Origin of the sequence: Oceanobacillus sp. FSL K6-0127 (assembly GCF_037983385.1) — a bacterium.
Lineage (GTDB): Bacteria > Bacillota > Bacilli > Bacillales > Amphibacillaceae > Oceanobacillus > Oceanobacillus profundus.
Map to the genome: position 1 here is coordinate 4,383,029 of NZ_CP150287.1, position 57,671 is coordinate 4,440,699.

Below are 57,671 nucleotides of genomic sequence, written 5' to 3' on the forward strand. Positions count from 1 at the left end.
ATGTTGGTTTATTTGAGATACCATAAGAGATTACCTCACCATTATATAAATCTAGTATTGGACTTAAATAAAGTTTCTCATTTCCAGTACACTTGAATTCCGTGATGTCGGTGACTAACTTTTGTAGACGAATAGGCGTATTAAACCGTCGGTTTAAACGATTTTCCGCTACCTTCCCAACCGTTCCTTTATAAGACTTGTATCGAGATTTTCGTGTAAACTTAATACATTTCAAGCCCAATTCTCTCATAATCCGTTGTACTTTTTTATGATTGATTTTATAGCCCTTGCCTCTTAATTCTAAATGGATCCGACGGTATCCATATTTACCTTCATGCTTCTTAAACAATTCATGAATGAGTTCTTTCCACTCTTTATTCGTATCTTCTTTCTTCAATTGTTTAACTTGATAATGATAAGTTGCCTCTGGTATACCTACAACTCGGAGTACATCTTTTAATCTGAATCCTTCTTTCTTGAGTTCGAGTGCCAACGCTGCTTGTGCTTTTCGAGGTAGGCCTCTGGATTTTCCTGAAAAGCTTTTAACTTTTTTAAATAGGTATTTTCCAACCGAAGAAGTTCAATCTCACGCTCTAATTGTTCCTCGCGATTCATTGCTTTCTCTTGTTTTACTGACTTTGCTTTTCTTTTCCCAGACATAGGGGGCCGTCCTTTCGGTTTTTCTTTGAGGCCTTCTATCCCTTCAGTAAGGAAAATCTTGTTCCAGTTCGCAATAAGAGTAGAATTATTCATCTGAAATTCTATTGCGGTATCTTGGTAAGAAGCGCCCGTTTGTTTCATAAAGTTTAGTACATTTAACTTAAATTGAACAGAATAAACCTTTTTACAACGCTTTTTACGTAATCCCTCTTCACCCAATGCTTTATATGACTTTACCCATCTTTCAATAGGAGCCTTACTTGGAATATCATATTTCCTAGCTAATAAAGTGTAACCAAGAGGACCTTCCATATATTCCTTAACAATCATTAATTTAAATTGCTTACTATATTTTGCCATGCAAAAACACCCCAAAACTTAGATTTCTTACTCTAACTTTTGGGGTGCAGCACCTTTGGGCGCTCTCGTTTTACTTTATTGCATTTTCTAGGTTCCGATTAAAATTTCTTTTGGGCTTCTTTGGAACCTCATGGTGATGGCGGCATCTTGGCTCATACGATTCAGATGCACCAACAAGAATAATTGGATCATCGTAGGATGCAGGACTGCCGTCAATCAAACGTTGAGTACGGCTTGCTGGTGAGCCACACACAGGACAAATGGCGTTTAGCTTTGTTACAGATTCACTTAATGCCATGAGCTTGGGAACTGGACCGAATGGTTCACCACGGAAATCTGTATCCAGACCCGCAGTAATCACCCGAATTCCACGGTTTGCAAGCTCTTCGACTATTTCTATAACATTTGAATCGAAAAATTGTACTTCATCAATCCCAACAATGTCAACATGGTCATCAATATGTTCTAGAATCTCTACAGAATTATGGATCGGACGAGCAATGGTTGAAGAGCCGTTATGGGAAACGACAGCTGTATCATCGTAGCGATTGTCTATTGCTGGTTTGAATACACGGACGGTTAGATTGGCATATGTCGCTCTGCGAACACGACGGATTAATTCCTCTGATTTACCAGAGAACATACTGCCACATATGACTTCAACCCAACCACTTTGCTTCATTACATACATGCAGGAGAACTCCTCTCATAACGTTGGCTAATCTTTATGTACAGTGTATAGTTTACCACTATATTCGATAAGACTAACCCTTTTTTCGGATAATATTAGAAAGTTTGGCATTTGTTAAAGGGATGCTTACGAAAGCGCTCTTTGCTTTTTTTGAAGACCTTATACTTTGAAGCGCAAGCCATTGGACAGATGCCTTCGTTGCACTTATACATAAAGGACCGTTCGATGCGTTCCCTTCTGCAAAGTAAAAAAACAGGCAAAATAGAGACATTTTGCCTGTCCTTTTAAAAGCTAAAACAAATTACTTCAGCCCTTTTACGTCTAACTTAAAGTCGCATTAAGCATGCTACGACTTTTATTTCAATCCAGCTTCAAGCGCTAGCGACTCGAGACATAACCCATAAACACTCCGAGCACCAAAATTCAGGAGCTCTAAAGTTTCTGACCTATGCTTTTCGTCGCTGAACAAGCTCTTTCAGCTTTTTACTTCATATTATATTTCTTCTTGAATCGATCTACACGTCCGCCTACTTTATCAGCTTTTTGCTTACCTGTGTAGAATGGATGTGAATCTGAGCTGATCTCAACTTTGATTAATGGGTATGTGTTACCATCTTCCCACTCGATTGTCTCGTTAGATTCTTTTGTTGAACCACTCAAGAATTTGTAATCTGAACTTGTATCAAGAAAGACTACTTTTTTGTATTCTGGATGAATATCCTTTTTCATGTCTTCCACTCCTTTTTGCCCTGAGACCTGAGGAAACAGAGTTATTGTAAGAGCCGTCATAGGCATAATGCCTTTTCTAAACTCACATAGAAAGATTATAACAGTATGAAGGAATGATTGCAATAGAGGTTATTCAAAAAATCCGGTAAAATGACACATCGAATTTCTCCCTTAGCCCTTCAAACTTTCTTCCTGAATACATACTAAACGGATAACGTATTTATTTCGTCATGCCTTTTCTTTTCATTTCCTCATCCATTAATTGCAGAAATTCTTCGTTGCTCTTTGATGCTTTTAAGCGTTTTAGGAAGCGTTCAAGGAAGTCATGTGAATCTTGCATTGTTTTGCGGATTGCCCACATTTTATCAAGATGCCCTTTGTTAACAAGCAACTCTTCTTTACGCGTACCAGAACGTAAAATATCAATTGCAGGGAAAATTCTGCGTTCTGCTAATTGTCGATCAAGATGCAGTTCCATATTACCTGTCCCTTTAAACTCTTCATAAATAACATCATCCATACGAGAACCTGTATCAACTAAAGCTGTTGCTAAAATGGTGAAGCTACCGCCCTCTTCAATGTTACGTGCGGCACCAAAGAACCGTTTCGGACGATGGAAAGCAGCCGGATCTATACCACCTGAAAGTGTACGTCCACTAGGTGGGATAACAAGGTTATATGCTCGCGCCAGTCTCGTAATACTATCCATCAAAACGATAACATCACGCTTATGCTCAACAAGTCGCATTGCACGTTCTAATACTAGTTCAGATACTTTAATATGACTTTCTGGAACTTCATCAAATGTGGAGCTAACAACATCTACATCTGGATCTACAGAGCGTTCGATATCGGTAACCTCTTCTGGTCGCTCATCCACCAATAAAATAATAAGTTTTGCTTCTGGATGATTCTTCGAAATACTATTTGCGATTTCTTTGATCAGCATCGTTTTCCCAGCTTTTGGCGGTGCAACAATTAATCCACGCTGTCCAAAACCTACTGGAGTCATGAGATCCATAATTCTCGTTGATAGTTTGTTCGTTATCGTTTCCAGCTTGATTACACGATTCGGATAAAGTGCTGTCAATGCTGGAAAATGCACTCGCTCCTTCGACGAATCTGGATCTTCACCATTAACTGCATCTACATGCAATAAGCCATAATAACGTTCATTTTCCTTCGGAGGACGTACCTTACCAGAAACTTTATCACCATTTCTCAGATCAAAACGGCGAATTTGTGATGCGGATATATAAATATCTTCTGCACTCGGGGAATAATTGATCGGTCGTAAAAACCCAAATCCTTCTGAAGGAATAATCTCCAAAACACCATCCATAAACAGAAATCCATCTTTTTCTGCCTGTGCTTTCAAAATAGCAAAAATAAGTTCTTTTTTGGTTAATTTCGCATAATAAGATACTTTAAATTCTTTTGCTAAAGCATAAATTTCTTTTAATGTCATCGTTTCTAAATTAGAAATTGTTAATGCTTCCATTCAATCACCACGCCTATTCCTATACATCTTCTCTTAGAGAGATTTATTTTACTACGTTTACACTAATGTTGCGAAAAAGCTCTTCTACAACAGTAATGAACTAATATAAATTCGTAATTTCAATGATTCCACTTTTATTGGTAGGATCGTCCTTGAAGAAATGCAGAGTTTAACAGAAGCTTTAGTAGAAGTCTATCGATTAAGTTTCTCCGTTGGTAATCTTATCTGGTATAAGTTAACGTATAAATAGATTAGCCAAGTTATGCCTGTATTAAACATATATTATATTACTCTTTTAATCACTAATATTCAATATCATTTTTAAGAAAATAGACATAATCAAGTACATCTTTTGTTTCCCTTGTAAAACTTTCCTTTTTCATAGCTTTATATAGTGGTAGAAAAGGAAGCCAAATCTGGCTTCCTTTTTTCATTTTGCTTTAGCTGGAGGTGGGCTTTCATTCAAAATCGAGTTAAAAAATCAAAACTACTTGCTGAAAATTAATTCAAGAATTAATTACCATGTTCGGTTTCTTTTGCAGACTATGCTCACCATCAATAAAACGCACAGTGCCACTTTTGGCTCGCATAACCAGAGATTGTGTGGTAGCTTTAGATCCTTTAAATTGGACACCTTTTAGTAGTTCTCCATCTGTAACCCCTGTAGCTGCAAAAATAGCATCATCGCCACTACAGAAATCATTCATGCAAAATACTCTATTTAAGTCGCTTATCCCCATTTCTACACAACGCTCAATCTCATCATCATTTGAAGGTACAAGTTTTCCTTGCAACTCCCCTCCTAAACATTTAAGTGCTACTGCTGCTAATACGCCCTCTGGGGCTCCACCCGATCCGAGCAGAATATCAACACCGGTATTCTCAAATGCCGTATTAATCGCAGCAGCAACATCTCCAGCAGGTATGAGTTTAATTCTTGCACCGGATTCACGAATTTCTTGAATTAATTTTGCATGACGCGGGCGGTCAAGCACGGCTGCAACAACGTCTTCTATATCTTTATTTTTTGCTCTTGCAACTGCTTGTAGATTATCCATCGTTGGTGCATTGATATCAATCATGCCTATTGCTTCGGGACCAACCGCAATTTTATTCATGTACATATCTGGTGCATGCAACAATGTTCCTTTATCAGCTATTGCAATAACAGAGAGTGCGTTCCAGGAGCCTTGTGCAACAATATCCGTTCCTTCAAGGGGATCAACAGCAACATCGACTCCAGGCCCATCACCGGTTCCCAGCTTTTCACCAATATACAGCATCGGAGCCTCGTCCATTTCTCCTTCGCCAATTACTACTGTTCCTTGCATTGGAATTGTATCAAACACAGTACGCATTGCCATTGTTGCTGCATCATCAGCTTCAGCTTTAACGCCTCTCCCCATCCAACGTGCTGACTTTAATGCCGCAGCTTCTGTGACGCGAACTAACTCCATCGATAAACTTCTTTCCATGATTTCCATCTCCTTTTAGAGGTGCATTTTTTACATATACTCATCCCAAAAGCATATCTATAAAATGTGGAAATCGTTTCGTTCCTGTGTGAGTTTACGTATCACATTAATTAACCAGTTTTAGCACAGTCCATTAGGAATTCTGAAAGGAAGCAATTTCTTTTTGCGTCATGTCTTTTCTCCAGATGTTAGCTCCAAGGCTTGTTAATTTATCTGTTATTTTTTCATAACCTCTATCAATGTGGTCGACACCTGTAATTTCTGTAATTCCATTAGCTGCCAAACCAGCAATGATCAGGGCAGCACCAGCCCGCAAATCGGATGCCTTTACTTTTGCTCCCTGTAGCTGTGTAGGTCCAGAGACGATTACAGATCCACCTTCTACTTTAATAAGAGCATTCATCCGTCTTAATTCGTCAATATGCTTTAAACGCGCAGAATAAATCGTATCAGTAATAACACCCGTACCTGTTACTTGAGTTAATAGCGATGTAAATGGCTGTTGAAGATCTGTCGGGAAGCCAGGATACACGAGTGTTTTGATATCAACGCTTTTCAGTGGCTTTCGATTAGCGATATACAGCTGTTCATCGCTCTCCTCAACCGTTACACCCATTTCGCGTAATTTTGCGATAAGCGATTCTATATGCTGGGAAATGACATTATCGATAACCACTTCTTTCCCTTGTGCTGCAGCTGCAATCGCATACGTCCCAGCTTCAATTCTGTCTGGAATGATTGTATGTTTACAGCCGTGAAGTGATGGTACACCTTCAATCCGAATAACATCAGTTCCTACACCTTTGATTTTCGCTCCCATATTCGTTAACAAGGTTGCAACATCAATGATTTCCGGCTCTTTTGCTGCATTCTCAATAATTGTTTTTCCTTTTGCTTTAACAGCAGCTAACATAATATTAATCGTTGCGCCGACACTTACCACATCCAAATAAATTCTGGCACCTCTCAACTCTTTGGCGCGCAGGTAAATTGCGCCTTGTTCATTGGTAACTTCGGCTCCAAGCGCTTCAAAGCCTTTAATATGTTGATCGATAGGACGTGGACCTAGATAGCAGCCACCAGGAAGCCCAATAACAGCTTTATTGAATTTCCCTAGCATCGCTCCCATAAAATAATAAGAAGCACGTAACTTCTTTACTTTGCCATTCGGTAAGGGCATTGCAATCATCTTTTCAGGTTGAATCGTTACATCCTGACCATTCCAAGAAACACTTCCTCCGATTTCCTCCAAAAGGTCTCCAAGTGTATAGACATCAGAGATTTCCGGAAGGCCTTCAAGTGTCACAGTGGAATCTGCTAGAATGGATGCAGGCAGTAGTGCAACTGCACTGTTCTTTGCCCCACTAATTCGAACTTTGCCATTTAGTTCATGGCCACCTTCAATTAACAATTTTTGCATTTGAATACCTCGTTCCTGAGAGGTTGTCCAAAAAGTATTTGAACACACTTCATTTCGATTAATTATTGTTACACAAAATCAGGAATTTCCTGTTCTATGTATTTCCGCTTGCACGAAATATCTATAGATTATATCGTAAATTCCGAGCGAAACGAATTTATCGTTCTATTGAATGCATATCAATATTATCATTTTCATTTTTTCCAATTTCATGCAATTATTTTTATTTATTTTGGAATTATAATGTTTAAACACTGTGGATAACTTAGTTGCCGAAACAGCCGCGTCCACGAAGCGCTAAAGCTGTAGCGCAGACTTCGCCCCAGAGGCGCAGTCCGCACATCGCTAACAAGATGCTTCTGTTTTAGTTCTTATTCCAATCAGCTAAGAATTTCTCAATTCCTTGGTCTGTTAGTGGATGCTTTACAAGACTAGACAATACATTATAGGGAATTGTTGCAATATGCGCTCCATGTATTGCGGCATCTGTTACATGTAATGGATGGCGAATAGATGCAGCGATAATTTCGGTACTGATATTGTGGCGTTCGAAGATTTCAGCAATGCTTGCAATTAAGGTCATTCCATCATGACCGATGTCATCCAAACGACCAAGGAATGGGGAAACGTATGTTGCACCAGCACGTGCGGCAAGCAATGCTTGATTTGCATTGAAAATTAACGTAACATTGGTCTTAATGTTTAAATCGCTAAACGTTTTAACCGCTTTCAGCCCCTCTAAAGTCATTGGAACTTTTACCGTTATATTTGGTGCAATTGCAGCAAGCTCTTTCCCTTCCTCAATCATACCTTCAGCATCTTCAGAAATGACTTCTGCACTTACAGATCCCGACACCTCAGCTGTAATCTCACGCAAGCGTTCATGAAAGGAGACTCCTTCTTTTGCAACAAGGCTTGGGTTCGTTGTAACACCAGCTAAAATTCCAAGTTCATTCGCATTACGAATTTCTTCAATGTTTGCTGTATCGATAAAAAACTTCATCTATTCCACACTCCCCATTATCTTCTATAGACTGGTAGGCTGAACCCGAAGGAACAGCCTGTCCAATTTAATGTATAGCTTAGATTGCTTTATTACGCTTGTTGTGATGAACCAAATTCACGCATTTTACCTTTAACCGTTTCTTTAATTGCTTCTGTACCTGGTCCAAGATATTTACGTGGGTCATATAATTCAGGCTTAGCGTTTAACACATTGCGAACAGCTTCTGCTTGAGCCATTTGGTTCTCTGTATTTACATTAATTTTTGCTGTTCCAAGTGAGATAGCCTTTTGAATGTCTTTTGTAGGGATACCAGTTCCACCATGTAATACCAATGGTACTTGAACAAGGTTTAGGATTTCTTCCATTTCAGTAAAGCCAAGATTTGGCTCTCCTTGATATGGACCATGAACAGAACCTAATGCTGGTGCTAAGCAATCTACTCCAGCTTCAGAAACGAGTTGTTTACACTCATCTTTGTCCGCATATTGAATTCCGCCGATAACACCATCTTCTTCTCCACCAACTGTACCAACCTCAGCTTCAACAGATACACCGTGAATATGAGCAAGCTCTACAACTTGTTTTGTAATGGCAACATTTTCTTCAATTGGTGAATGAGAAGCATCAATCATGACAGAAGTAAATCCAGCATGAATCGCTTCAGCACATTTTTGGAAGCTTGAACCATGGTCTAAATGGATTGCAACAGGCACAGTAGTACCATAGGATTCCATTAATGATTTAACCATTGCAACAACAACATTAAATCCTCCCATATATTTTCCAGCACCTTCAGAAACACCAAGTATCACTGGTGACTTTTCTTCTTCTGCTGCTTGTAGGATTGCTTGGATGTACTCCAAGTTGTTGATATTAAACTGACCTACTGCATAACCATTTTTTTTACCCTTTTCAAGCATTTCCTTCATAGATACTAATGGCATTAAAATATCCTCCTTAAATTATATTACCTAAACAACATTATTTACTTTCGTACATTATAAGAATACCAACTACCGTCTTCTCACGCAACAAGTAATACTTGTAGGCAAGTGTATAACTCTAATTAATCCGCTTACATAATTATTTCCCTTACATTGGCACATAAATCCATTACATTAAAAGGTTTTGCAATCGTATACCTTACTATTCTCCTTGTTTCCATTTCCCCAATAATACTCTCTGCCATTCCACTCATAACAATTACGGGAGTTTTTATTTCTTCATTTTCTAATTGGTTCAATACTTCACTCCCGTCGATGATTGGTAACTTGTAATCCAAAATAATTAAATCAAATGACGCTTGGTGGATTTTATCCAATGCTTCTTTCCCTGTAGAAGCTAAAGTCACCCGATGACCTTCACTCGTTAAAATATCAGTTAAGAGCAAACGGATACCTGGCTGATCATCAACTACTAATATCTCCTTTGGCATCTCCTCTAATCCCCCTAATAACAAATATCTCTACTATAATATGAATTCTATACAATCGCTCTTTCCCCTTTTGTCCTCTCTACATATTCAGTTTGTTTATAACAATTAACTACATGCAATATTTAATAATTTACCTATAAGAAAAAATTAGCTATACATTGTTTTCATTTACAATTTCAAGAATTATTTATTGTGATAAATGAGGTTTAAGAATAATAGAAGTACAAGCACGAATGCAATTGGATTTTTAGCTATCACCGAATTTTCTACGACTAGTCAAAAGATGAATCAAAACAGCACGTATGGCTAATCGGGGTGGAGGATAAGGAAATTCAAAAAATGGGTTACGAAATTGGAAATGCGCATGAATGCGCATTTTTCAGATACTCTCCTATAAATGATAAGAAGATAGCAATATTGACACGTCCCCGCTATCAAAATAGCAGTCTTCACATTGTCTATTTAGTTGTCTGGTTTAAACATACAAGTTAACTTTATCCGTGCTGTTTTTCATATTTTTTATCGTTAAAATATCCAATGATAGTTTATCATTTCCAATTTACTCTATAAAAAGTACTCATAATCTCAATTCAACAAAAGATGGTTAAATCCTCTTTTTTTAGAAAAAAACAATCAAATCTGTTAACAAAGATTTCTAAACGTAAGAAAAACCCCAAAAGTTAACTTTTGGGGTGAAACAGCATTAAGTTGAAAAGGGGTTTAATTTTTTCTATTGCTCTGTTCCACAGAAGCTCCAATAAAGCCTTTAAATAAGCCTTGTGCTCTCGTTGGACGAGAAGTAAACTCTGGATGGAATTGGCATGCAACAAACCATGGATGATTGTCAATCTCAATTGTTTCCACTAATCTTCCATCAGGACTTGTACCAGAGAAGATAAAGCCATGCTCTTCCATTTGCTCGCGATAATCATTATTAAACTCATAACGATGACGATGACGTTCTTCAATCATATCGGCACCATCATACGCTGCTTTTGTTTTCGTACCATCTTTAAGCTTACAAGGGTAAGATCCAAGACGTAATGTTCCACCTAAATCAGAAACGTTCTTCTGCTCAGGAAGCAAGTCAATGATTGGATAGGCTGTATTTGGATCAATTTCTGCTGAGTGTGCCCCTTCTAGACCAACAACATTTCGAGCGAATTCTACAGAAGCTAATTGCATTCCTAAACAAATACCAAAGAAAGGAATATTATTTTCACGCGCATAACGAATTGCTTCAATTTTTCCATCGATACCACGATCGCCAAATCCACCTGGCACAATAATACCATCTACATGGGAAAGTTCTGAGTGAATCGCAGCTCTATCCAGCTCTTCGGAATTAATCCAATGTACTTTAATATCTGCATCAAAGTCATAACCTGCATGTTTCAATGACTCAACTACAGAAATATATGCATCTGGAAGTTCTACATATTTACCTACAAGTCCAATATCAATTTTTTTCGAAAGGTTTCTAACTTTGGATACCAACTTTTTCCACTCTTTCATGTCAGCTACTCCACAATCAAGACCAAAATGATCACACGTTAACTGATCCAGATTCTGTTCTTGAAGTGCAATTGGTACTTGATAAAGTGTATCTGCATCACGCATTTCAATTACAGCTTTTTCGTTGATATCACAGAATAACGCAATTTTCTTTTTCATTTCAACGCTGATTGGTAATTCTGTACGCAAGACAATCGCGTCTGGCTGTATACCTAAAGAACGTAATTCTTTGACACTATGCTGGGTAGGTTTTGTCTTCATTTCTCCAGCAGCTTTAATGTATGGCACAAGGGTACAGTGGATATACATTACGCTGTTTCGTCCTACATCGCTTTTAATTTGGCGAATCGCCTCAAGAAATGGCAGTGACTCGATATCACCAACAGTTCCGCCAATTTCTGTAATAACAACATCAGCTTCTGTCGCTTCACCTGCTCGATATACCTGTTCTTTAATTTCGTTTGTAATGTGAGGTATAACTTGAACCGTACCACCAAGATAATCACCGCGACGTTCTTTGCGAATAACACTAGAATATACCTTACCAGTAGTAATGTTGCTGAATTTATTTAGGTTAATGTCTGTAAAACGCTCATAGTGCCCAAGGTCAAGATCTGTTTCCGCTCCATCATTCGTTACAAAAACCTCACCATGCTGATATGGACTCATTGTACCTGGGTCCACGTTTATATATGGATCAAACTTTTGGATAGTCACCTTTAATCCACGATTTTTAAGCAAACGACCAAGTGAAGCAGCTGTAATTCCCTTCCCTAGCGAGGATACAACTCCACCAGTTACAAAAATATATTTAGTCACGATTCATCCTTCTTTCCTTTTCTTGTTCTGTAATTAGTATTCCTAAAAATAATGTAAAAAACTTGGCATTCAACAAACTTCCTGAGTAAATGCCTTTAATTTCTTATCTGCAAAAATAAGAAAGGCGTTTCCCCAATTGTATCTAGGGAAACGCCTTGATTATTAGATTCAAAGAGCCCAATTAAGATTGTACTCATAGTCCTAAAAAAAGTCAAGGAACCTTTTTAACTATTTTTCTTCGTCCAATTCGTCTTCATCAACAATAAGTTCCTCGTCGTCAATTTCCTCATCAAAATCTTCTTCAAAGTCATCATCGTCCCCAAAGTCATCAACTATTTCCTCAATATCTGCATCTGTGATATCAAGTTCTTCGTCAATCTCTTCTACTTCTTCATCAGTCTTCTTCTTCACACGTTTCTTTTTCGGTACTTCCGTTAGCTCTTCTTGCGCCTGTTCCACTGGGTACCATCTTTTTAATCCCCACATACTGGAACCAAGTGTTAAGAAACGGCCATCAACGTTCATGTCCGTATAGAATTGAGCAATATTATTCTCCTTCTCGCTAGCAGAGAAACCTTTCATTTCAGCAATTTTATCAAAAATATCTCTGAAATTGAGGGCTTTCTTTTCATCAAATAGAATTTTACTTGCTAATTCAATCATTGACATTTCTTGTAATTCTTCGTGGCTATACTTGTCTAAGCTCACGGCAATGCACTCCCTTTGCTAAAAATATTGAAGGCTATGAGCCTAATTTATAATCATCATTTTATTGTACTAATATACCATTTTTCTTTCACAATAAACATACATTACATTATAAACAATTTTATATAGAATATGCTAGAACGAAAGCATAAAAAGTTGAGAAAATATATTATTCCCTCAACTTTTTATGTTTTTCATGCCGTTTCTATAGGATTTGGTGTTATATGAGAATAGATATAGAGTGCGAACTAACTTCTCGGCTGTCTTTACAAGTATGTGCACTAATAGCCGTCCGGGAGGCTTCGGTCCGATACTTTCCGCAGTCACGGCACTCTGATCACCTGGAATGGTTAGAGCATCGCTTATAACAATTATGCTGGAAAATAGTATAAGAATGCTTATTAGATGTCCTAATCATTCAAGCGTTTTTATTATTACATGTTCCTGCGATATTGTCCGCCAACTTCATAAAGAGCGGTGGTAATTTGTCCGAGGCTTGCTGCTTTTACTGTCTCCAGAAGCTCTGCAAATATATTCCCGCCAGATGCAGCTACTTGCTTTAAGCTCGTTAGTGCTTCTTCTACTTCCGCTTTATGAACTTCCTGAAATTTCCTTAATTCCGTAATTTGATGCTCCTTTTCTTCTTTGGAAGCACGCGCTAATTCCATGGAATCGATTTGTTCATCGGTTGGTGGGTTCGGATTGATATATGTGTTTACACCAATAATCGGCAGTTCTCCAGAATGCTTTTTCCCTTCATAATAGAGTGACTCTTCTTGAATCTTACCACGCTGATATTGGCGCTCCATTGCACCAAGCACCCCACCGCGATCATTCATTTTTTCAAATTCCTGCAGTACAGCCTCCTCTACTAGATCCGTTAACTCATCCACAATAAACGAACCTTGTAAGGAATTTTCATTTTTTGTAAGACCGAATTCCTTATTGATAATCATTTGAATGGCCATCGCCCGCCTTACGGATTCCTCTGTTGGTGTCGTAATTGCCTCATCGTATGCATTCGTGTGAAGTGAATTCGTATTATCCTGAATCGCAAGTAATGCCTGTAATGTTGTACGAATATCATTAAAATCAATTTCTTGCGCGTGAAGGGAACGTCCAGATGTTTGCACATGGTATTTCAGCTTTTGGCTGCGTTCATTGGCACCGTATTTGTCGCGCATTGTAATTGCCCAAATTCGGCGGGCTACTCGGCCAATTACCGTGTATTCTGGATCAAGACCATTTGAGAAAAAGAACGACAGATTTTGTGCAAACTTATTAACATCCATTCCTCTGCTCAAATAATATTCTACATACGTAAACCCATTAGCAAGCGTAAAGGCTAGCTGTGTAATCGGATTCGCACCAGCCTCTGCAATATGATAGCCGGAAATAGAAACAGAGTAATAATTGCGTACATTGTTTTCAATAAAATATTCCTGAATATCTCCCATCATGCGTAATGCAAACTCCGTTGAAAATATACATGTGTTTTGTCCTTGATCTTCTTTTAAAATATCTGCTTGAACAGTTCCGCGAATGACAGAGATTGTATCTGATTTGAGCTTCTTGTATTCTTTCTCTGCAGGCTTTCGTCCATTATTCTCGGTAAATTTTTCGACCTGCTGATCGATCGCTGTATTAAAATACATTGCTAGAATAATTGGAGCCGGGCCATTTATTGTCATGGAAACGGACGTAAGCGGGTCTGTTAAGTCAAAGCCAGCGTATAGCTTTTTCATATCTTCTAACGTGCAAATATTAACACCGCTTTCTCCGACCTTCCCATAGATATCTGGTCTTTCCGCAGGGTCTTCTCCATATAATGTGACCGAGTCGAAGGCGGTGGAAAGCCTTTTTGCTTCATCATTTTTTGATAAATAATGAAAGCGTCGATTCGTTCTTTCTGGAGTTCCTTCGCCAGCAAATTGACGAGTCGGATCTTCCCCTGTTCGTTTAAATGGAAACACACCAGCAGTAAACGGGAATGAACCAGGTACGTTTTCCTTTCGCAGCCAGGTGAGCCGCTCTCCCCAATCCTCATATTTTGGAAACGCAACTTTAGGTATTTTAAGACCGGATAGTGATTCGGTGGTGATGTCCATTTTAATTTCTTTATCCCGAACTTTAAAGGTCATTGTATCGCCCTGGTAGCTTTCCTTTAGTGCTTCCCAACTCTCAAGCATTTTCTTCAGTTGAGGATCGAGTTGTTCTTTATATTGATCAATCGTTTGATCAATGGCTTCCTTAACAGGTGCATCTTCCATAACTTCCTTCGTTCCTTCAAGCTGATAAAGCTTCCTGGCAATGTCACTATGTTTTTTTGTATGCTGGTGGTAATTGCGTATATAGGTTGCAATTTCGAGCAGGTAATATCTGCGGTCATTGGAAATAATGCGATTTTGTTTCTCAGAAATAACGTTTCGGTCAAAATCAATTTTTTCATCCCAATGGTATTTATCACTTAGTGTATCAATTAGTGCAGCAAATAACGCATTTGTTCCTGCATCATTAAACTGACTTGCAATCGTTCCAAAAACTGGAAATGCTGTTTTATCCTGATGGAAGAGCATTCGGCTTCGTTCATATTGCTTTCTCACTTGATTGAGTGCGTCTTCGGAACCCTTTTGTTCAAATTTATTAATTACAATGAAATCTGCATAATCAATCATGTCTATTTTTTCAAGCTGTGTTGGTGCACCAAATTCTGCTGTCATCACATACATCGACAGGTCGGTAATATCAGTAATTGCTGCATCACCTTGGCCAATACCACTTGTTTCTACAATAATGAAATCAAATCCAGATCTTCGTACGACATCAATCACATCCTGAATTGCTTTTGACAGCTCCGTTCTTGAATCACGCGTTGCCAATGAACGCATATAGACGCGGTCATTAAAAATTGCATTCATGCGGATTCGGTCACCAAGTAGTGCTCCGCCCGTTTTTTTCTTCGTTGGATCGATAGAAATAATCGCTATTTTTTTATCTGGAATTTCATTCATAAAACGGCGTATCAATTCATCTGTTAAGGAACTTTTCCCTGCTCCACCTGTTCCAGTGATTCCGAGTACAGGTATGGTGCTGTCTCCCTTTTCTTTCAGCTCTTCGAGAACCTTTTGCTTTTCATCCGGGTTCGTGTCATTGCTTTCCACATACGTAATAAATTTTCCAATCGCATTTCGGTTGCCCTGCGCGAGCTTTTTTAAATCTTCTTGAATATCCACGGGTGGCAAGGTATCACATTGCTTAAGCATCCGATTAATCATTCCTTGCAGACCATACTTACGCCCATCTTCAGGTGAGAAGATCCAGGCAACACCATAATCATGCAGCTCTTTAATTTCACGCGGGATAATCGTCCCTCCCCCACCACCAAACACCTTTATATGGACAGCATCCAGCTCCTTTAAAAGATCAATCATATATTTGAAATACTCTACGTGCCCACCTTGATAGGATGACAAGGCTATTCCTTGCACATCCTCTTGAATCGCTGCGTGTACAACCTCCTCGACAGAACGATTATGTCCGAGATGAATTACCTCGGCCCCGCTTGCCTGAAGAATTCGGCGCATAATATTGATGGATGCATCATGTCCATCAAATAAACTTGAGGCTGTTACGAATCGAATTGGATGTTTCGGCTCGTAAACTTCAACCTGCTCCATCTTGCTCCCCCCTCGTATAATTTATGAAATCTGCTTGTTAATTGCATGTTCGATTAATTTTAATTGTGCATTCGTGTATTCTTCCAGTGTGAATTGCTTTTGCATAATCCATCTTCTGAATCCCCACATATGTCCCTGTACCACAATATTATTGCCAAGCAGACTAACCTCTTTTGTGGATAGCTTTCCTTCTGTGCAAGTGCTAATAACATTTTCTATAATTCCTACCATATCGCGTTCTCTTTCTAAAACATGTTTTCTTGATTCCTTGTTTAGCGATTTTACTTCTTGATAAAGAATGACGATTTCATCTTGCATTTCATCCATTAAGTAAAAAAAGGACCGTAACGCCTGCATCATACTTGGAATGGAAGGTGATTTTAAATCAATCGCCTGAGCAATTCGCTCGCGAACTTGTTCATGGATCGAATCACAGACAAGAAATAAAACATCTTCTTTTGTGCGAATATACTCATACAATGTTCCAATGCTAAAACCAGATTCACTTGCGATTTCTCTTGTCGTTGTTTTATGGAAGCCTTTTTCTTTAAAAAGCTTAATCGCACCCTTAATAATTTGTTCTCTCCGTACTTTTATGAGCTGCTGATCTTTTACAGAAGAAAGTATCTTCTCCCCCTTCATCATGAATCCCTCCAATCTGTTTCATAGATATGTTCGTGCAATCACTCGGGACATCACCTGTTTCATGCGTCATCACTCTATTTATTTTGTTAGCATTCTGCCAATAACAAGTCGTTGGATTTCGTTTGTGCCTTCATAGATTTGGGTGATTTTTGCATCGCGCATGTAGCGTTCGACTGGATAATCTTTTGTGTATCCATAACCGCCAAATATTTGGACAGCTTCCACTGTTGTGCGCATCGCCACATCACCTGCAAATAATTTGGACATAGCGGATGCTTTCCCATATGGAAGTCCTTTGGATTCCAGCCATGCTGCTTGATAGGTTAATAGACGAGCCGCTTCAATTTCGGTTGCCATGTCTGCAAGCTTAAATGATATTCCTTGGTTCACTGCGATTGGTTTTCCAAATTGTTCACGTTCTTTTGCATAGGCTACTGCTGCATCTAGAGCACCTTGGGCGATCCCAAGCGCTTGCGCTGCGATTCCATTTCTTCCACCATCAAGTGTTGTCATCGCAATGGTAAAGCCTTCCCCTTCAACCCCAAGCAAATTTTCTTTTGGAATCCGACAGTTTTCAAAGATTAACTCCGTTGTTGGAGAAGAACGAATGCCGAGTTTCTTTTCTTTTTTACCGAAAGCAAATCCATCTGTTCCCTTCTCCACGATGAATGCACTAATTCCCTTATGTTTAGCATCCGCATCTGTTTTTGCAAAAACAATGTAAATATCTGCAACACCGCCATTTGTAATCCAAACTTTACTCCCGTTTAATACGTAGTGATCTCCATCTTCCTTTGCAGTTGTTTTCATCGAAACGACATCGCTACCCGCCCCAGGCTCGGATAACGCATAGGCGCCGAGTGCTTCTCCTGTCGCCAAGCGTGTAAGAAAATTTTTCTTCTGCTCTTCATTCCCAAATTTATAAATTGGCCAGCTTGCTAATGACAGGTGAGCAGATAACGTTACACCAGTGGAAGCACAAACACGTGACAATTCCTCTACAGCTATACAATAACTTACATAGTCAGCTTCAATGCCACCATAGCTTTCCGGCCATGGGATTCCTGTTAAACCAAGCTCTGCCATTTTGTCAAAAATCCCACGATCAAAGCGCTCCTCTTCATCACGCTCGGCCGCTGTTGGTTCTACATCTCTTTCCGCAAAGTCACGAACCATTTTACGCAGCATTTCTTGTTCTTCCGTTAATTGAAAGTCCATCTTCTTCTCCTCCTTAGTCTTTCAATAAATGATTGGCAATCACAATATGTTGAATCTCATTTGTGCCTTCATAAATTTCCGTTACTTTTGCATCTCGGAATAGGCGCTCGACAGGATACTCCTCTGTGTAGCCGTAACCGCCAAATATTTGGATTGCTTCAATTGCGTTGTTCATCGCTGTTCTGGTTGCTGCAAGTTTTGCCATTGACGTTTCTTTCGCGCATGGGACTCCTTGCTCGATCAATGTTGCAGCGTGATAGGTTAATAATTTTGCAGACTCGGTCGCCGTTGCCATATCTGCTAGTTTGAATGATATCCCTTGATTTGAAGCAATCGATTTCCCAAATTGCTTTCGTTCTTTGGCATAGTTCACTGCGTATTCAAGAGCCGCTTCCGCTATACCAAGACCTTGAGCTGCAATGCCAATCCTTCCAATATTCAAATTGGCCATCGCGATATTGAAACCGCTTCCTTTTTCACCTAACAAATTTCCTTTTGGAATAACACATTGATCAAATGTTAGTTGAACTGTATTTGATCCATGAAGGCCCATCTTTTTTTCTTTCTTACCGATAATCAATCCAGGAGAATCCTTTTCTACAATAAATGCGCTAATATCCTTGGAATTGTCACCAGTCCGAGCAAATGTAATATACGTATCTGCCACACCGCCATTTGTAATAAAAACCTTGGACCCATTTAAAATATAAGAAACATCTGTTTCCTTAGCAGTCGTTTTTAAACTACCAGCATCAGAACCAGCTCCTGGCTCTGTAAGTGCAAATGCACCAAGGTACTCTCCGCTTGCAAGCCTTGGCAAGAAACGCCTTTTTTGCTCTTCATTTCCAAAGTATAAAATTGGATTCGTTCCAACAGATGTGTGTACGGATAAAATAACACCGACGGTCGCACTTACTTTTGATAGCTCATGAATCGTTTGAATGTAGGATGTGAAATCCATCCCACTTCCACCATATTTTTCCGGAATAGGAATGCCCATTAATCCAAGCTCTCCCATCTTCTTCACAATTTCAATCGGGAAACGATCTTCCTTTTCCATTCGCTCTATTACAGGGGCTACTTCCTTCCTGGCAAAATCTCGAACTACCTTAAGAAGCATTTCCTGTTCTTCTGTAACCTTTAACATCATACCGTTTGCACCTCTCTTGGGTGTTATTTAACTAGCTATATTCATAAAAGCCTTTACCGGATTTCTTTCCAAGCCATCCTGCTTTTACATATTGACGCAGTAATGGACATGGACGATATTTACTATCCCCAAATCCTTCATGAAGCACTTCCATAATATACAAACATGTATCCAGACCAATAAAATCTGCCAGCGTTAGCGGTCCCATCGGATGATTCATTCCAAGCTTCATCACCTGGTCAACATCCTTTGGCGTGGCGACACCTTCATAAACCGTATAAATCGCTTCATTAATCATTGGCATTAGAATCCGATTGGATACAAACCCAGGAAAATCTTTTACTTCTACTGGAGTTTTTGATAACTGGACAGTCATCATTTGAATTGTTTCATACGTTTCATCACTTGTTTGTAACCCGCGTATAATTTCAACAAGCTTCATAATTGGCACAGGATTCATAAAATGCATGCCAATTACCTGATCCGGTCGTTTTGTTTCAGCCGCGATTTCGGTAATCGGTAAGGAGGATGTATTCGAGGCAAGGATTGCATGCTTTGGTGCGTGTGTATCCACCTCTTTGAAAACTGCTGATTTTACATCCATATTTTCTACAACAGCTTCAATAATCAAATCACAGGTTGCTGCATCCTCTAATGTATGGGAAGGAGTTAGGCGACCTAGGGTTGTCGCCTTCTCTTCTTTTGTTAATCTCTTCTTTTCCACGTTACGTGCAAGCAATTTTTCGATGCCGTTTATTCCTGCTTGTAATGCATTCTTATCCCGGTCGTGTAGTAGTACGTTAAATCCTGATTGCGCACAGACCTGAGCAATGCCAGCTCCCATTTGCCCTGCACCAATGACCATCACATTATTTATTGCCATCTTTTTGTTTCCTCCTTTGCGTTAACCCTTAGGAACTTCGATCAGTACTGCATCTCCTTGACCACTGCCACTGCAAATAGCTGCAATGCCAAGCCCGCCACCGCGGCGCTTTAATTCATGAATTAAGGTTAAAATGATTCGGGCGCCACTTGCTCCAATTGGATGACCTAATGCAACAGCACCACCATTAACATTTATCTTTTCAGTGTCAATGTCAGCGATTTTTCCACTTGCAAGCGACACAGCAGCAAAGGCTTCATTTATTTCAAACAGATCAATGTCTTCCTTGGAATATCCTGTCTTTTCTAGCAATTTATTAATTACAAGTCCTGGTGTTTGCGGGAAATTCTTTGCTTCTACAGCAACTTCTGTGTGCCCAAGAATCGTTGCCATCGGTTTTTTCCCAAGCTCGTTTGCCTTGTCATCTCCCATCACAACAAAAGCACATGCACCATCATTGACACCAGGAGCATTACCGGCTGTAATTGTTCCATTTTTATCAAATGCTGGACGCAGACCCGCTAGTTTTTCAACTGTTGTATCCTTTCGGGGTGCTTCATCGGTATCTACGACAATCGGTTCACCTTTACGTACCGGCACTTCCACTGCAACGATTTCTTCAGCAAATTTGCCTGTTTCAATCGCCTCGATTGCTCGTTTATGACTACGATAGGACCACTCGTCCTGTGCTTCTCTTGTTAATTCGAATTCTTCTGCAGTTGAATTCCCATAATTCCCCATATGAACCCCTGTGAACGTACATGTCAGTCCATCGTGTACCATCATATCAACTACTTTTTTATCGCCCATCCGGCTTCCCCATCTCGTTTCCGGAAGAAAGTACGGTGCATTGCTCATGCTTTCCATTCCACCTGCAACAATCACATTCTCATCCCCAAGACGAATCAATTGATCAGCAAGTGTAATACTACGCAGTCCAGATGCACACACTTTATTAATTGTTTCGGATTTTACTTCCCATGGGATTCCAGCCTCGCGAGCCGCTTGCCGGGAAGGAATCTGACCTTGGCCACCTTGCAGGACGGTACCCATAATTACTTCATCGATTTCTGAGCCTTCAATTCCAGCTCGGTTTAACGCTTCTTTAATTGCCTTTCCTCCTAGCTGCCATGCTGCAAAAGGCTTCAAGCCTCCACCAAATTTTCCGAAAGGGGTTCTTGCACCTGAAACAATTACTGTTTTTCTCATTGATTTCCATCCTTTCTTTTTGTTTATCTAACTATCTTGATTGAACGCTCACTCATTTAATTCGTTTAACTGAAAAGGGGAATCTCCCCCCCTATCAGTCTATCATCAATTAAGAGGCTGTTCTTGATTGATCGTCAAAGTGAATAGATAATGCTAAAATTTCAGCAACATCCATTGTACTAATGTCCTCATCGACCTCTTTTGCCTTTGTCCCATCGCTTAGCATTGTTAAGCAATACGGACAAGCACTGGAAATCATCGATGGCTGGACAGCAAGTGCCTGTTCTGTACGTGCTACATTAATTCGGTTTCCAGTTGTTTCCTCTGTCCACATTAAGCCACCACCTGCACCACAGCACATTCCATTTTCCCGTGAACGATTCATTTCAACAAGCTCAAGTCCTGGGATAGATGTTAAAATTTCCCTCGGCGGGTCATACACACCATTGTATCTCCCTAAGTAGCATGAATCATGATAGGTTAGCTTTTCATTGATTGGACGTTCTGGCTTTATTTTCCCTGATTTCACCAAATCATAGAGCATTTGCGTATGGTGATACACTTCTGCTGTATAGCCGAAATCTGGGTACTCATTTTTGAAAATATTATAGGCATGCGGGTCAATCGTAACGATTTTGGTGACACCGTTTTTCTCAAATGTTTTAATGTTTTTCTCGGCAATCTCCTGGAATAAAAACTCATTCCCGATTCTGCGTGCTGTATCACCCGAGTTCGTTTCCGTATTTCCTAGAATCGCAAAGCTAACACCTGCCTGATTCATTAGTTTAGCAAAAGCAATCGCGATTTTTTGGCTGCGGCTATCAAAAGCTCCCATCGAACTCACCCAGAAAAGGTATTCAAATTCTTTTCCTTCCTTTTTCAGCTCTTTCACAGTAGGGATGTATGCAGTTTCATCTTCATCACGCCATTTGATGCGGTCTTTTTTTGAAAGTCCCCATGGATTTCCTTGGCGTTCAATGTTCATAACCGCTCGTTGAATATCCGAATCCATCTTTCCTTCTGTCATAACAAGATAGCGGCGCATATCAATAATCGTTCCAACATGCTCATTGTTTACAGGACAAGCATCCTCACAATTTCGGCATGTGGTACATCCAGAAAGCTCTTCTTCTGTAATAACATCACCAATTAGACTTGCGCTTTGAACAGTCGCTGCAGCTTCTTTTTGCGCGCTTGCCTGATTCCCTGCCGTATTGTTAAATGCGTAAGCTGGAACCCATGCGGACTTTCCTGTTATCGCTGCCCCCTTTTCGGTTAAATGGTCACGAACCTTAATCATAATGTCCATCGGCGACAGCATTTTACCAGTTCCCGCAGCAGGACACACGTCTGTACAGCGGCCACATTCCACACAAGCATAGAAATCAAGCATCTGATGCTGTTCAAAATCTTCTACTTTCCCTGCCCCGAATGAGATTTCTTCCTCACTATCTTCATCGATATCAAAATCTATTTTTTTCAATTTACCTGGGACTTGCTTGCTTAAAAACACATTAATTGGTGCTGCAATCAGATGTGCATGCTTGGATTGCGGTACATAAACAAGGAATGAAAGCAGTGTAATCGTATGTACCCACCAAGCAATATAGAACAATACTATTGCAGCGTCTTGTGAAATCCATCCCAGTACTAGTGCAATCATACTTGCAACTGGTTCTGTCCATGTTACTTCATGGCCATGCCAAAGAAGCGCCATCCCATTTCCAAATAACACAGAAAGCATTAATGTGCCAATAAAAATAAGAACAAGACCAGCTTTAAAGCCACGTTTTAGCCGCACGAGCTTCTCCATATAGCGACGATAAAATGCCCATACAACCGCCACAAGAATCATTAACGTTACGAGTTCCTGAAAGAAGACAAACCCTGGATACAGCACACCAAATGGTAAATGGTTACCTGGTGAAAGTCCTTTCACAAACATGTCAATTGCACCAAATTGAACGAGAATAAATCCATAAAACATCATGACATGAATGATACCGGATTTCTTATCCTTCAATAACTTTGATTGGCCAAATACAATCGTCCACACCCTTTGTAACCGCAACTTAATTTCACCATCAAACTCGGATTTTTTACCAAGCCTTATATAAGCAATCCGTGTTGAGACGACCCTGACGAATAAATACAATGCATAAAACGTGATGATTAAAAACGCAATCCAATTAACTAGCATAAATGTATCCACTGGCGGCTCCTCCTTTTTGTTACAGTTAAATGATAGCGATTACATTTGATTGAAAAATTCCGCTTACAGAAATCTATATCTATACTTTATACGTGAATGAGCATTCAGTCAACAGATTTTTGGTAAAAGATATTAAATTCATAATTTATTATATAATAAAAAAGATAGCCTGTCACATTTTGATTATTTATGAAATAGTAATCTTGAAATTGGTAATGACCGCAACGCAAACATCACAAAATATTCAAGTCATGGTAGGCTTTAAATATTTTGTGATGTACAATACAGTTTCCATATCTTGCTTACTTTTTTAACGGACATACATTAATACACACCGATACTCGCAAGTAAAATAGCTGGAATCAGTGATAAAATCGGAAAGACTATTGCTACTACCGCAATATCTCGGTAAGACTCTTTATGTGTTAAACCGGTCACAATCAGTATGGTTATAACCGCACCATTATGTGGTAGTGCGTCCAAGCCCCCTGAGGCAATAGATGCGATACGGTGAAATGCTTCGGGTGCTATTCCGGTTGATGCGGCAATTTCATTATATTTGTGACCTAGAGCTTCCATCGTGATGCCTAATCCTCCAGATGCTGAACCTGTTGCTCCGGATAATACATTTGAAGCAATCGACATGGAGATAAGTGGATTTGCATCGATACCCAGAATATAATCGCTTAATTTTTGGAATCCCGGAACAACGCGTACTACGGTTCCAAATCCAACCGCTGCAGAAGTATTTATCATCGCCATTACAGAATCGGAAGCTCCTTGATTTAGCGATGGTATCAAACTTTTAATGTTGTTTAATGAAAATATGATGATCAATAAAACAGCTATTAATAAACAAACGACAATATTCCAGTTAAAAATGTTAAGCGTAACAATTACAGATATTAAAGGCAGTATAGATATATATAGATTTGGCAGCTTTCCCTTTATCTTTTCTTTTTCTTCCAGATCTTTTTCCAACGCTTTAAATCCATGTCCGGTTTTTTTTAGCTTCTTCTCTCTCCACTTCAAATAAAGGATAGACCCCCCACCCATTACGAATGAGGCTGCAAGTCCCATAATAGGGGCTGCAGTCGCTGTGGTGTTAAAATAATCAGTAGGAATCAAGTTCTGAATCTGTGGAGTCCCGGGAAGAGCTGTCATTGCGAATGTCATCATTCCTGCTGTAATAGTAGCTGGCATCAATTTTCTTGGAATATCCGCTTGTCTAAACATATTTACCGCGATTGGATAGACAGCGAATACAACAACGAACACACTAATACCGCCATATGCTAAAACAGATGAAGCCATAATAACACCAATAATTGCTTGGTTTTCACCAAATAGTTTAATTATACCTTGAGCTACGGACTGTGCCATTCCGCTGTATTCCATTAATTTGCCAAAGATAGCCCCTAACATAAATACAGGGAACCAGCTTTTCGTAAAGTCGACAAATCCTTGCATATAAGTGTTTGTATATGCATCAAGTAAGTCAAGCCCACCAAATATTGCTACAACGCCAGCACAAATCGGTGCAATCCAGATAATTGACCATCCACGGTAGGCTAAGATGATTAGCAAAACTAACCCTAATGCAATCCCTAGCATTTGATCACCTCATATTCTCATAAATTCCTTATGTAATCGTCAGTATAAGGTTGAAGTCTTTGAAATCTACCAATCATCAAACCGATAGAGAAAGTTTAAAAAGTCCGCAAAGATGACACACCGAGAGCATTTGACCTTCGACGCTCAGGTCGTGCTAGTATCGGCGTCTGCAAAAAGGCCGTTGACTCTTAGCCGACCTCGGCCCTTTTTATCCCCTTTTTTTGAACACACTACATAGAAAAAAATGGGGGCCTTCTAATGGCCCCTTCCTCATTAACTGCTAGGAAAATCAAAGTTAATTTCATCTGTGCTTGATTGGTCAAACCACCTTTCCGAGACCGTCTTTGTTTTTGTAAAGAAACGAGCGGTATCCGGTCCGAACATTTGTCCTTCACCCAATCGTGAACCTTTCCAGCCTCCAAAGTTATGATAGCCCACAGGTATTGGAATAGGTACATTTACTCCAACCATACCGACTTCTATTTCTTGCGTGAATTTGCGAGCATCGCGGCCGCTATTGGTGAATATAGCAACCCCATTTCCATATTGATGATTATTGATTAGCTGTATTGCTTCATCAATTGAATCTACTGAAACGATTGTACGTGCTGGACCAAACACTTCTTCTTTGTATACATTCATATCAGGAGTAACATTATCTAATAGCGTAGCCCCCAGGTAAAAACCTTCCTTAAACTCAACATCAGGGTTTCTGCCATCGACCACAACATTAGCTCCATCCCTTACTGCTTCATCAATCGAATGTAAGATGCTTTGTTTTGCTTCTGCACTTATAACGGCCCCAAAGTCAGCTGATTCATCGTCATAGGAACCGGGTCTAAGATTTTCAACCTTTTCTTTTAATTTTGCCGTGAATACATCTGCTGTCTTTTGCCCGACTGGCATTGCTACGGAAACAGCCATACAACGCTGTGATGCTGAACCATATGCAGAGCCTAAGAAGGAGTCAACTGCTTTATCAATATCCGCATCTGGCATAATAACCAGGTGGTTTTTTCCTCCACCAAAGGCATTTACTCGTTTATGATGCTTCGTTCCTACCTCATAAATAATTTCCGCTACTTTCGTAGAGCCCACAAAGCTTACCGCTTGTATGTCGCTGTGTGTAATGATGGCATTAACCGTATCCTTATCACCGTTCAATACGTTCCAAACTCCAGCAGGCAAACCAGCCTTCTCCCAAAGTTCTGAGATTAATTGAGCAGAATATGGAACTTTTTCAGATGGTTTCAATATCATTGCATTCCCAACAGCCACTGCCATAACACTCATTGCAAGCGGTACCATAACAGGGAAATTAAATGGTGATATACATGTTACAACGCCAAGCGGCTGTTTCATTGAATAAGCGTTTATATCCCCACCAACATTTACAGAATGTTCTCCTTTGAGTATTTGCGGTGCCCCTATTGCTAAATCCACTGATTCTATTCCTCTGCTTATCTCCCCTTTTGCATCAGAGATCGTTTTCCCATTTTCCTTCCCAATTAGCTGTGCCAATTCATCTGTATTCTCTACTAATAATTGGCGGAATTTAAAAAGAACTTCAACTCTTTTTCCCACAGAGGTTTTTGCCCATTTTGCAGCAGCTTTTTTCGCTAACTGTACGGTCTCATCCACTTCTTCAGCAGAAGCATAAGGAACAGCAGCTATTCGCTTGCCCGTGGATGGGCTGTATACAAAACCATATTTATCGTTATTCCCTTTTACTTTTTCCCCATTAATATAGTGGGTTACTGTATCTAACTTTAATGTCGTCATCTAAACAAACCTCCCATTTTGGATATATCTATTTACCTAATTTCACCTTTTCTTCTGTTAGCATAAGATAGGCTGAAGAAATGTCCTTATCTGCATACTCCTCAATATTTGATTCAAGGTAATTTACTAGTTCTTCACCCAATGGCAATTTACCCTCAAATGAATTCGAAACATGGTTCGCAAGTTTTAAGTCTTTTAATAGTAGTGCTGTAGTAAAAGCCCCTTCATAATATTCATCCTGAGCAATAAAATTTTTGTAGTTTCTAGTAAAAATGCCGCTTTGACCTGTACTGACATTTACAATTCTATAAACAATTTCATGGTCCAAACCTGCTGCATCTGCGATAGATAGTGCTTCTGCGACAGCCTGTGTATGAATTCCAGCCATTAGATTATTAATTAATTTAACAATAGTTCCTAATCCGTGATCTTCTCCAACATGAAATATATTTTTTCCGATTGTTTCAAGGTACGGTAATGCGAAGCCATATGTTGTTTTATCTCCTCCAACCATCACACTCAGCGTTGCTGCCTCTGCTCCAGCTACACTTCCACTAACCGGAGCTCCCAAGTACTGAATCCCCTTTTCCAATGCTGCTTTTGCTACTTTTTTATTTAGTTCTGGTGAGATTGTGCTTAAGTCAATTAAAGTTAAGGGTGGTTTTCCGTTTTCCACAAGACCCTCGATTCCTAAATAAACATCCTCTACGACCTTTGGTGTTGGTAAACTAGTAAAAATGATATTTACTTCACTTGCTAATGTTGCTGAAGTGAACCCAACCATCCCGCCTATTTCAGCAAATCTTTTTTCATTTTCTTTGTTTACATCTACTCCGTATACGGTATAACCTGCTTTCATTAAATTGCTTGCCATTGGAAAACCCATATTCCCTAATCCAAGAAAACCTACTTTCTTTGTTTCCATCCAGACCCTCCTAAAATATTCATAAGCATTTAGAAAGCGCTATCATTTTTGAAATCTAGTAATTAAGTTTTTCCTTGAAAAATTACATATATAGCCTACCAATTAGAATTTACTCATAATAATTAGTCTCCTTTCTTTACCTTTTTCACATACCAAAGTCAAATACTGTGGTCACTTAAATTATTAATTAAAATAATAAACGTAAAATTTACAATAGTCAAGACTATTCTGTTGAATTCTATATTTCCAAAGCATTATGCTATTCTTAAGTAAAAGGGGGATTATTTATGCCGCGTATGACAACAAGAAAATTAAAAGCCTTAGAGACAAAGAAAATGCTTTTAGAAACTGGACTGGAACTGTTTCATAAAAAGGGGTTTGATAATGTAACAGTGGATGAAATAGCAAAAAAATGTAATGTATCTAAAGGGGCATTTTATGTACATTTCAATACCAAATATGACATTTTCAATGAAAAGTTTAAGGATATTGATAATTTTTATTCCACATTCCAACAAGGTATCCCCAAGAACATTAGTGCAAGCGAGAAGATTCTTATGTTTTACAAAGCTCAAATGATCTATTTACGTGATGAATTAGGGAAGGACTTAATTAGAAATGTATACATGAATGCTATGTCACTAACAATTAACAAAAATCATTATTTAGCCGATCCAGATAGAAATCTTTATAAAGTAATTAATTCTTTCGTTCAGGAAGGAATTGAGAATAATGAGTTTAAGGAGGAATTAACTACTGAAGAAGCGTCCGTATTAATTACTAGGTGTATGAGGGGAACTATCTACGATTGGATTATCTTTGGAGAAGAATTTGATGTTGTCCAAGAAATGACAAAGTTCACATCTACAATTTTGAATGGGTTAAAAAAGTAAGGGAATTTGTTAGTTAACATCTTCGGCCTGCGACCACATCATAAAGTTAATTCTAAAATAGTAAAACCACTGAAAAAATTTCAGTGGTTCACATTTAGTTATTACATTTTCTCTGGTGCAGATACGCCAATCAGTGTCATGGCATTCGCAAGTGTAATGCGAACAGCTTTCATTAAAGCAATTCGTGCTTGTGTTCTTTCTTTATGATCTGCATCCAACACTTTCTCTGCATTGTAAAAGCTATGCAATGCGGAGGCTAAGTCAAAAACATACTGTGTTACTTTATGTGGCGTATGCTTCTCGGCAGCGTCTGCAACGACTTGTGGAAGCTGACCTAATTTCTTCATTAGATCTACTTCCTTTTCTGCAGTTAATAATGCAGCATTAAAATCTCCCCCGACTGTAAATCCTTTACTTTTCGCCTGTTCGAGCATTGTACAGATACGGGCATGCGCATATTGAACGTAGAAAATTGGATTATCATTGGACTGGGAGCGGGCTAAATCCATATCAAAGTCAAGCTGTGAATCATTTGAACGAGTAACGAAATAATAACGAACCGCGTCAACGCCGACCTCTTCCATTAGCTCTCTTAATGAAACAGCTTTTCCTGTTCGCTTACTCATTTTCACTTTTTCGCCGCCTTCAAATAGGTTTACCATTTGAATAATTTTCACATCGAACCTTTCAACCGGGTAGCCAAGCGCTTGAATTGCTGCGCGCATTCTTGGAATATATCCATGATGGTCAGCTCCCCATACATTAATAATAGAATCAAATCCACGGTCGAGCTTGTCCTTATGATAAGCGATGTCTGGTGTTAAATAGGTATAACTTCCGTCTTGCTTAATGAGCACACGGTCTTTATCATCACCAAAATCAGTTGTGCGGAACCACATCGCGCCATCTTTTTCATACGTGTAATTCCCTTCCTCTAGCTTATCTAGTGCAACAGGAATTTTATTTTCCTGATAAAGGGAACGCTCTGAAAACCAATTATCAAATTCAACACGGAACGCTTTTAAGTCTTTTTCAATATTTTCAAGGGATGCTTTCAATCCATATTCTTTAAAGAACGCGAGTCGCTCTGCTTGATCTTTGGAAGCAAATTCATTGCCGTATTCTGCAACAAGCTTCTTCGCAATCTCAATAATAGCTTGTCCATGGTAGCCATCCTCTGGCATATCAAATTCTTCACCGAGTTCTTGGAAATAGCGAGCTTCTACAGATAAACCGAGGTTATCAATTTGATTTCCTGCATCATTAATATAGTATTCGCGCTCTACGTTATATCCCGAAGCGGAAAGCACATTACAAAGCACATCTCCAAAAGCGGCATTACGGGCATGTCCCAAATGCAAGTCTCCAGTTGGATTTACAGAAACGAATTCAACCTGTACACGTTCGCCATTTCCAGTATTTGTTTTTCCGTAATCTTCTCCAGCCTGTAAAATAGTTGGGATGATTTCTCCAAGAAAATCATTTTTCATAAAGAAATTAATGAATCCAGGTCCAGCAATTTCGACCTTCTCGATCGACGCCTTTGATTGATCTAAATTTGCTACAATAGCTTCAGCAATTTGACGCGGTGCCTTTTTAGCGATTCGTGCCAATTGCATCGCAATATTTGAGGCAAAGTCACCATGTGCCTTATCCTTTGGTTTTTCTAATATAATTGCAGGAAGCTCTTCTTCTGTCGCTAGCTTTGCTTGGATAACAGCAACAGCGATTTCCTGCTTCAATGTATTTTCCGTTTGTTCCAAAACGTTCATTGCGTTTCCTCCTCTTGATATGCCAATTTCAATGTATGTTTTCGTTTATCCTGCCCGTTTAACTTCACCGTATAATGAATCGCTAATGTGCCCTCTGTTCCATTGCTTGCTTTCTTATATTCAATGGTCTCTGTATATGTTTCCATATGTATTTTACCATGGGGATGGTGATATATATTCTCCGTTATCTGGTCAGCTTGAAACTTTTGATTCATTTTCACTGCACCAGAACGATTAATACTAACCTTATGCGGATAGATTGTGAGCAAGTTTTTAATGGTGGAACCATCTTCTAATGTTTCTTCAAAAATCAATACGTCCATATTGTTTTTTTGAAAAAGAACTCCGTGGTAGCTCTGTTCGTTGCTCTCCAGTTGTCCATCATCATCAATAGTTGTCTTGAGTATAATGTTTATCTTTTTTTGCGGTGCATCCATACTATCGCCTCTTGAATCTATAATATCCCTATTATAGCGATAAAACACGGTGAGTAGCAATAAAAAGATGCAATTCTCCCTCTGCCTACTAGCAAAAATCGGGATTTTTGCTGCCTTAAGTTTATTTCCATGCCGCTTTTCCCATAATGATAAAAACAAGACTTTACATTGGAGATTACGAGCATGCAACTTTTCCCGAAGAAGTTTTTCAAAAAGATTATACTTACACTTATTGCTATAGGTGTGTTTACAATAGCTGCAATTTATTTAGTGGCCTTCGTTTTAGGTCCTCCTAAATTGGCAAATGACCAAGTAACTATCATTTATGATCGTGAAGAAGAAATAATAAGCGAGCAGCGTGGTAGCCTTACAAAGCACTGGGTTAGCTTAGATGACATATCTCCTGCGGTTATTGAAGCTACATTACAAACGGAGGATCAGCATTTTTATGAACATCAAGGGTTTGATTTGAAGCGAATTGCTGGTGCAGTTATTAAAAATTTACGTAATAGTTCGTTAAAAGAAGGTGCGAGCACCATTTCCCAGCAATATGCGCGCAACCTTTATTTATCCCCTAAAAAAACATGGACACGAAAGCTAACAGAAGCATTCTATACTATACGACTGGAAATGTTTTATTCCAAGGAGGAGATTCTAGAAGGCTATTTAAATACAATTTATTATGGGCATGGAGCATATGGAATTGAGGCGGCAAGCCATTATTTCTTCGATAAACAAGCAAGTGGGTTATCCTTAGCCGAGGCTACGATGCTCGTCGGAATACCAAAGGGGCCAACCTATTACTCCCCATTAAACAATGAAGAGAATGCAAATCGGCGCCAACAGCAAATTTTAAAGCATCTATTGGATGACAAGTATATTTCTGAAGCAGCGTATGTTGGGGCTATCGAAGAGCAGCTGGATTATTCGATTACACCTGAGCCTGCGGATACTGCCCCCTATTTTCAGGATGTTGTTTTACAAGAGGCTGCTAAATTCTTAGATTTAAGTCCGGATGAAATTCGTGCTGGCGGGTTTCATATTTATACAACATTAAATCGTGCATACCAGCAAAAACTGGAAGAACAAGTACGTGCAACAATTGATTCTTCCAGTGGAGTAGAAACTGCTGCTATTGCAATGGATCCTGATGACGGTGCAATTCTCTCCATGATTGGCGGAAAGGATTATGCAGAAAGCACTTATAATCGAGCAATGAATTCCAAGCGAATGTCAGGGTCAACTTTTAAACCTTTTTTATATTACGCTGCACTGCAATATGGCTATACACCAAGCACGAAATTAATGAGCAAACCAACTACTTTTGCGTTAGGTGATGGCAATAGCTATCAACCGAGTAATTTTAACGGGTATTATGCAAATAAGCCGATAACACTGGCCCAAGCACTTGCCATGTCCGATAACGTGTATGCTGTCAAAACAAATATGTACCTAGGACCTGAAAAACTGATAGAAACCGCTGAAACCTTCGGACTGAGAGGGGATTTTCAAGCTGTACCAGCATTGGCTTTAGGTACTGCCTCTGTCTCTGTAAACGACATGACGAGTGCCTACGGAATACTGGCTAATGGGGGGAGGTCAATTTCCGGATATACGGTAGAAAAAATTACGGATCGGAATGGCAAAGTAGTTTACGAGCATGAGGATACATCAGAACAATTGCTTGATCCGAAAAAAGCATTTATTTTAACACACCTGATGACTGGGATGTTTGATGTCGAGATGAATGGCTATACCTCTGTAACTGGTGCAACAATTTCGAAGGAGCTTAGTCGCCTATATGCCGGGAAGTCTGGAACAACTGATTCGGACAGCTGGATGATTGGTTATAGCCCTTCCCTTGTTACAGGCATTTGGGTCGGTTACGATGATAACCGGAACATGGAACTTGTTGCTGAATCAGCCTACGCAAAAGAGATGTGGGCTGGCTTTATGGAAGGGGCTCACAAAGGGATGGCGCAGGATGTTTTTGCTATGCCATCTGGAGTAATTGGCATCCCGATAGATCCCGAGACCGGCGCACGTGCAACACCTAGCTGTGGTGCAAGCAGAATTATGTACTTTGAAAAAGGAACGGAGCCGAGAAACTATTGCTCCGAACATCCAGTTGAAGAAGAAGATGTGGTAGAGGAAGAAAAAGGTATCTTCGAACGTTGGTTTGATTTGTTTAATTAATGTTTTATAAGTGTTAGGAGCTGGGAACGGTGCGCTAATTTTGGATATGGTGTCTTAGTGGCGTGGGATGGTGCGCTATTTTTGGATATGGTGTCTTAGTGGCGTGGGATGGTGCGCTATTTTTGGATATGGTGTCTTAGTGGCGTGGGATGGTGCGCTAACAGAAGGCAATAAAACAGCCAGCTTTTCAGGTTGAGTCCTGAAGGCTGGCTGTTTTATTGTCCTAGTAAACATGAGTTAGTCCATGTACCAATAGTTTACAAATTATTGGTACAAAGTACAACGATTTAACAAATGATTCACGATTCGGACACAAAATTGTCATATTCTCTATTGCAGTGGAAGCGCCTCTTTTAATTCGTCCGTACTGTTATCCCACATATCTTTGTTAAAATCTATCAGGAAATCTCTTAACAGATTTTTCGATTGCTCATCCATGTGGTCAACGATAATTTTCCCTTTGAGCGATTTTTCCATATGCGTCACATGCTGGCCCATTGATTTATAGGCACGCCTTATTTCACGATCCACTCGGATTTCACAGCCTGTGACACCGGAATAGTAAGGACCATTGTCTCCGCGTTCCACATTCACCCAAACGATCCAATATAGCTTGCCGTTTGGTACTTCATTTCGATCCGGTAACCATTTCACGCGACGTTCGACTTCACTTCGTGCATGCATCGCTCCCATATCTACGTATGCTTTATTTTCATTCGGATCGACAATTACGGATGACATGTTTTCTAAACTGATTGCTCCAACACCATAGCCTCCATGGCCATCTGTTGAATCATCCTTAATGATCGTAAAGGAATTCTTCTTTTTATTTGAAGATTGATCTGAGCTCATAAATGCCCCTCCTCCATTGTTACTAGTTGCTATTGTAGCACAAGGCTATCCTGCATGAGACGTTATTTGCCTTCTTGTTTCAATTCTTCCATAAAACGAATTGCATCCTCAATTTCTTCATCGCTATACTTTTGCTTTGGTTTGACCATGTGGATTTTTTCAATATTCTCCTGAAGCGGTAAATCATCAAAATAAAACATGGTGGAGACAAGCTCCAGAAAACGCGAGCTCTTTTCCTTCAGCATCGCCACCTTTGTTGTCATGTCCGGCATTTCCATTGAAAATTGATTCAGAAACTCTGTTCCAGCAGGTGTTATATTATAATTGTATTGATAATAGTTGCTTTTATCCTCTTTTTCTTCCTGTAAAAATCCAAGATTACAAAGCTCTTCTACACGTAATGTTAACTCCTCTGAGTACGGTCCATAAAAATGGAATTGATATTTCTCTTCAAAAGGGATATCGCATTTCTGTAAAATATAGATCATTTTTTGCAATTTTTTCCGCCCTGTTATGCCATTTGCTTCTGAAAAGAAACGGATTAATTTGGCATGATTATTCAACATCAACTTTCGCTCCTTGCCCGTAAAGAATTTCCATAATGCGCGTTCTTAACCTCTGATCCTTCAATTCATTCAACCGATCTTTTGGAAAATATAATTTATGGTCTGTCCGTTTTTTACCTGAAATGGATTCAACGATATCCGAATGCCTGGAAAGCTCCTTCAAGCTTCCATCAGGCATTAATAAATGGATTGGCAGCCGCTCTTCCTCTTCACCAGGTCGATAAAAATCGTATGGTAAATCTGAAGAAGAATCAACAACAAGGTAATATTCTGGATCAATTTCCGCTTCTTGAAACAGCTTATACAGCTCCATCCACTCATTCATTTGAAGATTGGGATTAAATTCAACATATTTAAATAAGCGTCGATTCATAAATCGCTCACATAAATCTCTTAAGATTTCGTCATCCTCTTCCTGCCAAAGCTGAAAATAATAATGGACAACCATCTCATCCAGCTTTAAATAATCTGCTAGATCCACTTTACCTTTAAAAAAGGAAACAAAATGGGTCGGTTGTAATTTAAAGGTAAAGTCCTTTGTTTCATATAAATATTTCGCTCTATGAAGGATTTTTGTCAAGATTACTTCTGCACTTCTTGTAACTGGGTGAAAATATACTTGCCAATACATTTGGTAACGACTCATAATATAATCCTCGACCGCATGCATCCCAGTTGATTTAATGACTACTTGATCTTCAATCGGGCGCATTACTCGTAAAATACGCTCCATATCAAAATGACCATAACTTACTCCCGTAAAGTAAGCATCACGTTGCAAATAATCCATGCGATCAGCATCAATTTGACTGGAAATTAAGCTGACCACCAATTTATCCTCATAGGTTTTTGCAATAACATCGGCAACCTTCTGCGCAAAGCCTACACTAACACGCTCTAGAATTTCATTTACTTTTGTATCACCCAAAATGATTTGCTGGGTAAAATACTCATGATCCAATTTAAACACTTTTTCAAAGGAATGTGAAAAAGGCCCATGACCAAGATCATGCAATAGAGCTGCACAAAGGCATAAGAGTCGCTCGTCTTTATTCCAATGAGGTCTGTCCTGAAAGTTATTAATGATTCGACGGACAATTTCGTACACGCCAAGTGAATGGTTAAATCGACTATGTTCCGCCCCATGGAATGTCAAATTTGTTGTCCCGAGTTGTTTTATTCGACGCAACCGTTGGAATTCCGGAGCAGCAATCAGATCCCAGATAACACGATCCCGCACATGGACGTACCGGTGAACAGGATCTTTAAATACTTTTTCCTCCGACAATTGTTCGTCTTTATACGCCATTTATTCCCCATCCGTTCTTTTCTGCAATTTTAATACTTCCTTATTTAGTTTATTATATAATAAGTATGGAAAGCTTAAAAGGGTAAGGAGATAAAAATGAAAAACTGGAAAGAAATTGTCGGTCAATCGACATTACGATATTTTGATCATTCCCATGAAACAATTTTTCAACAAAAAAAATACACAGCACTTACATCTTTTGCTGTTGATGATGCACTAGCTGTATCTGTAAGCAATCGAACGTCACCATCTGCTATACGACTTTGGGTACACGACAAAACCATTGTGCTCGGCATTCCAGACGCGAGGCTTCCCTTTCTAGATGAAGGCGTTCAGTTCTTAGCCGAGCAAGGCTACCATGTTGTCGTTCGAAATTCTGGCGGGCTTGCAGTTGCACTCGATAGTGGTGTATTAAATATATCCCTTGTCATACCAGGTGTCGCAGAGCTTTCGATTCATGACTGCTATGAAGCAATGGTTCGTTTGGTCGAATATATGCTGCGCGATTTAACAACCGCTATTAAAGCATATGAAATTGTCGGGTCCTATTGTCCTGGTGACTTTGATTTAAGCATTAACGGGAAAAAATTTGCAGGCATTTCACAGCGGCGAGTAAAGGACGGTGCTGCAGTGCAAATTTATCTTGATGTAGAAGGAAACAGTAAGGAAAGAGCTTCTCTTATTCGAGATTTCTATGCGATTGCAAAAAAGGAAACGGAAACAAAATTTATTTACCCGAGTGTAGAACCAGATGTAATGGGGTCACTATCTGATTTGCTTGGAGTGCCTTTAACCGTCGAGGATATGAAAAAAAGACTCTACATTGCGTTACAGGATATATGCGAAGAAATTGTGACGACGCCTTTTTCAAATACAGAACTCAATACATTTGAAAAAAGGTATATCCAAATGATCAAACGTAATGAGACTGTTGCTAACGTGCAGCGATTAGAAAAAAATAACGCCGCGGAGAAATGAATCCGCGGTCGTTGTTTTTTTCTGTATACTACTTATTCCGTTGCTTGTGCTGCTGTAATAATCGCTAGCTTATAAACATCATCAGCACTGCAGCCGCGAGAAAGATCATTTACAGGTCGATTTAATCCTTGAAGCACTGGACCAACTGCTTCAAATCCACCAAGTCGCTGTGCAATTTTATATCCAATGTTTCCTGCTTCCAAGCTTGGGAAAACAAATACATTTGCATCCCCTTTTAGAACAGAATCTGGAGCTTTTTTCGCGGCAACACTCGGTACAAAGGCTGCATCAAATTGAAATTCTCCATCAATAACGAGTGATGAATCTTTTTCTTTTGCAATTTCGAGCGCTTCGACAACTCTTTCTGTTTCCGGTGACTTGGCAGAACCTTTTGTTGAGAAGCTAAGCATTGCTACACGCGGGTCGACATCAAATAGTCGAGCCGTCTGTGCACTTTCCACTGCAATTTCTGCTAAATCCTGGCTGTCCGGAGTAATATTGATGGCGCAATCTGCAAAAACATACTTTTCATCATCACGTACCATAATAAATACGCCCGATGTTTTTTTAATGCCTTCTTTTGTTTTAATAATCTGCAATGCTGGGCGTACCGTATCAGCAGTTGAATGTGCCGCTCCACTTACAAGCCCATCTGCATTATTCATATAAACGAGCATCGTGCCGAAATAGTTTTCATCAAGAAGAATTTTACGCGCATCCTCCTCTGTTGCCTTTCCTTTACGACGCTCTACGAAAGCTTCGACCATTCCATCGAATTCCGCATATTCCTGCGGATCGATGATCGTACAAGAAGCAATGTCAATGTTGTTTGCTGCCGCCTTTTTTTCGATGCTTTCCTGATTGCCAATCAAAATTGGCGTTACAACCCCTGCAGCACTTAATTGGCTTGCAGCAGTCAGAATTCGTTCATCAAGACCTTCTGGAAAAACAATCTTTTTGTTTGAGTTCGATACTTTTGCTGTGAGCTGATCAAATAATGATCCCATAAAAAAACCTCCATCACAATAATATGTGTGTCTTTTAACAATGATAGCTAATTTTCCTGTATTTTTAAAGGAAATAACCTATTTTTTCAACAATCTATGACAAAGAAATGACAATATGGAAAAACAATCGACTTCATTACCCTTTCATATGATTAGAATACCCTTAATGTGCTATAGTAAAAACATAGGAGAACATTTTTTCTTTTTAAGGAGTGAATGAGCATGGCAGAAGCAGTAGTAACCATGGATGGATGGTCCGTTGTTCATGATACCCGCACATTTGACTGGGCTTCATGGAAACTGACATCAGAAGAAGTAAGAAACACAGCAATCAAGGAGTTTAAAGAATTAATGAAAAAGTGGGAAGCTGTTGAAGAAGAAAAGCTAGGCAGCCAATCTCTTTATAAAGTTGTCGGAAACAAAGCCGACTTCATGTTTATCTTCCTTCGTCCTACAATGGATGAATTAGAAGAAATTAAACGTGAAATCAACAAGTCGAAGCTTGGAGATTATCTCATTCCAGATTATTCTTATGTTTCTATTGTTGAGATGACGATGCATAATCCAATGAATGAAGGAAAAGATCGTAAATTATCTCCACAGGTTGAAGCTCGCTTATACCCAATTCTTCCAAAATGGGAGCATGCATGCTTCTATCCAATGGCACGTCGTCGCTGGGAAGAGGCGAACTGGTTTGCCATTGAAAAGGAAGAGCGTACAAGATTGCTTTATGAACATGGCATGACTGGGCGTAAATATGCAGGTAAAGTAAAAGAAATCATTACTGGTTCCATTGGTTTGGATAACTGGGAATGGGGAGTTACATTATTCGCGCATGATGCCCTAGAATTCAAAAAAATTGTTTATGAAATGCGCTTTGATGAAGTGACGACAAAATACGCTGAGTTTGGCGATTTCATTGTCGGTAATTATTTACCAGCAGAAGATGTGGACGCCTATTTTGCATTGTAATTAAAACGAAATTAAATTTTAAAGCTAAAGCATGCAAATGTACATTGCGTGCTTTAGCTTTTTTATTTCATCATCATGGATAACAACCATACTACAACCTGGCATTCGTTTCAGAAACACGTCACGAAGGGAAACCCTCTCGTGACGTGTTTAAAGCGAGTGCCTATTTTTATTGTCATGTTCCTATATCGTTTTGCATAGATATATGTAGTGAGTTCAGCATCAAGATTAGACAAAAGTGAGGTATAAACCAATGGCTCTTGTTGCACATACAGAAAATGATATAGCACTGCTTGCCAGATTAATGCGTGCAGAAGCTGAGGGGGATGGCGAACTGGGAATGCTAATGGTTGGAAATACCGGAATTAATCGAGTCATTTCCAATTGTCTTGATTTTACCCAGTTACGAAATATTAATGACATGGTATATCAAAGCCCAGGTGGCTTTGAAGCAACACAGAAAGGATATTTCTACCAACGAGCGAGAGAATCCGATAAGCGACTAGCACGCCGCATTATCCAAGGTGAACGGCAGCATCCTGCAACGAATTCTTTATGGTTTTTTATGCCGGCAGGAGATTGTCCAGCACAATGGTACGATCAATGGAACGTCGGCAGATTCAAATCACATTGTTTTTATGCTCCAACACAGGAAGATTGTCCACGGGTCTACAGATAATAGTGGCTGGAACTAAATCAAGCACATCGATCATTTGTTAAAATTGTGATTGGTTTAGTAAAACAAAATCTGAGATCAATTGCATCAATCTCTTTTCCTGTAATACGAAAAGGCCAAAAGAAACAGAAAAGTATTTCATTAACAGGAGGTTTTTTTATGAGCGAAAAGGAGAACAGCGGCCAACCACAATACCAGGTGCAGGGCTATCCATACTATTATTACCCACCTACTTCCCCAGCATATTATCCAGTTTACAACACGAGGCAATTCCAGCAAACACAGCAGCCAAGCCCACAGCAAACCCAACAAACACAGCAAACTGGAACCGATATACCCGGCATGCTACCTTTACAACAATCTTATATCGAAAATATTTTGCGTTTGAACAGAGGAAAGCTAGCAAACTTCTACATGACATTTGAAAATAATTCAGAATGGAATGCAAAAATATTTACTGGCATTATCGAAGCCGCAGGAAGAGACCATATTATTATAAGTGATCCTAATACAGGAGAACGGTACCTTTTACTTATGATTTATTTAGATTATGTAACCTTTGAAGAGGAAATTAATTATAATTATCCATATGGTGGAGGGCAGCAGTTTGCCAACTATCCGCCACGCTAATCTTTTGTTATAAATCGTTGGGACAGAAACTGAAAAATCACTTACTGAAATAAAAAGACAGTTTGAACGTTTTCAGGATTGGGTGAGGATTAACCATAGCAAGCAGAAAAAGGATGACTCCACCTCCATCGGGTCATCCTTTATTCCATTTGCTTAACGAGATTGTTCACTCGCATTTTAATGAAGTGAGGCGATGATTCTAATGAGACATCCATATCGAAAATTCATTCAGATGGAATTAATTACATTGTTTCTTGCTTTAATATTTGGACTTGCAGCACTTGTTCTCGGTTATCTTATTATCTTGTTTCTAGCATTCTACTTTATCGTACTGAGTATTATCTGTGATGCGATGATTCTACTACAAACAAGGCACACAGCTGAAGCAGGAAAACAGGTACTTCGCGGAATCATACTATTTCTTTTTACTACCTATCTACTATTCCATTTATAAATTTCGCATCACTGCAATTCCTATTAATACCCACCCAATTAAAAATGCAACCCCACCAATCGGTGTTATCATTGCGAATGTCTTAACCGATGTTAAGGAATAAATGTACAAGCTTCCAGAAAATAAAATAATCCCAATTAAAAATAGCCATCCCGCTGCGGCAAGGGAGCTAACATTTGGGAATTTTGCTAAAAGCAGACCAGTAACAAACAATGCCATCGTATGGAACATCTGATAATCAACTGCTTTCTCCCATGTCGCAATCGCCTTTTCCGACAACTTCCCTTCTAATCCATGGGCACCAAAGGCACCTAACGCAACTGCTAAAAATCCATTAATTGCGCCTAGCAGTAAAAATAATTTCATTTTCAAGTTCCTCCTTCAATCATTAAAAATCAAAAATCGAGTTGCCATTCGCACCCTCGTCATCTAATTTTGTACTTTTGGGGTTATTTACCTGTAAGGAGTCATTGCCCACCTTTTGTTCACCAAGCATGACCTTAATTTCTGCATCGGTAAAACCAGTCTTCTCCTGTTTCACAACAGGCTGTTCCCCCTCTAAAAAGAGGTCACATAATAAACGCACATTTGCGATATGCGCCACCATCTGATCCTGTTCATGCTGGTTCTCTTTAGCAAGGTATAATTCATTTAACATCTTTTTTATAATGGTATTGTTCGCTACTGCCATTGCTATCACTCCTTATTACCGTTGTCCTACTCAGATGTTCTCATTATAGCATGATTATTTATATGATAATAGAAATCCACGATGACAAGAGCAACAGCCTAAGCACTCGGATAGCGACGTACGGACTGCGCTCCGATCTTTAGGGTGACTCGACCTGTCGAACATTCCGACGCAGGAGATTCACTCCAAATTATAAGATGATCTATGACTTTTGCTCCTACGGGCAAAAGTTCATCTAAAAGGAAACATAGCCCTGCCGATGTTGAGCGTAGCCTGGTTTTAATCAGCCATCCTTACTTGGAGGCCATTCCCGATTTCACCACAAGGAATAAGTGCGACTAAGCCTCCTGTCTTGGCAGCCGGCAAGTCTGCTTTTTTTGTGTCATGAGGTGAGGGAAGTCACGCTACAGCTTTAGCGCTTCGTGGACGTGCTGTTTCGATGGCTAAGTTATCTACAGCATGCAAACAACAAAAAAAGCCTCGGTAATCCCAAGACCTTTTGTTAGCTATGAATTTAATGTAATCAGAGCTTCTTCTGTTGTATGTTCTATTTCAGTTTCCAGTTGTTCCTCGGTATAGCGTTCATACATCCATTGCAAAAATTTCAATTCTTCGTCCTGCAACTTCCTGCCAAGCTTCTTAGTCATAACATTACTTATCGTAAAAAAGCTTTCCATACCGCAACACTCCTTTTATACATACTGTACTACTGAAGTTTACACGTTCATTATAACGGATTTGATTACAGGAATCAATACAAAAATTTAAGATTAGACAGAATTTACTGATTAATGGACTATCCATTGTGTCGATTAATCGTATATAGGAATAATCTGTCTATCTTTCGCTAAGATGAACCTCCCGCCACTTAAAACGTCCGTTTTTGAAGTGAGGGTTTCCTACTAAATAAATGGAAACGCAAAGAAAATGGGTGACACTCTCTTTTTACGACACATCGTAGGAGTCGTTTTCATCAACTACAGCAGGCAACAGCTTATCCCAGGATAAGCTGGGTCGGAACTGACCATCTACTACTTCTTGCCATTAGGCAATCCGTAGATACTTTGTAGGTTTTAGCTAAACTCAAGCGTTCTCGCCGTTAAATTGAAAGTGAACCGGCTAATAGCCGGTTCACCGTATGCATTAATTCAATTGATCCAATTTATCTTCTAACTCCGTGATGCGTGCTCTCAATTCGTTAATATCTTCTTTTGTTGCAATCCCATACTCGTCAGCCATGTTTTTCGTTTTCTCAAACTGTTTAGTATTCCATTCATCTTTTTTCATTTCACCTTTTTCGATGAAATTTTTCATCACAGTTTTGGCTTGTTCCTGAGTTAGCTCATTTTTGTCTACAAGCTCTTTTAATTTTTGATCTAATTTCTCTTTACCGCTAATAGCAGCACCAAGACCTAATAAAAACCCTTTTTTTAAGTAATCACTCATTTCCAACAACTCCCTTACTTTTTAGCTTTTTGTGTGGATAAATTAATCCGGGGGCTAGCCCAGTCTAGCAAGATATTATATACTGATTTATCTTGCGTTTTAAGCCAATCCTTTACGAATCAATTACTTGAGCCTTTGCCCTTCTAATCATCCTCAAATGGCTTACGAAAATTATGTTCAAGAAAATGATAAAGATACCTAACACGATAAGACCAATGACAGCCATCGGTTTCATGCTTCCAACAAATCCCCAAATGGATATGCCAATCGCTATTACTACCATCATAAAGGAAAGAACCTCTAATAGTAAATAAAATTGATGCTTTAATTGAACATGATGTTTTACTTTATCCCATTTCCTATCCTTTTCCCCACTTTCTAAAAAACTAAGCAATGCACGAGGATACGATAAAATTGGTTCGGTCAGATTTTTTGCATATTGCTTGGAAACAGATTCTAATAAACTTTTTCTACCGAACCATGTTTTAATCTTAGGCACAGCCCATTTTTTTATATCCATTTCAGGATAGATAGCAAATAATATTCCAATGACAATCGAAACAGCTCTTAACAAATAAGCATAATTTGCCGGCAATTGGATTGGTTGGTCTTGCATGATGACACTAATGTCTTCGCTCAGCTGGCTCATTACCTTTGAATCAATATTTTTCATCGATCCGTCTGAGTACATATCAACAGTTTCTTTAATGACCCGTTTCAGCTTTCTTTTGTCCGCATTAGGCAAAAGAAAGTTCATTTTGTCTAAAGATGAAAGAACGATGTCATAATTATCGATGATAAATCCTTGTACAAGCAGCTTAAATTGCTTCGTATCCTCTACTTTGATTTCACCAACCATCCCAAAGTCAAGAATCGCGATTGTACCGTCCTTCTGAATGCGGATGTTTCCCGCATGTGGGTCAGCATGAAATTTCCCAGGATTAAGAAACTGGTCAATATAATGATCGAATAACGTTTTTGTTGTTCTCTCTCGATCAATGCGATGTCTTCTCATAAATTCGACATCTGTTACTTTTGCCCCCTCTATCCATTCCATTACGAGTACTTTTTCAGTACACAGCTCATTTTCGTATTTGGGAATTCGTATGCTGCCATCATCTTTATACCGTTTATAAAAGTATTCCCCAAATTCCAGTTCTTGCTCATAATCAAGCTCACGATTCATAACAAGAACAAGTTCTTTGTATAATGCATTTAAATCTGCCTTTTTACCAAATGTCGTAAACACCTTTAAGATCCAAAAGACCATTCGCAGGGCTACAAAATCCTTGTGGAAAATTTCCTCAATGCGTTTACGCCGTATCTTAATTGCCACCGCTGATCCGTCTTTTAGCATGGCACGATACACGTCGCCAATCGATGCAGATGCAACTGCTTTTTTTTCAAACGCCATCAGATGCGTTGCCATTTCTGTTCCCCATTCCTCCTCTATGGTAGCTATTGCATCTTCATATGGCATTGGTGGTACACGATCCACTAAATCATCCAATTCTTTGATAAAGATATCTGGCATAAAGTCGGTTCTCGTACTAAGAAATTGACCGAGCTTGATCAGAATACCACCTAGCTTTTCAGCCTTGACACGGTACTCCCTTGCCATATCGGATAGCATTATATCCCATCGTGCTACAGTCTTCTTATCCCATATTTTATTTCGAAAATAAAAGAAATATATCTTAATTATAAATTTTACTGCCATCCATACGATTACAGTACACCGATAAATCGAATTGTATTTGAATGTCTTAGCCACATATAACACCTCATCATTCTTTTACCCCGAACAACATCATCTTATTACTTTTAACGATATCGAATTATGATTCGTTTGTACAGAATGAGCAGGTAGGTTAAGATTTTTGTTATATGTGGGAATATTATGAACAGACATTGTTGATAGGCAATCCATTTTGAAGGGGGTGATTAGATATATTAGTTAGTGAATCGTGCGAAATTGAGTTCTTTGGGTGAGGACTGCCGTTGAGGTCAAAGGCTGAGAAACTGAGCGATGAGCCCATTTAAATGGTTTATAATTCATAATGGTATGATTGTGCGCAGATTGTTACAATGAAGGTATAATGGGGGAAATAAAGCGTATCTTTCGATCACCTTAAAACTGGGATTGAATATTTTTCCGTTAAGTTGTATAATCATACAGTTGGATTTAGCCATATTAAATTAGGGTATGAGTTTTTTGGAGGTTATTATGAGAAATTATCGATTGATCGATCATTTTAAATTTATTATCCCTTCGCTGATTGGAGTATTTATCTTTATCATTCCAATTAAAACAGCGGATGGAGTTACAATACCAATAGCAATTTTAGCAAATTGGGTACAAACATTGCTTGAAAATCAGCTTTCTGCCATCATGATGGTTATTATTGTCATAACAGCTGTGATGACGTTGATCGCGAAAATAGCTGGGAAAGAAGCATTTGAAAAAACACCTTTTTTTCAGCAATTATTTTATACAAGTATCTTTTGGACAATAACAAGAGTACTTGCAGCAGTTTTTGCGATTATGGTCTTTTTTCAGCTCGGTCCTGAAGCAATTCACGGGGAAACTACGGGGCAAACTCTATTAGACAGCTTACTCCATGTATTATTTGCTGTTTTTCTATTTGCTGGGTTGTTCCTGCCTTTATTAACGAACTTCGGTTTATTGGAACTTTTTGGTACGTTAATGACCAAAATAATGCGCCCGTTGTTTAAGCTTCCTGGCCGTTCTTCTGTGGATGCACTTGCTTCCTGGGTTGGCGATGGGACAATCGGTGTTTTGCTTACTAGTAAACAATATGAAGCTGGACTTTATACAAAACGCGAGGCAGCAGTAGTTGGTACAACATTCTCCATCGTATCCATCACGTTTTCCTTAGTCGTTTTAACAGAAGTAAACCTTGAACATATGTTTATTCCATTTTATATTACAATTGTTATAGCTGGTGGAGTAGCCGCTTTAATTATGCCGCGAATCCCTCCGTTATCAAGAAAGCCGGATACGTATATGAATGAATCAGCTGAGCCAATAGAAGAAGCAATCCCTGCCGGCGAAAGCATTTTGACATATAGCTATAAAAATGCATTAAATCGCGCGAAAAAAGAAACGAGCTTCACAAACTTTATTAAAGAAGGCGTACAGAACATTTTTGATATGTGGATGGGTGTTGCCCCAGTTGTAATGGCATTTGGCCTGGTTGCTCTTATAATCGCTGAATATACACCATTCTTCCAATGGATTGGTGCACCATTTATTCCATTGCTAGAACTCATGCAAATTCCACATGCACAGGAAGCATCACAAACCATCCTCATTGGGTTTGCCGACATGTTCCTGCCAGCAATTATTGGTTCGTCAATTGAAGCCGAAATTACTCGCTTCATCATTGCTGCATTATCAGTAACGCAATTGATCTACATGTCTGAGGTCGGTGGATTAATACTTGGAACAAAGATTCCTGTTACCTTTATAGACCTTGTTATTATTTTCTTACTGCGTACGATTATTACACTCCCAGTTATAACGCTGATTGCACATTTTATCTTTTAGAAAACAAGATACAAACAAAAGAAGCAGACAATCATTCTCGATTGCCTGCTTCTTTTTATGTTATTAAAAAGGGGGGTAGTTACTCATACGATCCATGGTCGTTTTAGTTTCAATTATTTTCATTTAACTTTCTGTTTGTGTCGTGCTTCTATTTCTTTCACCTTTTATTGTCTGTTTCAATAAAGTAACTTTCCCTTCAATGAACGGCTGCCACAAGCGCAGAACCGGCTTACTGGAGAGCACAATGACAATTAAGGCTGAAATAGCTGCAAGCCCGAGAACATCAATAACCCCATTTACCTCAAAGTAATTATTTTGGCGGAAAAATTGAACAATAAATCCATGAAGGAGATATACATATAATGTACGTGTTCCAAGCTTCGTAACCCATCCTAGATTTATATGCGGTATCCAAGCAAGTATACTAATTGTCATCACTGCAGCAACAATATAAAATAGGAACCTTGCAATTCCTCCATACTGTTCCATTCCTAAATCTCCATAAGAACTGGACGCGAGTAACCATCCTGTATTAATATCAGGCAAGTAGTAAATTGCTACCGCTAATAATGTCATAACGATAACCGATGAAATTTTCACCAGCCTATGTTTCACCCACATTACTTGCTTTTCCGTTAGCCAGAAACCGATGAGGAAGAAAGGAAAGAAAGCAAATGTACGAGAAAGACTAAAGGTATGCCCAATTTCACCAAAATATCCCACAATAATTCCAACAAGCACTGCTAGAGAAATACTTAGTAGAGCCGGTAATTTTTTATACCAGGAGAGCAGAATATGCCAACAGAACAAACTAAACAAGAACCACAGTGACCAATGCGGATAGAAAATCCCTGCTTGCCAGCCTTCTTTTCCAATAAAGAAGTAATAAATGGTGTATAGGATTTGAAAGATTAAGTATGGAACTAATAACCGTTTTGCTAGTTTTAAAATATAATCTTTGTTTCCAGAACCCTTCGCAAAGAATCCAGACAATAAAATAAATGCCGGCATATGAAACGTGTAAATCCACATATACAGTGTGTTCATTCCTTTTGAATCACTAATAAATGGCTGTATAATATGTCCAAAAACAACTAGAAAAATCAATAATACCTTTGCATTGTCAAAAAACGAATTTCGTTTCATCATTTCTCATCCCTCTTAATTATGTCGGTTTACATTGTAGTAAACACTTTACCCTTTTTTTATGAAAAAATCATAAAAAATGAAGTGATTTCATCAATTTGTTAATAGTTTGTAAGCATCGTGAAAAATTGATGCAGCTTTGTAATCAGCTTGGCGAATGATGGAAAGAATACCAATGAAAAATTTGCCTATGACAAACAGCAGCCATTTTAACTTATATATCAGTTTTCTATTTGTGAAGATCACTATTTATATCAGCCTTTCATCTAGCAAGCAACAGTATTCCTATTATGATCTCAACTTGGCATTTAAACATAAAAGAACGCACCATCTTAAATTGGTGCGATCGTTTCATTCAGAAATCACATTAAGTTTTCTTCTAATTCAATCTCAACATTACCTTTTATTGCCCGAGAAATCATACAGCTTTTTTCTGCTTTCTCCACAAGCTTACTTAGTTTTCTACGTTGTTCATCAGTAGCGCTAGCTTGTAAAGAAACGGTTGGTCGATGGATTATTTTTTTATAGGTGAATACACCCTTCGTTACATCAACAACCCCTTCTGATTCCAGCGACATATGGTCAAGTGGTAAGTCTGCACGCTCTATCATTGCTGCTAATGTAATGATATAGCATGTTGCTGCAGCACCTAGCAGCATTTCATCTGGATTGGTCCCAATATCAGGTCCATCCATCTCTTTCGGAATCGAAATCTTCGTTTGTAAATTTCCTGCTTCGATATATCCGTGGCTATTTCGTCCACCAGGCCAGCTTGCGTTTAAATGAAAATGATGCTCCGCCATTCCAATCACCTCTTTTTTTCCATTTTAACCTAAGCTCTTAGTGAAACAAAAACAAATGCAACTTTCGCTTCGTCAACCCCTCATCAAGAACCTTACTTACTAGGGCCAGGATTCACATAAATTTACTGAAACTTTTACAGTTGTGAATCGTATTACTACTATACCCCTTAAAAGAAAGGCGGGATGATCGATGGATTCAGAAAAAATTAACCAATACAAAACAGTTTATAACGAACTATACGCTGCAATGAAATGGAAGGTATCCGATAGCCGGACTTTAATGGCGATTGCTTCTATCTATGTGATGAGCAAGAAAGAATTCCACTTTGATGCATTTCTGCAGCTTGCTGATCGTATAAAAGCGAGAGCTGGCTTTTTCTCACCAATGAAGTCTACTTCACGATTTACTACTGCAGCAACACTCGATATAAAATTTGATCGTCCTGAAAATCAAATTAATAACCTTTTCATTTTATATGATAAATTAAGAAAAGCTAAATTCAGTAGTGGTGTCTACACGTATTTGGCTGCATCCACATTGCTGACTCATATCGATTACAGAAATAACGAGGAGCAAATGATTGCCCGAGCAAAGGAAATCTATGATGGCATGAAACAAGAGCATCCTTTCCTCACAAGTGCAAGTGATTACCCACTTGCTGTATTGCTCGCATATGAAAACCACAATGACATTATTGAACAAATGGAAAGATACTATGAATCATTAAGTAAAAACGGTTTTCGAAAAGGGAATGACCTGCAGTTTCTAAGTCATATTCTTTCATTGGATACAAACACGTCTGCTGGTCGTTTAGTTAGCCGGACTACGACAATAATGGATAGCTTTAGAGATACTGGTATCAGACCAAAACCAATGTATTATCCTATTATTGGCATGCTAAGTTTACTGCCAGAAGAACAATTTCAGATGCATGGGATTTCACAGATGTTTGATCAATTAAATAATGAAAAAAGCTTTCGATGGCAAAAGGATATGAATCTGATTACAGCAGTTTCCTTCTACGTAAATGAAAAAATTGACAATAAGAGCCTGGCAGCAACAACTCTTCAAACGACATTAGAATCCATCCTGCAGGCACAACAGGCAGTTATGATCGCTACAATCGCTTCAACTACTGCAGCCACCAATGCAGCGAATAATAGCACGAATTAATTAATTCGAGAGAAAAACACTCCACTTCCCAAAAAAGAAGTGGAGTGTTTATTCATTATCTAGGAAATTACAAAATTTGAATGTTGTGGATAAATTAGTTACCGAAACAGCCACATCCAGCTCCAGCTCCCAGTGACTAGCGAGACTCCCCTCACCTCCGTACGATAAAGAAGACTTGCCGACTGGCTAAGACATGAGGCCTAGTCGCACTTATACCCTTGTGGTGAAAGTCAACATCGACTCTAGGTAAAAGGATGGCCGACTAAAACCAGGCTACGCCTAACATCGGCATACCCCTAAAGGGGCATGTTTCCTTTTAGATGAACTTGACTTTTCGCCCATAACGGCGAAAGTCATAGTTCATCTTATACTTTGGAGTGAATCTCCTCCGTAGGAATGTTCGACTCGTCGAACCACCCCAGAGTTCGGGGCGCAGTCCGTACGTCGCTAACCGGGCGCTTGCGCTTTTGTTCTTAAGCTTCTTGTTCTTTTTCTTTTTTCGGACTAGAAGCAAACCAACCAACAACCGCAATTAAAACAAGTATAATATAGAAAGATGTTTTCCATATTGTGGAATGCGGGAATTCGTATGGAATCCATGCAATATCAGGATGTGCCATTACCAAGACCGCTAGCTTCACACCAACCCAACCTACAATTACAAATGCTGCCGTTTCCAGAGCTGGTCGTTTATGGAGTAAGCCAACAAAAATGTTAGCCGCAAAGCGCATGATGATTAGACCAATCACACCACCAGCGAATATGACAGCGAATTGTCCGGCATCAAGACTCCCAATTGTACCTAGTCCAGTTGCTGGTAGTGCTACCGCTAGTGCAACTGCTGCAAGAATCGAATCGACTGCGAATGCTAAGTCAGCAAACTCTACTTTAAGAACAGTAAACCAAAATTTCTTTGGAGAAGCCTCTCCTTTTTCATTAAGCTCAATAACCTTTTTCCCTTTTTCACTATCATCTTCGGATTTCGATCTAAATTTACCATATAGATTCCGAAAGGCGATAATCAACAGGTAAGCAGCACCTAATGCTTGAACTTGCCAAAACTCCACAAGAAACGAGATAACAAACAATGATCCAAAACGTAAAACAAATGCCCCGGCCAATCCGTAAAACAAAGCTCGCTTGCGTTGTTTTTCCGGAAGATGCTTTACCATAATAGCCAATACTAATGCATTATCGGCAGCTAAAAGCCCCTCCAAACCAATCAAAACAACTAAAACCCATAAATATTCCAAAATCAATTCTGTTCCCATGTGTTCTCTCCTTAAAATGTAGTCTCATCAACAGGAAAAGCACACAAAAAGAGACCTTTACCTGTCGATGGGTAAAGGTCTCGCTAACAACGTTCATTGCCAATTAAGCCGGAGATATTATCTCGTAATGACGACTTAAATTGTACAGCTACTCCCCTTTAGGAAATATTAAGTTACTAATATTAAACCCTAATTATCGCAAAATGTCAAATTTCGCTCTGGAGATTGTTCAACTAGCAGTCGTATGCGCTTCTCAGCTTTATACCAACGACTTTTGACCTTTACAGCATTGACCAATGTTTATGAATATCACTAAAATTATAATTCCCAGTAAAGTGAAAGTTAATCAGTATTATCCTTGAACAGAGGTCACATGCCATATTAATCTGTTTATAAACAATCTCACTTTTAGAAAGCTTATCCAATCTAGCTTTATTATTCGTTACCTTCCAATATATCGGAAATAATCTGATCCATTGTTTCTTTTAATGAAGTTAGCTTTGCTTCACTATCTTCTTTATCCTTACCACATACACCGTAATAGCATTTGATTTTCGGCTCTGTACCAGATGGACGTAAGCAAACCCATGCATTTTGCTCCAAAATAAATTTCATCATATTTTCCTGGGGCAAATCAATTGTTTCTTTTCTTGCTTCTGCCATTAGCATACGTTCGCTCGTTAAATAGTTTTCTACTTGTTCAATTTTTATTCCGGCAATCTCTTTTAGTGGGTTGGAGCGGATTGCATCCATAATGTTAGCGATTTGTTCCGACCCTTCCTTCCCTTTTAAGGTTAAGGAAGACATTCCTTCCAAGAAATAACCGTGCCTCTCAAATAAAACATCCAATGCCTCAAATAATGTTTTTCCTTGTTCCTTCCAATAATAAGCCATTTCAGTTGCCATCATTGCAGCTTGAACTGCGTCTTTATCTCGTGCAAAGCTGCTAATCAAGTAACCGTAGCTTTCCTCAAATCCAAATATAAATGTCTCACCAGTTGCGTCAAATTGATTAATTTTCTCACCAATAAATTTAAATCCTGTCAACGTATCAAGCGTTTTTACATCATATGATTCTGCGATCGCTCTTCCAAGCTCTGTTGAAACAACTGTCTTAATCATACGTGGGTTTTGGTAGACCTGTGGATTTGTATGAGATAAAATGTAATCAAGCAACAATGCCCCAAGCTGATTTCCTGTTAATACTTGGTATTCACCAGCACTATTTTTAACTGCTACCCCTAAACGATCTGCATCAGGGTCCGTACCGAGTAGAATATCTGCATCCGTCTCTTTACCAAGTTCAATTGCCAGCGAAAATGCCTGATGCTCTTCCGGGTTCGGTGATGCAACAGTAGAGAACATTGCATCTGGCTCTGCCTGCTCTTTCACAATTGCTACTTTCGGAAAATTAAGTTGCTCAAGCCCTTTCGTTACAAGGTTATAAGCCGTTCCATGCAATGGGGTGAAGACAATCTGCAAGTTTTTTTCTTTTTGATGGACATCCTCGCTCATTTTCGTCATATGATACAAACGTTCCAAATAGGCATTATCAATTTCATAACCCAGCCAATTTAGAAGACCTTTTTCTTCTAGTTCTTCCTTTTCTAAAAATGGCACTGTCAGCTCATCTTTCGTCATTTGGATTGACTCAATGATTAGATTTGCCTCTTCTGGAACAATTTGAGCACCAGTTTCATTGTATACTTTAAATCCGTTATACTCAGGAGGATTATGACTTGCAGTAATCATGATTCCTGCAACAGTTCGCAAATAGCGAACAGCAAAAGAAAGAAGTGGTGTTGGGCGTAACGATTCAAAAATATGTGTTTTAATTCCATAGGAACCAAGTACCTTCGCCGATTCGACTGCAAATTCTTTTGACATATTTCTGGAATCATAGGCAATAACAACACCTCTATCACGGACATTAACTTGGTTTGCTAATAAATAGTTCGCAAGCCCATTAACAGCTTTTCTAACCGTGTAGATGTTCATTCGATTAACACCGGCACCAAGGACACCTCGCATACCACCGGTACCAAATGTTAATTCTTTATAAAATGCGTCTTCTAGTGCATGCTTATTATCTTTAATTGTATGTAATTCTGTTTTTAAATCCTTATCGAGACCTTCAAATGAGTCCCATTTTTGAAAGTTTGCTTCCCAATTACTCACATCATTACCCCCATACCATTATATATATGTCAAAATTTTAGCATACTTTTCTGCTTTATACTATAACTCTTTATCATAATATCTGGAAGTCATTTTTTGAAGAAAGCTTGTACAGGAAATTCTCCCAAAAATCATTAGATTAATAGCTTTTGCACATACTTCCCAATGATTAGCAGAGGAAATCTTTTTCAATACGCTATACCATTCTACGCAAAGGGATTATAATCTATTCATTTTTATTAACGAAATAAAAAATACAGTCGCTGTTTTTGCTATAATAAACACATCAGATCAAAGGGGGAATGATTCATGACAAAGCTGCAGCTGCTAGCAAAACTGGATGAATTAAAATCCGATTATGTTCGGATTCAGAGTGACATGGACAAGTTGGAATATGTCAAAGGCAGAGTATCCTCTGCTGAAGAACAGTTAATCCGGCTGGAGGGTGAAATCGCTGAGGTGAACCGCCAGCTAGACGAAATAGATGAGTAAGCAAGAGGCGAACGTAATAGGGAGGAGAGCACATTACGCTCTCCTCCCTCCCTTTTTACTCGTTTAACGTTCGATTACTTTCCAATTTTGCTTGAATTTTTGCTTGCTCCTTTGTTGGTGGAGTTAAGCTAACGATTTTGTCACCTATTGCAGGAACAGTACGCATTTCCTCAGAGAAAAACTTCAATTGTCCTGAAGGCTTGATTAAATATAAGAAAATAGTTGAAGGATCCTTTTCTGCTTTGTACGCTTCAAAGTTGAATTGCTCTGTCAATGTTGTTTGACGGAATACATAACCACTCTCAATTTTTCCAATCAAGATTTCGAGCGGAAATTTCTTATCGAATAAGATTCTTCCACCTACCTTGGAAACGACTCCTTTTGCATAGCCATTGTCAAGCTGGTTGTAAGGACTCGCCTTAAACACATTTGTCCTGCCATATTCTGGCAGGAATGTCGTGCAGATTAAAGAGTTAAATGCTCGGTCATCAGTCGCGGCAAGCAGGTATTCATACGGAATCGTGTCTAAATGATGTTCCGTTTGTTCAGAGAGCATATTTCCATAATAAAAGGGTACGCCCGACTTTCTTGCTATACTTAAATGTTCCCAGGATGAATCAATAATCATTGCTGGTACATTTACCTTCGCTAAGGATTTGGATAATTCAATTGTAAATGGATTACTGCCAACAAGCAGCACACCAGGATTGCCTGTCATCGATAAATCTAATTTCTTCGCCAGCCAGCCAATGGAAAATCCATGGGCCAAAACTGTAAAGATAACAAGTGCAAACGTCAATGTTGTTAAAATGGAAGCATCCTCATATCCCGCGTCAGCTAGAACAGTTGCAAAATAGCCTGATACCGTCAATGCAACAATCCCACGCGGAGCAATCCAACCAACAAGTGCCCGTTCATTAAAAGATAGTCCTGTACCAATTGTAGCTATAAAAATGGACAATGGACGAACAGCAAACATCATTAATAGAACATACCCAATAATATTTGGACTGAATATATGCAGAATCGTGTCCATTTCCAAGGAAGCTGTAAGCATAATAAAAATCGTTGATATGAGCAGCACAGAGATATTTTCTTTAAAATGGCGCATATCAGAGATTGAACTAATCCCCATATTAGCTAGTGTTATTCCCATTGCTGTCACAGATAAAAGCCCTGTTTCATGCATGACTTCATCTGCAGCTGTAAAACAAAAGATAACAACGACAACCACTGCCGGTGATTTTAGGAATTCAGGAATATGTCCTGTTTCAAACATCCATCCAAGACCACGTCCCAGCGCCCAACCAAGAATAATCGCAAATAAGGAAGCTGCGAAAAACATAAGAAGCTGTGTACCATCAGGGTCAATTGCCGTAATAAATGTGATGATTTCAAAAGCAAAGACTGCAAGTAATGCACCAATTGGATCAACGATAATTCCTTCCCATTTCAGAACTTTAGCAGGTCTTGCTTTTAATTTTGACTGTCTGAGCAACGGCATAATGACAGTTGGACCAGTTACAATAAACAATCCACCAATAACAAAAGCTACCGCCCAAGAAAGACCTGCAACATAGTGAGCAGTTAAAGACCCAAGGATCCAGGCAATAAATGCGCCGACTGTTGATATTCGGAAAATCGATTTTCCTACACCACGCAGCTCGCTAAAGCTTAGGTTCAAGCTCCCTTCAAAGAGAATAATTGCAACCGCCGCCGAAATAATCGGACTGTACATCGGACCAAAACTTTCCTCAGGGTTTATAAATCCAAAAATTGGACCAACTAATAATCCCGTAATGGCCATTACAACAATCGCAGGTAATCGATAACGCCACGCTACCCATTGTGATCCAATTCCAAGTAAACCAATGATCATGATTTCAAATAACAATGAAGGAACCATCTCAACCCCCCTAAGCAAATTTTATAAACGTTATTTTATAGATGTATCCATGAAATGTAAATGATTTGAGCGTTTTTAGTAAATAATGGGAAATATATGCTGGTTATAAAATGTTGCATCGTCAATGCAAGTTATATGTTAGATGTATAAAACGTTTTACAAAATCATTTCTAAACTGGTCCTCTACAACAATTGACATCGAACATTGACAAGTACTAACAGTCTTGTTACGATGATTCTCGTTGCAAAATTTGCAAAAACATTTATTTAAATCATCTGATAATGAGACGAATTTTCAAAATACAACGACAAAATCAGGAAGATTAATTAATTTACTCATATATCTCGGAGGCTTTATGTTATGAATAAAGATACATTCACGATTGGTTTTATGCTCTTTGCCTTATTCTTTGGAGCGGGCAATTTAATATACCCACCAACATTAGGGATTGACGCAGGAACTGCTTACTGGACTGCAATAATTGGCTTTATTATTACTGGAGTTGGACTACCCATTCTTGCAGTAACTGCTATTTCTTTTGTTAAAAATGATGCAAGGGAATTATCGGATCATGTTCACCCATTGTTCGGTTTGATCTTTACTTCTATTATCTATCTGGCAATTGCCCCGTTTTTTGGAATACCCCGGGCAGCTACAGTTGCATACGAAATGAGTATTGAACCATTTACAAATGAGAGCTCACCAATTCCATTATTTATTTTTACAGTTATTTTCTTTGTACTTGTTTTTTTATTTAGCATCAATCCATCGAAAATGGTGGATCAAATCGGTCAGTATCTTACTCCAATTCTATTAATTGCTATTATTGGATTAAGTATTGGCAGTTTTCTCACCTTAGACACTGCCTTAACTACTCCGACTGAAAAATATCAAAACGGACCCTTTTTTACAGGTTTTATGGAAGGGTATTTGACGATGGACGCGATTGCAGCTCTTGCATTTGGCATACTCGTTGTAAATGCGTTTAAAGAGAGAGGCATAACAACTCGAAACGCCTTAGTAAAATCTACTTTGAAAGCTGGCGCAATTGCAGGTATCAGCTTAATCGTTGTTTATAGCTCACTTGGCTGGATCGGAAGTAAGATGGCTATTAATGGGGAATTTACAAATGGCGGAGAAATTTTATCCCGTGCAGCGAGCATTATTTTTGGTAATTTCGGAACATTATTACTTGGATGTATCGTTATATTAGCATGCTTCACCACATCCATTGGGCTTGTCGTAGCTTCCGGAGAATTTTTCTCAAAAACGACAAAGATCCCATATAAATGGGTTATTTTAACTGTCACAATTTTGAGCTTTCTAATTGCAAACCAAGGACTGAATACAATTATTAACTACTCTGTTCCAGTGCTCGTATTTATTTATCCAATAACGATTGTCCTCATTCTTCTTACATTTTTAGATAGGTTATTCGGTGGCGCAAAAGCCGTTTATCGCGGCGCAGTTCTCCTAACAGCTGTCTTTAGTCTATATGATGGACTAACCGCATTTGGATTCAAGCTGCAAGCGATGACTAAATATATGGAGGTTCTCCCTTTCTTCTCCTTAGGATTAGGGTGGGTTGTTCCAGCAATTGTCGGAGGCCTGATTGGACTATTCGTTGACAAATGGAGGAGTTGATCTGTTAAGCTCAGCTTTTTTAAGGGGCGATGGGATGACTATGGATACGGGTACGAGTGACTTTGATAAGGCATGTAATCTCCAGCTCTACTACTGACAGTCCAATCGAAAATATGTTAGGATAAGAATAAATCTGTCACAGATTAACGGGCTGTAAGAGTGAAAAAGATAGAAACGCGAGGGAGGACCTTGTGTCATCCCCTTGTTGTAAAGACAGCCCGTAAATTTTTGATTCTGTTCAACGGCCTTTAGGCCATACCTTTGCAGCACTTACATTTTATGAAAAGGAGGCTCCCTAATGACGCTAGTAAAAGAAGAGAAAATTCTACAAACTTATTTTGGCTACGAAACATTTCGTCCAGGGCAAGGACAAACAATAAATCATATTTTACAACTACATAATACCCTTGCTGTGATGCCAACCGGTGGTGGTAAATCACTGTGCTACCAAATCCCTGGTATGTCGATGGACGGGACCGCTATTATCATTTCCCCATTAATCTCTCTTATGAAAGACCAAGTGGATGCTCTACAAGCTTTAGGTATCCCTGCCACCTACATTAACAGCTCCCTTTCTACCGGAGAACAACAAGCCCGATTACGTGATGTTGCAAACCGTCGTTATAAGTTTGTTTATGTGGCACCAGAACGCTTTGAATCTATGACATTTGTGAATGTGATTAAACGTATCCCATTAGCACTTGTAGCATTTGATGAAGCCCACTGTATATCACAATGGGGACATGACTTTAGACCAAGCTACCGTTCAATCGTTCCTAATTTGAAAAAGCTATCAAACATTCCTGTATTCGTTGCATTAACTGCAACAGCTACAGAAGAGGTCATTCATGACATTCAAGAATTGCTGTATATAGCGGATGATCATGTAGTGAATACCGGATTTGAAAGAGAAAACCTCTCCTTTCATCTCGTAAAAGGAAAGGACAAGCAATCTTACATTCGGTCGTTTTT

At 39.0% G+C, this 57,671-nt stretch carries 49 protein-coding genes and 1 pseudogene (2 of these 50 running past the window's edge); 12 read left to right on the forward strand and 38 right to left on the reverse strand.

Translation table 11 applies throughout. The features are described from left to right. From MHH64_RS21270 to MHH64_RS21375, 22 genes and pseudogenes are all read right to left on the reverse strand, one after another. Nucleotides 1-496: pseudogene (locus MHH64_RS21270) on the reverse strand (IS3 family transposase); its annotated part reaches 371 nt to the left of the window's first position; the annotation flags it as partial. Next, on the reverse strand, nt 457-1,020 hold the full coding sequence (locus tag MHH64_RS21275; protein ID WP_095314507.1) for a helix-turn-helix domain-containing protein: 564 nt from the start codon (nt 1,018-1,020) through the stop codon (nt 457-459). The gene MHH64_RS21275 and the pseudogene MHH64_RS21270, both read right to left, overlap by 40 nt. Before the next feature lie 70 nt (nt 1,021-1,090). After that, a complete protein-coding gene (locus tag MHH64_RS21280) occupies nt 1,091-1,711 on the reverse strand; it encodes a thymidine kinase (RefSeq protein ID WP_095307818.1) in 621 nt (206 codons plus the stop codon). 483 nt (nt 1,712-2,194) lie between these two features. Further along, the gene (locus MHH64_RS21285) at nt 2,195-2,440 is read right to left on the reverse strand and encodes a type B 50S ribosomal protein L31 (protein WP_095307817.1); all 246 of its coding nucleotides are present in this window, start codon (nt 2,438-2,440) and stop codon (nt 2,195-2,197) included. A gap of 220 nt (nt 2,441-2,660) precedes the next feature. Beyond that, nucleotides 2,661-3,941, reverse strand: a complete 1,281-nt coding sequence (gene rho / locus MHH64_RS21290; RefSeq protein ID WP_095307816.1) for a transcription termination factor Rho — start codon at nt 3,939-3,941, stop codon at nt 2,661-2,663. A 506-nt stretch (nt 3,942-4,447) separates the two neighbouring features. Beyond that, a complete protein-coding gene (glpX, locus tag MHH64_RS21295) occupies nt 4,448-5,416 on the reverse strand; it encodes a class II fructose-bisphosphatase (protein WP_251660244.1) in 969 nt (322 codons plus the stop codon). A gap of 133 nt (nt 5,417-5,549) precedes the next feature. Beyond that, a complete protein-coding gene (locus MHH64_RS21300) occupies nt 5,550-6,836 on the reverse strand; it encodes a UDP-N-acetylglucosamine 1-carboxyvinyltransferase (RefSeq protein ID WP_095307814.1) in 1,287 nt (428 codons plus the stop codon). A 364-nt stretch (nt 6,837-7,200) separates the two neighbouring features. Continuing rightward, nucleotides 7,201-7,839, reverse strand: coding sequence for a fructose-6-phosphate aldolase (fsa, locus tag MHH64_RS21305; RefSeq protein ID WP_095307811.1), 639 nt, complete (start codon nt 7,837-7,839; stop codon nt 7,201-7,203). Between the two features lie 92 nt (nt 7,840-7,931). Then, on the reverse strand, nt 7,932-8,786 hold the full coding sequence (gene fba, locus MHH64_RS21310; RefSeq protein WP_095307807.1) for a class II fructose-1,6-bisphosphate aldolase: 855 nt from the start codon (nt 8,784-8,786) through the stop codon (nt 7,932-7,934). A gap of 131 nt (nt 8,787-8,917) precedes the next feature. Then, a complete protein-coding gene (locus MHH64_RS21315) occupies nt 8,918-9,277 on the reverse strand; it encodes a response regulator (RefSeq protein WP_095307805.1) in 360 nt (119 codons plus the stop codon). 720 nt (nt 9,278-9,997) lie between these two features. Then, nucleotides 9,998-11,611, reverse strand: coding sequence for a CTP synthase (locus MHH64_RS21320; protein WP_095307804.1), 1,614 nt, complete (start codon nt 11,609-11,611; stop codon nt 9,998-10,000). Between the two features lie 228 nt (nt 11,612-11,839). Further along, on the reverse strand, nt 11,840-12,319 hold the full coding sequence (rpoE, locus tag MHH64_RS21325; RefSeq protein WP_118888495.1) for a DNA-directed RNA polymerase subunit delta: 480 nt from the start codon (nt 12,317-12,319) through the stop codon (nt 11,840-11,842). Between the two features lie 434 nt (nt 12,320-12,753). After that, on the reverse strand, nt 12,754-15,996 hold the full coding sequence (icmF, locus tag MHH64_RS21330) for a fused isobutyryl-CoA mutase/GTPase IcmF (protein ID WP_340002414.1): 3,243 nt from the start codon (nt 15,994-15,996) through the stop codon (nt 12,754-12,756). Between the two features lie 21 nt (nt 15,997-16,017). Further along, nucleotides 16,018-16,638 carry a TetR/AcrR family transcriptional regulator gene (locus tag MHH64_RS21335; protein ID WP_095307797.1) on the reverse strand — a complete coding sequence of 207 codons (621 nt, stop codon included), beginning with the start codon at nt 16,636-16,638 and terminating at the stop codon, nt 16,018-16,020. Nucleotides 16,639-16,719: 81 nt separating this feature from the next. Continuing rightward, complete coding sequence (locus MHH64_RS21340; protein ID WP_095307795.1) at nt 16,720-17,859, reverse strand: acyl-CoA dehydrogenase; 1,140 nt, start codon at nt 17,857-17,859, stop codon at nt 16,720-16,722. A 13-nt stretch (nt 17,860-17,872) separates the two neighbouring features. Then, entirely contained in the window at nt 17,873-19,009 is a 1,137-nt protein-coding gene (locus MHH64_RS21345; RefSeq protein WP_095307793.1) for an acyl-CoA dehydrogenase, read from the reverse strand. Nucleotides 19,010-19,040: 31 nt separating this feature from the next. Then, entirely contained in the window at nt 19,041-19,892 is an 852-nt protein-coding gene (locus MHH64_RS21350; protein ID WP_340002415.1) for a 3-hydroxybutyryl-CoA dehydrogenase, read from the reverse strand. A 21-nt stretch (nt 19,893-19,913) separates the two neighbouring features. Then, nucleotides 19,914-21,101 carry an acetyl-CoA C-acetyltransferase gene (locus MHH64_RS21355; protein ID WP_095307790.1) on the reverse strand — a complete coding sequence of 396 codons (1,188 nt, stop codon included), beginning with the start codon at nt 21,099-21,101 and terminating at the stop codon, nt 19,914-19,916. Between the two features lie 109 nt (nt 21,102-21,210). After that, complete coding sequence (locus MHH64_RS21360; RefSeq protein ID WP_303448367.1) at nt 21,211-23,313, reverse strand: (Fe-S)-binding protein; 2,103 nt, start codon at nt 23,311-23,313, stop codon at nt 21,211-21,213. A gap of 324 nt (nt 23,314-23,637) precedes the next feature. Continuing rightward, nucleotides 23,638-24,927 carry a GntP family permease gene (locus MHH64_RS21365; protein WP_118888492.1) on the reverse strand — a complete coding sequence of 430 codons (1,290 nt, stop codon included), beginning with the start codon at nt 24,925-24,927 and terminating at the stop codon, nt 23,638-23,640. A gap of 273 nt (nt 24,928-25,200) precedes the next feature. Then, a complete protein-coding gene (locus MHH64_RS21370; RefSeq protein WP_118888491.1) occupies nt 25,201-26,709 on the reverse strand; it encodes a CoA-acylating methylmalonate-semialdehyde dehydrogenase in 1,509 nt (502 codons plus the stop codon). 28 nt (nt 26,710-26,737) lie between these two features. Further along, a complete protein-coding gene (locus MHH64_RS21375; protein WP_303448369.1) occupies nt 26,738-27,634 on the reverse strand; it encodes an NAD(P)-dependent oxidoreductase in 897 nt (298 codons plus the stop codon). 287 nt (nt 27,635-27,921) lie between these two features. Here MHH64_RS21375 and MHH64_RS21380 point away from each other — a divergent pair, with 287 nt between their 5' ends. Beyond that, a complete protein-coding gene (locus tag MHH64_RS21380; protein WP_340002416.1) occupies nt 27,922-28,527 on the forward strand; it encodes a TetR/AcrR family transcriptional regulator in 606 nt (201 codons plus the stop codon). A 101-nt stretch (nt 28,528-28,628) separates the two neighbouring features. Here MHH64_RS21380 and argS read toward each other — a convergent pair whose 3' ends face one another. Further along, on the reverse strand, nt 28,629-30,299 hold the full coding sequence (gene argS, locus MHH64_RS21385) for an arginine--tRNA ligase (protein WP_095307781.1): 1,671 nt from the start codon (nt 30,297-30,299) through the stop codon (nt 28,629-28,631). Further along, a complete protein-coding gene (locus tag MHH64_RS21390; RefSeq protein WP_095307779.1) occupies nt 30,296-30,736 on the reverse strand; it encodes a DUF1934 domain-containing protein in 441 nt (146 codons plus the stop codon). The genes argS and MHH64_RS21390 overlap by 4 nt, the downstream gene beginning before the upstream one ends. Before the next feature lie 183 nt (nt 30,737-30,919). Between MHH64_RS21390 and MHH64_RS21395 the strand changes: the two genes are divergently transcribed. Next, nucleotides 30,920-32,932 (forward strand): transglycosylase domain-containing protein, encoded by a 2,013-nt coding sequence (locus tag MHH64_RS21395; RefSeq protein WP_340002418.1) that lies wholly within the window; start codon nt 30,920-30,922, stop codon nt 32,930-32,932. Between the two features lie 330 nt (nt 32,933-33,262). Here MHH64_RS21395 and MHH64_RS21400 read toward each other — a convergent pair whose 3' ends face one another. The 3 genes from MHH64_RS21400 to MHH64_RS21410 all read right to left on the reverse strand — a co-directional run bounded on the left by MHH64_RS21400 (nt 33,263) and on the right by MHH64_RS21410 (nt 35,659). After that, nucleotides 33,263-33,784 carry a YwhD family protein gene (locus MHH64_RS21400; protein WP_095307773.1) on the reverse strand — a complete coding sequence of 174 codons (522 nt, stop codon included), beginning with the start codon at nt 33,782-33,784 and terminating at the stop codon, nt 33,263-33,265. 62 nt (nt 33,785-33,846) lie between these two features. After that, entirely contained in the window at nt 33,847-34,350 is a 504-nt protein-coding gene (locus MHH64_RS21405) for a hypothetical protein (protein ID WP_095307771.1), read from the reverse strand. Beyond that, entirely contained in the window at nt 34,340-35,659 is a 1,320-nt protein-coding gene (locus MHH64_RS21410; protein ID WP_095307769.1) for an HD domain-containing protein, read from the reverse strand. The genes MHH64_RS21405 and MHH64_RS21410 overlap by 11 nt, the downstream gene beginning before the upstream one ends. Nucleotides 35,660-35,755: 96 nt before the next feature. On the opposite strand from MHH64_RS21410, the gene MHH64_RS21415 reads away from it, so the two are divergent. Further along, nucleotides 35,756-36,637 (forward strand): lipoate--protein ligase family protein, encoded by an 882-nt coding sequence (locus MHH64_RS21415; protein ID WP_095307767.1) that lies wholly within the window; start codon nt 35,756-35,758, stop codon nt 36,635-36,637. Nucleotides 36,638-36,669: 32 nt separating this feature from the next. On the opposite strand, the gene pta is transcribed toward MHH64_RS21415, so the two are convergent. Further along, nucleotides 36,670-37,644, reverse strand: coding sequence for a phosphate acetyltransferase (pta, locus tag MHH64_RS21420; protein WP_340002419.1), 975 nt, complete (start codon nt 37,642-37,644; stop codon nt 36,670-36,672). A gap of 222 nt (nt 37,645-37,866) precedes the next feature. Between pta and hemQ the strand changes: the two genes are divergently transcribed. The 4 genes from hemQ (at nt 37,867) to MHH64_RS21440 (ending at nt 40,376) form a co-directional block, all read left to right on the forward strand. Beyond that, nucleotides 37,867-38,616, forward strand: coding sequence for a hydrogen peroxide-dependent heme synthase (gene hemQ, locus MHH64_RS21425; protein ID WP_095307763.1), 750 nt, complete (start codon nt 37,867-37,869; stop codon nt 38,614-38,616). A 253-nt stretch (nt 38,617-38,869) separates the two neighbouring features. Continuing rightward, a complete protein-coding gene (locus MHH64_RS21430) occupies nt 38,870-39,295 on the forward strand; it encodes a cell wall hydrolase (protein WP_095307761.1) in 426 nt (141 codons plus the stop codon). 156 nt (nt 39,296-39,451) lie between these two features. Further along, entirely contained in the window at nt 39,452-39,922 is a 471-nt protein-coding gene (gene gerQ, locus MHH64_RS21435) for a spore coat protein GerQ (protein ID WP_095307759.1), read from the forward strand. A 202-nt stretch (nt 39,923-40,124) separates the two neighbouring features. Then, complete coding sequence (locus MHH64_RS21440) at nt 40,125-40,376, forward strand: hypothetical protein (protein ID WP_095307758.1); 252 nt, start codon at nt 40,125-40,127, stop codon at nt 40,374-40,376. Here MHH64_RS21440 and MHH64_RS21445 read toward each other — a convergent pair. From MHH64_RS21445 to MHH64_RS21465, 5 genes are all read right to left on the reverse strand, one after another. After that, a complete protein-coding gene (locus tag MHH64_RS21445) occupies nt 40,371-40,742 on the reverse strand; it encodes a DUF423 domain-containing protein (RefSeq protein ID WP_095307755.1) in 372 nt (123 codons plus the stop codon). The two genes, MHH64_RS21440 and MHH64_RS21445, sit on opposite strands and share 6 nt — an antisense overlap. A gap of 22 nt (nt 40,743-40,764) precedes the next feature. Then, a complete protein-coding gene (locus tag MHH64_RS21450; protein WP_095307753.1) occupies nt 40,765-41,067 on the reverse strand; it encodes a YwdI family protein in 303 nt (100 codons plus the stop codon). 506 nt (nt 41,068-41,573) lie between these two features. Further along, entirely contained in the window at nt 41,574-41,744 is a 171-nt protein-coding gene (locus MHH64_RS21455) for a hypothetical protein (RefSeq protein WP_168927270.1), read from the reverse strand. 466 nt (nt 41,745-42,210) lie between these two features. Next, nucleotides 42,211-42,513 carry a hypothetical protein gene (locus MHH64_RS21460; protein ID WP_095307751.1) on the reverse strand — a complete coding sequence of 101 codons (303 nt, stop codon included), beginning with the start codon at nt 42,511-42,513 and terminating at the stop codon, nt 42,211-42,213. A gap of 112 nt (nt 42,514-42,625) precedes the next feature. Next, nucleotides 42,626-44,287 (reverse strand): AarF/UbiB family protein, encoded by a 1,662-nt coding sequence (locus tag MHH64_RS21465; RefSeq protein ID WP_340002420.1) that lies wholly within the window; start codon nt 44,285-44,287, stop codon nt 42,626-42,628. Between the two features lie 453 nt (nt 44,288-44,740). On the opposite strand from MHH64_RS21465, the gene MHH64_RS21470 reads away from it, so the two are divergent. Next, nucleotides 44,741-46,084 carry a YjiH family protein gene (locus MHH64_RS21470; RefSeq protein WP_251660219.1) on the forward strand — a complete coding sequence of 448 codons (1,344 nt, stop codon included), beginning with the start codon at nt 44,741-44,743 and terminating at the stop codon, nt 46,082-46,084. Between the two features lie 123 nt (nt 46,085-46,207). Here the strand turns inward: MHH64_RS21470 and MHH64_RS21475 are convergent, their stop codons facing one another. Further along, on the reverse strand, nt 46,208-47,230 hold the full coding sequence (locus tag MHH64_RS21475; RefSeq protein WP_095307837.1) for an acyltransferase family protein: 1,023 nt from the start codon (nt 47,228-47,230) through the stop codon (nt 46,208-46,210). Nucleotides 47,231-47,592: 362 nt separating this feature from the next. After that, on the reverse strand, nt 47,593-48,033 hold the full coding sequence (locus tag MHH64_RS21480; protein ID WP_095307747.1) for an OsmC family protein: 441 nt from the start codon (nt 48,031-48,033) through the stop codon (nt 47,593-47,595). Between the two features lie 190 nt (nt 48,034-48,223). On the opposite strand from MHH64_RS21480, the gene MHH64_RS21485 reads away from it, so the two are divergent. Then, nucleotides 48,224-49,207: a DUF4003 family protein gene (locus tag MHH64_RS21485; protein ID WP_340002423.1), complete on the forward strand. Its 984-nt coding sequence runs from the start codon at nt 48,224-48,226 to the stop codon at nt 49,205-49,207. Between the two features lie 473 nt (nt 49,208-49,680). Here the strand turns inward: MHH64_RS21485 and MHH64_RS21490 are convergent, their stop codons facing one another. Beyond that, nucleotides 49,681-50,478: a TerC family protein gene (locus MHH64_RS21490; protein WP_340002425.1), complete on the reverse strand. Its 798-nt coding sequence runs from the start codon at nt 50,476-50,478 to the stop codon at nt 49,681-49,683. A 435-nt stretch (nt 50,479-50,913) separates the two neighbouring features. Further along, nucleotides 50,914-52,656, reverse strand: a complete 1,743-nt coding sequence (locus tag MHH64_RS21495; RefSeq protein ID WP_340002427.1) for a phospho-sugar mutase — start codon at nt 52,654-52,656, stop codon at nt 50,914-50,916. A 309-nt stretch (nt 52,657-52,965) separates the two neighbouring features. On the opposite strand from MHH64_RS21495, the gene MHH64_RS21500 reads away from it, so the two are divergent. Next, a complete protein-coding gene (locus MHH64_RS21500) occupies nt 52,966-53,148 on the forward strand; it encodes an SE1832 family protein (RefSeq protein WP_095307743.1) in 183 nt (60 codons plus the stop codon). A 55-nt stretch (nt 53,149-53,203) separates the two neighbouring features. Here MHH64_RS21500 and MHH64_RS21505 read toward each other — a convergent pair whose 3' ends face one another. Beyond that, a complete protein-coding gene (locus tag MHH64_RS21505; protein WP_095307741.1) occupies nt 53,204-55,054 on the reverse strand; it encodes a sodium:proton antiporter in 1,851 nt (616 codons plus the stop codon). Between the two features lie 361 nt (nt 55,055-55,415). Between MHH64_RS21505 and brnQ the strand changes: the two genes are divergently transcribed. Both brnQ and recQ read left to right on the forward strand, forming a co-directional pair. Beyond that, a complete protein-coding gene (brnQ, locus tag MHH64_RS21510; protein ID WP_118888480.1) occupies nt 55,416-56,699 on the forward strand; it encodes a branched-chain amino acid transport system II carrier protein in 1,284 nt (427 codons plus the stop codon). A gap of 298 nt (nt 56,700-56,997) precedes the next feature. Continuing rightward, on the forward strand, nt 56,998-57,671 hold the 5' portion of the coding sequence (gene recQ / locus MHH64_RS21515; RefSeq protein ID WP_340002429.1) for a DNA helicase RecQ. It continues 1,477 nt past the right edge of the window; 674 of the gene's 2,151 nt are visible here — the first part of the coding sequence; its start codon is at nt 56,998-57,000; its stop codon lies beyond the right edge, outside the window.

Bases quoted from the DNA above. Each gene is read 5' to 3' on its own strand.
- MHH64_RS21275 (WP_095314507.1), bottom strand. From the start codon at position 1,020: ATGGCAAAATATAGTAAGCAATTTAAATTAATGATTGTTAAGGAATAT.
- MHH64_RS21280 (WP_095307818.1), bottom strand. From the start codon at position 1,711: ATGTATGTAATGAAGCAAAGTGGTTGGGTTGAAGTCATATGTGGCAGT.
- MHH64_RS21285 (WP_095307817.1), bottom strand. From the start codon at position 2,440: ATGAAAAAGGATATTCATCCAGAATACAAAAAAGTAGTCTTTCTTGAT.
- rho (WP_095307816.1), bottom strand. From the start codon at position 3,941: ATGGAAGCATTAACAATTTCTAATTTAGAAACGATGACATTAAAAGAA.
- glpX (WP_251660244.1), bottom strand. From the start codon at position 5,416: ATGGAAAGAAGTTTATCGATGGAGTTAGTTCGCGTCACAGAAGCTGCG.
- MHH64_RS21300 (WP_095307814.1), bottom strand. From the start codon at position 6,836: ATGCAAAAATTGTTAATTGAAGGTGGCCATGAACTAAATGGCAAAGTT.
- fsa (WP_095307811.1), bottom strand. From the start codon at position 7,839: ATGAAGTTTTTTATCGATACAGCAAACATTGAAGAAATTCGTAATGCG.
- fba (WP_095307807.1), bottom strand. From the start codon at position 8,786: ATGCCATTAGTATCTATGAAGGAAATGCTTGAAAAGGGTAAAAAAAAT.
- MHH64_RS21315 (WP_095307805.1), bottom strand. From the start codon at position 9,277: ATGCCAAAGGAGATATTAGTAGTTGATGATCAGCCAGGTATCCGTTTG.
- icmF (WP_340002414.1), bottom strand. From the start codon at position 15,996: ATGGAGCAGGTTGAAGTTTACGAGCCGAAACATCCAATTCGATTCGTA.
- MHH64_RS21335 (WP_095307797.1), bottom strand. From the start codon at position 16,638: ATGAAGGGGGAGAAGATACTTTCTTCTGTAAAAGATCAGCAGCTCATA.
- MHH64_RS21340 (WP_095307795.1), bottom strand. From the start codon at position 17,859: ATGGACTTTCAATTAACGGAAGAACAAGAAATGCTGCGTAAAATGGTT.
- MHH64_RS21345 (WP_095307793.1), bottom strand. From the start codon at position 19,009: ATGATGTTAAAGGTTACAGAAGAACAGGAAATGCTTCTTAAGGTAGTT.
- MHH64_RS21350 (WP_340002415.1), bottom strand. From the start codon at position 19,892: ATGGCAATAAATAATGTGATGGTCATTGGTGCAGGGCAAATGGGAGCT.
- MHH64_RS21355 (WP_095307790.1), bottom strand. From the start codon at position 21,101: ATGAGAAAAACAGTAATTGTTTCAGGTGCAAGAACCCCTTTCGGAAAA.
- MHH64_RS21365 (WP_118888492.1), bottom strand. From the start codon at position 24,927: ATGCTAGGGATTGCATTAGGGTTAGTTTTGCTAATCATCTTAGCCTAC.
- MHH64_RS21370 (WP_118888491.1), bottom strand. From the start codon at position 26,709: ATGACGACATTAAAGTTAGATACAGTAACCCACTATATTAATGGGGAA.
- MHH64_RS21375 (WP_303448369.1), bottom strand. From the start codon at position 27,634: ATGGAAACAAAGAAAGTAGGTTTTCTTGGATTAGGGAATATGGGTTTT.
- MHH64_RS21380 (WP_340002416.1), top strand. From the start codon at position 27,922: ATGCCGCGTATGACAACAAGAAAATTAAAAGCCTTAGAGACAAAGAAA.
- argS (WP_095307781.1), bottom strand. From the start codon at position 30,299: ATGAACGTTTTGGAACAAACGGAAAATACATTGAAGCAGGAAATCGCT.
- MHH64_RS21390 (WP_095307779.1), bottom strand. From the start codon at position 30,736: ATGGATGCACCGCAAAAAAAGATAAACATTATACTCAAGACAACTATT.
- MHH64_RS21395 (WP_340002418.1), top strand. From the start codon at position 30,920: ATGCAACTTTTCCCGAAGAAGTTTTTCAAAAAGATTATACTTACACTT.
- MHH64_RS21400 (WP_095307773.1), bottom strand. From the start codon at position 33,784: ATGAGCTCAGATCAATCTTCAAATAAAAAGAAGAATTCCTTTACGATC.
- MHH64_RS21405 (WP_095307771.1), bottom strand. From the start codon at position 34,350: ATGTTGAATAATCATGCCAAATTAATCCGTTTCTTTTCAGAAGCAAAT.
- MHH64_RS21410 (WP_095307769.1), bottom strand. From the start codon at position 35,659: ATGGCGTATAAAGACGAACAATTGTCGGAGGAAAAAGTATTTAAAGAT.
- MHH64_RS21415 (WP_095307767.1), top strand. From the start codon at position 35,756: ATGAAAAACTGGAAAGAAATTGTCGGTCAATCGACATTACGATATTTT.
- pta (WP_340002419.1), bottom strand. From the start codon at position 37,644: ATGGGATCATTATTTGATCAGCTCACAGCAAAAGTATCGAACTCAAAC.
- hemQ (WP_095307763.1), top strand. From the start codon at position 37,867: ATGGCAGAAGCAGTAGTAACCATGGATGGATGGTCCGTTGTTCATGAT.
- MHH64_RS21430 (WP_095307761.1), top strand. From the start codon at position 38,870: ATGGCTCTTGTTGCACATACAGAAAATGATATAGCACTGCTTGCCAGA.
- gerQ (WP_095307759.1), top strand. From the start codon at position 39,452: ATGAGCGAAAAGGAGAACAGCGGCCAACCACAATACCAGGTGCAGGGC.
- MHH64_RS21440 (WP_095307758.1), top strand. From the start codon at position 40,125: ATGAGACATCCATATCGAAAATTCATTCAGATGGAATTAATTACATTG.
- MHH64_RS21445 (WP_095307755.1), bottom strand. From the start codon at position 40,742: ATGAAATTATTTTTACTGCTAGGCGCAATTAATGGATTTTTAGCAGTT.
- MHH64_RS21450 (WP_095307753.1), bottom strand. From the start codon at position 41,067: ATGGCAGTAGCGAACAATACCATTATAAAAAAGATGTTAAATGAATTA.
- MHH64_RS21455 (WP_168927270.1), bottom strand. From the start codon at position 41,744: ATGGAAAGCTTTTTTACGATAAGTAATGTTATGACTAAGAAGCTTGGC.
- MHH64_RS21460 (WP_095307751.1), bottom strand. From the start codon at position 42,513: ATGAGTGATTACTTAAAAAAAGGGTTTTTATTAGGTCTTGGTGCTGCT.
- MHH64_RS21470 (WP_251660219.1), top strand. From the start codon at position 44,741: ATGAGAAATTATCGATTGATCGATCATTTTAAATTTATTATCCCTTCG.
- MHH64_RS21475 (WP_095307837.1), bottom strand. From the start codon at position 47,230: ATGAAACGAAATTCGTTTTTTGACAATGCAAAGGTATTATTGATTTTT.
- MHH64_RS21480 (WP_095307747.1), bottom strand. From the start codon at position 48,033: ATGGCGGAGCATCATTTTCATTTAAACGCAAGCTGGCCTGGTGGACGA.
- MHH64_RS21485 (WP_340002423.1), top strand. From the start codon at position 48,224: ATGGATTCAGAAAAAATTAACCAATACAAAACAGTTTATAACGAACTA.
- MHH64_RS21490 (WP_340002425.1), bottom strand. From the start codon at position 50,478: ATGGGAACAGAATTGATTTTGGAATATTTATGGGTTTTAGTTGTTTTG.
- MHH64_RS21500 (WP_095307743.1), top strand. From the start codon at position 52,966: ATGACAAAGCTGCAGCTGCTAGCAAAACTGGATGAATTAAAATCCGAT.
- MHH64_RS21505 (WP_095307741.1), bottom strand. From the start codon at position 55,054: ATGGTTCCTTCATTGTTATTTGAAATCATGATCATTGGTTTACTTGGA.
- brnQ (WP_118888480.1), top strand. From the start codon at position 55,416: ATGAATAAAGATACATTCACGATTGGTTTTATGCTCTTTGCCTTATTC.